The 57,671-nt window shown below is 63.9% G+C and carries 49 protein-coding genes and 1 pseudogene (1 of these 50 cut by a window edge); 22 read left to right on the forward strand and 28 right to left on the reverse strand.

Annotated elements, in window-relative coordinates:
* Positions 1–4 precede the first annotated feature (4 nt).
* Genes catA through pcaD form a run of 6 tightly spaced genes read left to right on the forward strand, consistent with a single transcriptional unit; the run spans position 5 to position 5,428 of the window.
* Positions 5–925 carry a catechol 1,2-dioxygenase gene (catA, locus tag ACP7DW_RS09000; protein WP_071079235.1) on the forward strand — a complete coding sequence of 307 codons (921 nt, stop codon included), beginning with the start codon at positions 5–7 and terminating at the stop codon, positions 923–925.
* 10 nt (positions 926–935) lie between these two features.
* A complete protein-coding gene (benA, locus tag ACP7DW_RS09005) occupies positions 936–2,312 on the forward strand; it encodes a benzoate 1,2-dioxygenase large subunit (RefSeq protein ID WP_426054480.1) in 1,377 nt (458 codons plus the stop codon).
* Complete coding sequence (gene benB, locus ACP7DW_RS09010) at positions 2,309–2,800, forward strand: benzoate 1,2-dioxygenase small subunit (protein WP_141171877.1); 492 nt, start codon at positions 2,309–2,311, stop codon at positions 2,798–2,800. Before benA ends, benB begins: the two co-directional genes overlap by 4 nt.
* 27 nt (positions 2,801–2,827) lie before the next feature.
* Complete coding sequence (gene benC, locus ACP7DW_RS09015; protein ID WP_426054479.1) at positions 2,828–3,847, forward strand: benzoate 1,2-dioxygenase electron transfer component BenC; 1,020 nt, start codon at positions 2,828–2,830, stop codon at positions 3,845–3,847.
* Between the two features lie 3 nt (positions 3,848–3,850).
* Complete coding sequence (locus ACP7DW_RS09020; protein WP_426054478.1) at positions 3,851–4,636, forward strand: 1,6-dihydroxycyclohexa-2,4-diene-1-carboxylate dehydrogenase; 786 nt, start codon at positions 3,851–3,853, stop codon at positions 4,634–4,636.
* Between the two features lie 9 nt (positions 4,637–4,645).
* Positions 4,646–5,428: a 3-oxoadipate enol-lactonase gene (gene pcaD, locus ACP7DW_RS09025; RefSeq protein WP_426054477.1), complete on the forward strand. Its 783-nt coding sequence runs from the start codon at positions 4,646–4,648 to the stop codon at positions 5,426–5,428.
* Positions 5,429–5,441: 13 nt separating this feature from the next.
* Here pcaD and ACP7DW_RS09030 read toward each other — a convergent pair whose 3' ends face one another.
* The 10 genes from ACP7DW_RS09030 to ACP7DW_RS09075 all read right to left on the reverse strand — a co-directional run bounded on the left by ACP7DW_RS09030 (position 5,442) and on the right by ACP7DW_RS09075 (position 17,410).
* Positions 5,442–5,825: a hypothetical protein gene (locus tag ACP7DW_RS09030; RefSeq protein ID WP_426054476.1), complete on the reverse strand. Its 384-nt coding sequence runs from the start codon at positions 5,823–5,825 to the stop codon at positions 5,442–5,444.
* Between the two features lie 57 nt (positions 5,826–5,882).
* Positions 5,883–7,223, reverse strand: a complete 1,341-nt coding sequence (locus ACP7DW_RS09035) for a PepSY-associated TM helix domain-containing protein (RefSeq protein ID WP_426054475.1) — start codon at positions 7,221–7,223, stop codon at positions 5,883–5,885.
* An 8-nt stretch (positions 7,224–7,231) separates the two neighbouring features.
* Entirely contained in the window at positions 7,232–9,355 is a 2,124-nt protein-coding gene (locus ACP7DW_RS09040) for a TonB-dependent receptor family protein (RefSeq protein WP_426054474.1), read from the reverse strand.
* Between the two features lie 79 nt (positions 9,356–9,434).
* Complete coding sequence (locus ACP7DW_RS09045; RefSeq protein ID WP_426054473.1) at positions 9,435–9,836, reverse strand: DUF2946 domain-containing protein; 402 nt, start codon at positions 9,834–9,836, stop codon at positions 9,435–9,437.
* Positions 9,837–9,883: 47 nt separating this feature from the next.
* Positions 9,884–10,480 carry a PqiC family protein gene (locus tag ACP7DW_RS09050; protein WP_426054472.1) on the reverse strand — a complete coding sequence of 199 codons (597 nt, stop codon included), beginning with the start codon at positions 10,478–10,480 and terminating at the stop codon, positions 9,884–9,886.
* Positions 10,477–12,117 (reverse strand): intermembrane transport protein PqiB, encoded by a 1,641-nt coding sequence (locus ACP7DW_RS09055; RefSeq protein ID WP_426054471.1) that lies wholly within the window; start codon positions 12,115–12,117, stop codon positions 10,477–10,479. Before ACP7DW_RS09055 ends, ACP7DW_RS09050 begins: the two co-directional genes overlap by 4 nt.
* A complete protein-coding gene (locus ACP7DW_RS09060) occupies positions 12,110–13,402 on the reverse strand; it encodes a paraquat-inducible protein A (protein ID WP_426054470.1) in 1,293 nt (430 codons plus the stop codon). The genes ACP7DW_RS09055 and ACP7DW_RS09060 overlap by 8 nt, the downstream gene beginning before the upstream one ends.
* Before the next feature lie 127 nt (positions 13,403–13,529).
* A complete protein-coding gene (locus tag ACP7DW_RS09065; protein ID WP_426054469.1) occupies positions 13,530–14,891 on the reverse strand; it encodes an amidase in 1,362 nt (453 codons plus the stop codon).
* A gap of 63 nt (positions 14,892–14,954) precedes the next feature.
* Complete coding sequence (locus ACP7DW_RS09070) at positions 14,955–16,187, reverse strand: M20/M25/M40 family metallo-hydrolase (RefSeq protein ID WP_426054468.1); 1,233 nt, start codon at positions 16,185–16,187, stop codon at positions 14,955–14,957.
* The gene (locus tag ACP7DW_RS09075; RefSeq protein ID WP_426054467.1) at positions 16,184–17,410 is read right to left on the reverse strand and encodes a urate hydroxylase PuuD; all 1,227 of its coding nucleotides are present in this window, start codon (positions 17,408–17,410) and stop codon (positions 16,184–16,186) included. Before ACP7DW_RS09075 ends, ACP7DW_RS09070 begins: the two co-directional genes overlap by 4 nt.
* Before the next feature lie 131 nt (positions 17,411–17,541).
* Here ACP7DW_RS09075 and ACP7DW_RS09080 point away from each other — a divergent pair, with 131 nt between their 5' ends.
* Positions 17,542–18,480, forward strand: coding sequence for a LysR substrate-binding domain-containing protein (locus tag ACP7DW_RS09080; RefSeq protein ID WP_071079255.1), 939 nt, complete (start codon positions 17,542–17,544; stop codon positions 18,478–18,480).
* A gap of 73 nt (positions 18,481–18,553) precedes the next feature.
* Complete coding sequence (locus ACP7DW_RS09085) at positions 18,554–20,308, forward strand: allantoate amidohydrolase (protein WP_426054466.1); 1,755 nt, start codon at positions 18,554–18,556, stop codon at positions 20,306–20,308.
* Here the strand turns inward: ACP7DW_RS09085 and ACP7DW_RS09090 are convergent.
* From ACP7DW_RS09090 to ACP7DW_RS09125, 8 genes are all read right to left on the reverse strand, one after another.
* The gene (locus ACP7DW_RS09090; RefSeq protein WP_426054465.1) at positions 20,305–21,687 is read right to left on the reverse strand and encodes a tetratricopeptide repeat protein; all 1,383 of its coding nucleotides are present in this window, start codon (positions 21,685–21,687) and stop codon (positions 20,305–20,307) included. The two genes, ACP7DW_RS09085 and ACP7DW_RS09090, sit on opposite strands and share 4 nt — an antisense overlap.
* Positions 21,688–21,743: 56 nt before the next feature.
* The gene (locus tag ACP7DW_RS09095) at positions 21,744–22,979 is read right to left on the reverse strand and encodes a Zn-dependent hydrolase (protein WP_426054464.1); all 1,236 of its coding nucleotides are present in this window, start codon (positions 22,977–22,979) and stop codon (positions 21,744–21,746) included.
* Between the two features lie 15 nt (positions 22,980–22,994).
* Positions 22,995–24,386, reverse strand: a complete 1,392-nt coding sequence (gene hydA / locus ACP7DW_RS09100) for a dihydropyrimidinase (RefSeq protein ID WP_426054463.1) — start codon at positions 24,384–24,386, stop codon at positions 22,995–22,997.
* Positions 24,387–24,407: 21 nt separating this feature from the next.
* Positions 24,408–25,892: an NCS1 family nucleobase:cation symporter-1 gene (locus ACP7DW_RS09105; RefSeq protein WP_426054462.1), complete on the reverse strand. Its 1,485-nt coding sequence runs from the start codon at positions 25,890–25,892 to the stop codon at positions 24,408–24,410.
* A gap of 134 nt (positions 25,893–26,026) precedes the next feature.
* Positions 26,027–27,307 carry an NAD-dependent dihydropyrimidine dehydrogenase subunit PreA gene (gene preA / locus ACP7DW_RS09110; protein ID WP_426054461.1) on the reverse strand — a complete coding sequence of 427 codons (1,281 nt, stop codon included), beginning with the start codon at positions 27,305–27,307 and terminating at the stop codon, positions 26,027–26,029.
* Positions 27,307–28,674 (reverse strand): NAD(P)-dependent oxidoreductase, encoded by a 1,368-nt coding sequence (locus ACP7DW_RS09115; RefSeq protein WP_426054460.1) that lies wholly within the window; start codon positions 28,672–28,674, stop codon positions 27,307–27,309. The genes preA and ACP7DW_RS09115 overlap by 1 nt, the downstream gene beginning before the upstream one ends.
* A gap of 45 nt (positions 28,675–28,719) precedes the next feature.
* A complete protein-coding gene (locus ACP7DW_RS09120) occupies positions 28,720–30,222 on the reverse strand; it encodes a CoA-acylating methylmalonate-semialdehyde dehydrogenase (RefSeq protein ID WP_071079263.1) in 1,503 nt (500 codons plus the stop codon).
* An 82-nt stretch (positions 30,223–30,304) separates the two neighbouring features.
* Positions 30,305–31,621 carry an aspartate aminotransferase family protein gene (locus ACP7DW_RS09125; protein WP_426054459.1) on the reverse strand — a complete coding sequence of 439 codons (1,317 nt, stop codon included), beginning with the start codon at positions 31,619–31,621 and terminating at the stop codon, positions 30,305–30,307.
* Between the two features lie 201 nt (positions 31,622–31,822).
* Here ACP7DW_RS09125 and ACP7DW_RS09130 point away from each other — a divergent pair, with 201 nt between their 5' ends.
* From ACP7DW_RS09130 to ACP7DW_RS09155, 6 genes are all read left to right on the forward strand, one after another.
* Positions 31,823–33,292, forward strand: coding sequence for a PLP-dependent aminotransferase family protein (locus tag ACP7DW_RS09130; protein WP_426054458.1), 1,470 nt, complete (start codon positions 31,823–31,825; stop codon positions 33,290–33,292).
* Positions 33,293–33,302: 10 nt separating this feature from the next.
* Positions 33,303–33,980, forward strand: coding sequence for a TetR/AcrR family transcriptional regulator (locus tag ACP7DW_RS09135; RefSeq protein ID WP_426054457.1), 678 nt, complete (start codon positions 33,303–33,305; stop codon positions 33,978–33,980).
* 91 nt (positions 33,981–34,071) lie between these two features.
* A complete protein-coding gene (locus tag ACP7DW_RS09140; RefSeq protein ID WP_426054456.1) occupies positions 34,072–34,587 on the forward strand; it encodes a hypothetical protein in 516 nt (171 codons plus the stop codon).
* 137 nt (positions 34,588–34,724) lie between these two features.
* Positions 34,725–34,994: a hypothetical protein gene (locus tag ACP7DW_RS09145; protein ID WP_426054455.1), complete on the forward strand. Its 270-nt coding sequence runs from the start codon at positions 34,725–34,727 to the stop codon at positions 34,992–34,994.
* 160 nt (positions 34,995–35,154) lie between these two features.
* Complete coding sequence (locus ACP7DW_RS09150) at positions 35,155–35,577, forward strand: VOC family protein (RefSeq protein WP_426054454.1); 423 nt, start codon at positions 35,155–35,157, stop codon at positions 35,575–35,577.
* Between the two features lie 11 nt (positions 35,578–35,588).
* A complete protein-coding gene (locus tag ACP7DW_RS09155; protein WP_426054453.1) occupies positions 35,589–36,752 on the forward strand; it encodes a dipeptidase in 1,164 nt (387 codons plus the stop codon).
* Here the strand turns inward: ACP7DW_RS09155 and ACP7DW_RS09160 are convergent.
* From ACP7DW_RS09160 to xapA, 7 genes are all read right to left on the reverse strand, one after another.
* The gene (locus ACP7DW_RS09160; RefSeq protein WP_426054851.1) at positions 36,749–37,966 is read right to left on the reverse strand and encodes a nucleoside deaminase; all 1,218 of its coding nucleotides are present in this window, start codon (positions 37,964–37,966) and stop codon (positions 36,749–36,751) included. The two genes, ACP7DW_RS09155 and ACP7DW_RS09160, sit on opposite strands and share 4 nt — an antisense overlap.
* A 4-nt stretch (positions 37,967–37,970) precedes the next feature.
* Positions 37,971–38,378: a cytidine deaminase gene (locus ACP7DW_RS09165; protein WP_116743284.1), complete on the reverse strand. Its 408-nt coding sequence runs from the start codon at positions 38,376–38,378 to the stop codon at positions 37,971–37,973.
* Between the two features lie 106 nt (positions 38,379–38,484).
* Positions 38,485–39,807 (reverse strand): thymidine phosphorylase, encoded by a 1,323-nt coding sequence (gene deoA / locus ACP7DW_RS09170; RefSeq protein WP_426054452.1) that lies wholly within the window; start codon positions 39,805–39,807, stop codon positions 38,485–38,487.
* Positions 39,808–39,881: 74 nt separating this feature from the next.
* Positions 39,882–42,263, reverse strand: coding sequence for an aldehyde dehydrogenase family protein (locus tag ACP7DW_RS09175; protein WP_426054451.1), 2,382 nt, complete (start codon positions 42,261–42,263; stop codon positions 39,882–39,884).
* A 12-nt stretch (positions 42,264–42,275) separates the two neighbouring features.
* Positions 42,276–43,235 (reverse strand): deoxyribose-phosphate aldolase, encoded by a 960-nt coding sequence (gene deoC, locus ACP7DW_RS09180; protein WP_071079274.1) that lies wholly within the window; start codon positions 43,233–43,235, stop codon positions 42,276–42,278.
* Positions 43,232–44,425 (reverse strand): phosphopentomutase, encoded by a 1,194-nt coding sequence (locus ACP7DW_RS09185; RefSeq protein ID WP_096233956.1) that lies wholly within the window; start codon positions 44,423–44,425, stop codon positions 43,232–43,234. The genes deoC and ACP7DW_RS09185 overlap by 4 nt, the downstream gene beginning before the upstream one ends.
* A gap of 118 nt (positions 44,426–44,543) precedes the next feature.
* The gene (gene xapA / locus ACP7DW_RS09190) at positions 44,544–45,383 is read right to left on the reverse strand and encodes a xanthosine phosphorylase (protein WP_426054450.1); all 840 of its coding nucleotides are present in this window, start codon (positions 45,381–45,383) and stop codon (positions 44,544–44,546) included.
* Between the two features lie 368 nt (positions 45,384–45,751).
* Between xapA and ACP7DW_RS09195 the strand changes: the two genes are divergently transcribed.
* From ACP7DW_RS09195 to ACP7DW_RS09225, 7 genes are all read left to right on the forward strand, one after another.
* On the forward strand, positions 45,752–46,909 hold the full coding sequence (locus tag ACP7DW_RS09195) for a carbohydrate kinase (protein ID WP_426054449.1): 1,158 nt from the start codon (positions 45,752–45,754) through the stop codon (positions 46,907–46,909).
* A gap of 1 nt (position 46,910) precedes the next feature.
* Positions 46,911–47,840, forward strand: coding sequence for a pseudouridine-5'-phosphate glycosidase (locus ACP7DW_RS09200; protein WP_298406677.1), 930 nt, complete (start codon positions 46,911–46,913; stop codon positions 47,838–47,840).
* An 87-nt stretch (positions 47,841–47,927) separates the two neighbouring features.
* Positions 47,928–48,830 (forward strand): LysR family transcriptional regulator, encoded by a 903-nt coding sequence (locus tag ACP7DW_RS09205; RefSeq protein ID WP_426054448.1) that lies wholly within the window; start codon positions 47,928–47,930, stop codon positions 48,828–48,830.
* A gap of 388 nt (positions 48,831–49,218) precedes the next feature.
* Positions 49,219–50,214: a BMP family lipoprotein gene (locus ACP7DW_RS09210; protein WP_096233951.1), complete on the forward strand. Its 996-nt coding sequence runs from the start codon at positions 49,219–49,221 to the stop codon at positions 50,212–50,214.
* A gap of 81 nt (positions 50,215–50,295) precedes the next feature.
* Positions 50,296–51,825 (forward strand): ABC transporter ATP-binding protein, encoded by a 1,530-nt coding sequence (locus ACP7DW_RS09215; protein ID WP_426054447.1) that lies wholly within the window; start codon positions 50,296–50,298, stop codon positions 51,823–51,825.
* On the forward strand, positions 51,822–52,901 hold the full coding sequence (locus ACP7DW_RS09220; protein ID WP_034754518.1) for an ABC transporter permease: 1,080 nt from the start codon (positions 51,822–51,824) through the stop codon (positions 52,899–52,901). Before ACP7DW_RS09215 ends, ACP7DW_RS09220 begins: the two co-directional genes overlap by 4 nt.
* 4 nt (positions 52,902–52,905) lie before the next feature.
* Complete coding sequence (locus tag ACP7DW_RS09225; protein WP_034754516.1) at positions 52,906–53,877, forward strand: ABC transporter permease; 972 nt, start codon at positions 52,906–52,908, stop codon at positions 53,875–53,877.
* A gap of 420 nt (positions 53,878–54,297) precedes the next feature.
* Here the strand turns inward: ACP7DW_RS09225 and ACP7DW_RS09230 are convergent.
* A pseudogene (locus ACP7DW_RS09230) lies at positions 54,298–54,882 on the reverse strand (NUDIX domain-containing protein); the annotation flags it as partial.
* A 75-nt stretch (positions 54,883–54,957) separates the two neighbouring features.
* On the opposite strand from ACP7DW_RS09230, the gene ACP7DW_RS09235 reads away from it, so the two are divergent.
* Positions 54,958–55,722 carry a DeoR/GlpR family DNA-binding transcription regulator gene (locus ACP7DW_RS09235; RefSeq protein ID WP_426054446.1) on the forward strand — a complete coding sequence of 255 codons (765 nt, stop codon included), beginning with the start codon at positions 54,958–54,960 and terminating at the stop codon, positions 55,720–55,722.
* 36 nt (positions 55,723–55,758) lie between these two features.
* Here ACP7DW_RS09235 and ACP7DW_RS09240 read toward each other — a convergent pair whose 3' ends face one another.
* Positions 55,759–56,829: a S1/P1 nuclease gene (locus ACP7DW_RS09240; RefSeq protein ID WP_426054445.1), complete on the reverse strand. Its 1,071-nt coding sequence runs from the start codon at positions 56,827–56,829 to the stop codon at positions 55,759–55,761.
* Between the two features lie 8 nt (positions 56,830–56,837).
* A protein-coding gene (locus ACP7DW_RS09245) for a phospholipase D-like domain-containing protein (protein WP_426054444.1) crosses the window boundary here: on the reverse strand, positions 56,838–57,671 show its 3' portion. 396 nt of this gene lie beyond the right edge of the window; the window shows 834 of its 1,230 coding nt (coding positions 397–1,230); the start codon falls outside the window, past its right edge — the gene reads right to left on this strand; the stop codon is at positions 56,838–56,840.

Genomic DNA, 57,671 nt, shown 5'->3' on the forward strand with positions numbered 1-57,671 from the left:
AAACATGACACACAATGACATCGATACCCTGGTAAAAAGCTGGATCGTCGACGCCGCCGACCGGCCGGCCCATCCACGCGTGCAGGCCATCGTCCTGCGCCTGGTGGGCGATCTGTGCAAGGCCATGGAAGACCTGGATATCCAGCCCGCCGAATTCTGGACTGGCCTGGACTTCCTTGCCAACGCGGGCGCCGCACATGAACTGGGCCTGCTGGCGCCAGGTCTGGGCCTGGAGCGCTTCATGGATATCCGCGCCGACGAAGCCGAGGCCAAGGCCGGACTGCAAGGCGGCACGCCGCGCACCATCGAAGGCCCGCTGTATGTCGCCGGCGCCCCCGCAAGCGAAGGCTTTGCCCGTCTTGACGACGGTAGCGAAAGCGCACAGGCTGAAGTGCTGTTCATGCAGGGTACCGTCTACGACCAGCAGGGCAAGCCGCTGCCGGGCGCCAAGGTCGAAGTCTGGCACGCCAACCTGATGGGCAATTACTCGTTCTTCGACCAAAGCCAGTCATCGTTCAATCTGCGCCGCACCATCTACGCCGACGCGCAGGGACGCTATCAGTTCCGCAGCATCATGCCCAAGGGCTACGGCTGTCCGCCGGATGGCAGCACGCAGCACCTGCTGGACCTGCTGGGCCGCCATGGCCAGCGCCCTGCCCACATCCACTTTTTCATCAGCGCCGAAGGCCAGCGCCAGCTCACCACGCAGATCAACATCGATGGCGATGCCTACCTGTGGGACGACTTCGCCTTTGCCAGCCGCGAAGGCCTGGTGCCGGCCGTCACGCATGTCAGCGATGCCGCAGCCATCGCCGCAAAGGACCTGCAACAGCCGTTTGCCTCGATCGACTTCGACTTCCACCTGTATCCGGAAACCGCAGCCGCACCGACCTCGCAAATCGAACGCAACCGCGCAGCCGCCTAGAGGTCACGCCATGATCCCCATCCACCCATACCGGCCAGCCGCCAGCCAGGCGCCCGATCTCGATGCCTTGCTGGTCGAGGACCAGGCCACGGGCGACCATCGCCTGCACCGCAGCGCCTTCACCGATGAAGCCCTGTTCGAACTCGAGATGAAGCACATCTTCGAAGGCAACTGGATCTACCTGGCGCATGAAAGCCAGATCGCCAACAACAATGACTACTACACCACGCACATTGGCCGCCAGCCCGTCTTCATCGCGCGCAACCGCCTGGGCGAACTGAATGCCTTCATCAACGCCTGCAGCCATCGCGGCGCGCAGCTGTGCCGCCACAAGCGGGGCAACAAGGCTACCTATACCTGCCCGTTCCACGGCTGGACCTTCAACAACAGCGGCAAGCTGCTGAAGGTGAAGGATCCGGAGAACGCGGGCTATCCGGAATGCTTCAACAAGGAAGGCTCGCACGACCTGAAAAAAGTCGCGCGCTTCGCCAACTACAAGGGTTTTCTGTTCGGCAGCCTGAACGACGACGTGGCGCCGCTGGAAGAATTCCTCGGCGAAGCCGGCAAGATCATCGACATGATCGTCAACCAGTCGCCGGACGGACTGGAAGTGCTGCGCGGCGCCTCCACCTATACCTTTGAAGGCAACTGGAAGCTGCAGGCGGAAAATGGCGCGGACGGCTACCACGTCTCTGCCGTGCATTGGAACTATGCGGCCACCACCAACCGCCGCAAGGAGCAGCTGGCGCAGCGCGAGGACAAGATCCGCGCCATGGATGCGGGCAACTGGGGCCGCCAGGGCGGCGGCTTCTATGCCTTCAAACAGGGGCACATGCTGCTGTGGACGCAGTGGGCCAATCCGGAAGACCGGCCGAATTTCTCGCGCCATGCCGACTATGCGCGCCAGTTCGGCAAGCCGACGGCGGACTGGATGATCAGCCGTTCGCGCAATCTGTGCCTGTACCCGAACGTCTACCTGATGGACCAGTTTGGCTCGCAAATCCGTTTGCTGCGCCCGATCTCCGTCGACAAGACGGAAGTGACGATCTACTGCATTGCGCCGAAGGGCGAGGACGACGCAGCGCGTGCGCAGCGCATCCGCCAGTACGAAGACTTCTTCAACGTCAGCGGCATGGCCACGCCGGATGACCTGGAAGAATTCCGCGCATGCCAGCAGGGCTATGCGGGCAGCGCCATGCCATGGAACGACATGTGCCGCGGTGCCACGCACTGGATCGAAGGCGCCGACGCGGCCGCGCAAGAGATTGGGCTGGAGCCAATCATGAGTGGCGCGCGCACCGAGGATGAAGGCCTGTACACGGTGCAGCACCGCTACTGGCTCGACGTCATGAAACGGGCGCTGGCGGCCGAAGGAGAACAGCCATGAGCGCCATCGCGCAGCACGACATCGCCAGCTTCCTGTACCGCGAAAGCCGCCTGCTGGACGACGAACAATGGGACGACTGGCTCGATTGCTATCACCCGGATGCACAATTCTGGATGCCGGCCTGGGACGATGACGACACCCTGGTCACCGATCCGCAGCGCGAGATTTCGCTGATCTTCTACCCGACCCGCCAGGGCCTGGAAGACCGCGTCTTCCGCATCAAGACCGAGCGTTCCAGCGCCACCATGCCCGACACGCGCACCAGCCACAACATCGCCAACATCGAGCTGGAAAGCCAGGACGGCGCCATCTGCACGGTGCGCTTCAACTGGCATACGCTGAGCCATCGCTACAAGCGCGACTACAGCTACTTCGGCATGTCGCGCTACATCATCGACTTTTCCGGCGCACAGCCGCTGATCCTGAACAAGTATGTCGTCCTGAAGAACGACTACATCAACCAGGTCATCGACGTGTACCACATTTAACAAGCTTCACCAGCAAGGAGACCGACGATGAGCCATAACATCGCCCTGCAATTCGAAGACGGGATCACCCGCTTCATTTCATGTAACGACAATGAAAAGCTGTCCGATGCGGCTTATCGCCAGAAAATCAACATCCCGCTCGATTGCCGCGATGGCGCCTGCGGCACCTGCCGGGGGCACTGCGAGTCCGGCAGCTACGACCTGCCCGCGTCGAGCTATATCGAGGATGCGCTGACGCCGGAAGAAGCGGCGCAAGGCCATATCCTGGCTTGCCAGATGCGTCCCACCTCCGACTGCGTGGTGAAGATCCCGGCCACCTCCGCCGCCTGCAAGACGGCCGTGGCCAGCCACGCCGGCACTGTGGCATCGGTACGGCATCTGTCGCCATCGACGATTTCGTTTGCCATCGACCTGGCCGATCCTGCCGCGCTCGACTTCCTGCCGGGCCAGTACGTCAACGTGGCCATTCCGGGTACCAGCCTGACGCGTTCGTACTCGTTCAGCTCGGCCCCGGGCGCGGCACAGACGCAGTTCGTGGTGCGCAATGTCCCCGGCGGGCAGATGAGCGGCTACCTGAGCGATGCGGCCCAACCGGGCGCAGCGGTCAGCTTCGCCGGTCCCTATGGCAGCTTTTACCTGCGGCCCGTGCAACGCCCTGTCCTGCTGCTGGCGGGCGGCACGGGCATCGCACCCTTTTTGTCAATGCTGGGCGCACTGTCCACGCACGGCTTTCCCCAGCCCGTGCGCATGGTGTACGCCGTCACCAATGAGCACGACCTGGTGGAACTGGAGCAGCTCGCCCGCATCGCCTCTGCCCATCCGCAGTTCTCCTACGTCACCTGCGTGGCGGCCGCCGACAGCAACCATGCGCGCAAGGGCTATGCGACGGCCCACGTGGAGCCGGCGTGGATGAACGGCGGCGATGTCGATGTGTACCTGTGCGGCCCTGTCGCCATGGTCGATGCGGTGCGCAACTGGCTCAATGAGACGGGCGTGACGCCCGCCAACTTCTACTACGAGAAATTCTCGGCAAGCAGCGGAGTGTGAAAAATGAGTGATCGTCAACGATTTTCCGACAAGGTCGTGCTGGTAACGGGCGCGGCGCAGGGCATAGGCCGCGGCGTCGCGCTGCGCGCCGCGCGCGAAGGCGCACAGCTGGTGCTGGCTGATCGCGCCGACCTGGTCGAACAGGTGGCCGCCGAAGCGATTGCCCTGGGCGCGCGCGTCAGCGTCTGCAAGGCCGACCTGGAACACTATGCGGGCGCGCGCCAGCTGGCCGATCTGGCCATGACCGATTTCGGCCGCATCGACGTATTGATCAACAATGTGGGCGGCACCATCTGGGCACAGCCTTTCGAGGTCTACCAGGAAGAACAGATCGAAGCGGAAATCCGCCGTTCGCTGTTCCCCACTCTCTGGTGCTGCCGCGCGGTGCTGCCGGCCATGCTGGAACAGGGCGGCGGCGCCATCGTCAATGTCTCGTCGATCGCCACGCGCAGCATCTACCGCGTGCCGTACGCGGCGGCCAAGGGTGGCGTGAATGCGCTGACGGCCAGCCTGGCGCTGGAAAACGCGCAACACGGCATCCGCGTCAATGCAGTCGCCACGGGCGGCACGGAAGCGCCGCCTCGCGCCATTCCGCGCAACAGCACGCCCCTCAATGAGCAGGAACTGCGCTGGTACCAGGGCATCGTCGACCAGACCATCGCCCACAGCGCCATGCACCGCTATGGCAGCATCGATGAACAAGTGGGCGCGATCCTGTTTCTCGCCTCGGATGAAGCGTCGTACATCACGGGCAGCGTGCTGCCTGTCGGTGGCGGCGATCAGGGATAAGGGGCGCACATGCCAATCGCAGACATCAATGGACTATCGCTGCATTACCGCAGCGAAGGCGACCCGCGCCAGCCTTGCCTGGTGCTGTCGAATTCCCTCGGCACCGATCTGAGCATGTGGGATGCGCAAGCCGAAGCACTGGCGCCGCACTTCCACGTGCTGCGCTATGACACGCGCGGCCATGGCGCCTCCGGCAGTCCGCCCGGCCCCTACAGCGTGCAGATGCTGGGCCAGGACGTGGTAGGCCTGCTCGACCACCTGCGGATCGGCCAGGCGCATTTCTGCGGCCTGTCGATGGGCGGCGTGATCGGACAATGGCTGGCCATCCATGCGCCGCAGCGCCTGCACAAGCTGGTATTGGCCAATACGGCCGCCAAGGTCGGCACGCAGCAAGGGTGGGCCACGCGCGCGCACAGCGTGCGCCAGGAGGGACTCGATGTCATCGCAGCCAGCGCCGCGGGACGCTGGTTCAGCCAGGGATTCGTCGCCGCGCGCCCGGCCACCATCGCCGCCATGCTCGACAAGCTGCGCCAACAGGATCCACAAGGCTACGCCAGCTGCTGCGACGCACTGGCCGAGGCCGACCTGCGCGGCGCCATTCATGCCATCGTCGCACCGACACTGATCATCGCCGGCATCCTCGATCCGGTCACCACGGTCGCCGACGCCATGCAGATGCAGCAGGCTATCTTCCATGCGGAATTGGCTACCGTCGATGCCTCGCACCTGTCGAACATCGAAGCGGAACTGGCCTTTACGGGACTGCTGCTGGACTTCCTGCGCGCCGACTAAACCCGGCGACACATCACGCTGCGTCGGTCAGCAGTTCCGGCCGCAGCGCGCGGATGCGCAGCTCCGTGAAATAGCCGCCCGCCTCGTTGTAGCGCAGGTAGTGACGGCCGCAGTTCAGGCAGCGCGCCACCTGACTCAGGTTCGCGGGATAGTAGCGCGGCGCGATGGGCGCATCGGCGCTGTCGTAGCGCGTGCCGTGCGGGTGGTATTCGGCAAACGTCGGTTCCTCGTAAGGATCTTCGCGCAGGGTGCCGATTTCTTCAAAGCGGTCCAGCTCCAGCGAGGTGGGCAGCCGTTGCCAGGCATCGAGCGGCACGGCGCAGCAGCTGCATGGTTTGGTCACCAGGGCCGACGCGGCGGCCAGTGCGGACAAGGCGGGAAAGTCGATGAATATCATGCGTCAACCAGTACAAGGGGGCGGCCCATGGCAACGAGCCTGGCCGCGCCCCTTATTCTAGCGCAGTCGCATCCCGCCGAGACGCGCACCGCATTTCGCCAGCAGCAGCTCCAGCAGCATCAGCAGGCAGCCGGAAATGAGCAGCAGCGGCATCAGCGCGCACATGAGCGCCGCCATCAACCAGGCCAGCGCGGACGGCGAGGTCCAGGCGCCCGGCAGCAGCCGGGGCAAGCCCAGCGAGCCTGGCAAGCGGCGCTTGAAGAACATCACCCAGCCCGATACCAGCGAGAACAGCACGCTGGCGCCGAACAGCAGCAACAAGGCCTGGTTCCACCAGCCGAATTCGCCGCGATGAAATGGAATGCCGATGGCCGTGGCCTTGCCGAACGCTGTCTGCGCCTGCCACCCCGCATAGTACAAAGGCTTGCCGCTGTAGGCGTCGAATTGCAGGTCGAAGCGCAACGTGGGCTGGCTGCGGTCGGCCATGGTGGCGCGCCACACATCGTCCTGGCTGGCAGGCGCCGTCAGCTGCACGGCGATGGCCGGAGCATGGCTGCGCGCCACTTGCCAGGCATCCTGCCAGTCGAGCGGAGCGCCCTCCTCGCGCGAATGCAGACCGCGCGGCACGGGCGGCGGCGCCTGGCCGCTGGCATCGCGCAGCGCGCGGATGCGCCCGCCCGCCTGCTGGCTCCACGTCAGCCCTGTCGTCAGGATCACGACACTGACGATGCCGAGCGCCACGCCGAGAAAAGCATGCCACTGGCGCCAGCCATTGCGGCCGCGCGCGCGCCGCTTCGGCAAGCCAGATTGCGCGCCGCGCGGCCACCACAGCACCACGCCCGTCACCAGCATCACCATCAGCCAGCTGGCCGCCAGCTCGATCATCCAGCGCCAGCCATCGTTTTGCAGCAGGCGCGAATGCAGCTTTTTCGCCCAGTTGCCGAAGCGTTCGCTGCCAGCCAGGCTGCCCAGCACGCGCGCGTCATACGGATTCACATACACGATGATGGCTTGCGCGGGCAGGCCGAACTTCGGCTTGGCCGGCGCGGCATGTCCGCCATGGCCCGCATGTTCATCCTGCGCGCCGCCGGGCGGCGCGAACGCCACCTGCACCGCATCGTTGGCCTGGAACGGCGGCACCACGTGCTGCACCGCCCAGCCGCGCGGCGCCGCCCGTTCGGCTGCCGCCACGGCGGCGTCCAGCGGCAGCATCGACGCTTGCGGCGCCACGCGGTCGAGGTGCTGGTACAGCCTTGCCTCGATCTGCGGCGTAAACACATACAAAATGCCCGTCAGGGTGGCCACCAGGGCAAACGGCGAGGCGATCAGCGCGGCCCAGAAGTGGATGCGCCAGTACAGGCTTTTGCGCCGTGCGATGAGAAAGGTGTGATCGTCCATGGCCAGCCTCACAGTGCGTTGAAGGTATAGCCCAGGCCCAGCATCACGCTGCGCGGCGCACCGGGCGTGTACTGGTTCTGGCTGTTCGGTGCATAACTGCCCGTGCCCGCATAACTGCTGCTGGCCGAATCGGCATAGCGTTTGTCCATCAGATTGCGCACCTGCGCCCACGCTTCCAGGCCGCGCGCGAGCTGGTAGCTGGCGCGCAGGTTCAGCAAGGCGTGACCCTGGTACTCCACCGTGTTGGCGTTGTTCATCCAGTAGCGGCCCTGGTGCACGGCTTCCAGCGCCACCCTGGCGCCGGCCACGGGCTTGTAGCCGATCTCGATCGAGGTGATGTCGCGCGGCGCCTGCGGCATGGTGCGGCCGCTGTAATCGAGACTGGCGGAGACCTGGTAACGCAGGTAGCGGTGGCGCGCGATGGCCGTGGCGAAGCGCGCGTCGAACGGGCCGCTGTCGTAGTTCAGGCCCAGCTCCAGCCCTTCGCTGCGCGTGCGTCCCGCATTGCGGTTTTCGCTGTTGCCCGGCGAGAGCGTATAGCTGACGATGGTGTCGCGCCCGTCGAGACGGTACAGGGCCGTGTCGAGTTTCAAGCGGCCCTGCAAAAAGGCCCAGCGCAAGCCCAGTTCATAGTTGTTGTAGACGGACGGCTGCAGGTCGGCGATGCCCGTCTTGCCATACAGCTGGCTCACCTCGGGCGGGGTAAAACCCTGGCTGACGTTCGCATACGCGCTGCCCGCCTGGCCGATGGCGTAGGTGGCGCCCAGCTTCGGGCTGACATGCGAAAAACTGCGCGACTCGTCGGGCGCGCCATAATTGACGCTGCCGCCGGGCGCCAGCTGGTTGTGGTAATCGTAGCGGATGGCGTCCGAGCGCCCGCCCAGCACCACGCGCGTGCCGGCCAGCGGAGAAAACTCCCACTGCGCGAAGACGGCCGTGTTGAGGATATCCGTCTGGTAGTCGCGCACGCCCTGCGGATTGGACGCATTGGCCAGCGTATAGCGCAGGTAGCGGCCCGTGGCCGCATCGCGCACGATGGAGAGATTGTCGCTGACAAAGGGATTATCACTCTTGTCGACATACACACCAAAGATCAGGCGCGAACGCAGCCACGCGAATTCCTGCTGGTGTTTCACGTCCAGCCCCAGCGAATCGACGTGGTTGTTGTTGATGACGCCCTTGCACAGCATGCCTGCGCAGCTGCCGATGGAATATGCGGGAATCTGCCCATGGTCATTCTTGCGCGTAAACACGGTGACGGTACTGGTGCCATGGGCCGTCGTCGCGCCCTCCCACGCCAGATTCATGCGCGTGGTCTTGTCCTTGCGGTAGGTAAACGTGTTCAGGCTCTTGCCGGGGTCATTGCGGTAATCGTTCTCGAACAGGCTGCCCGTCATGGCCGCATCGAGATCCGTGTGGACGAGGGTGGCGCGCAGCTGCGAGGTGGGGCTGAGCGCATAGTCGGCGCGCAGCGAGAACGAATCCTTGTCGCCATAGCTGTACTCTTGCCAGTTGTCGCGCGAGCGGCGCGAACTGTAATGGGAAAAGCGCAGTCCCAGCGGCCCCCAGGTATCGCTGGCGGAGGTGTCGTAGCGGGTGAAGCCGGCCACGCTGTCGCGCCGCACGCCCACCTTGGCCGTCGGCGTGGCGCTGGCGCCGGCCGTGAGGAAATTGATGGCGCCACCGACGGCATTGCTGCCGTACAGCGACGAGGCGGCACCCTTCACCACTTCCACGCCGCTGGCGCCGGCCATGTTCATTTCATTGAGCGAGTTGTGGTTGAAGACGCCCAGCGGGCGGATGGGAATGCCGTCTTCCAGGTACTGATAGACGGCATTCGTGCCGATGGGCTGGCGGATGCTCATGCTGTGCTGCTCGTTGCCCAGGTCATTCCAGTACACGCCGGCGATGCGGTTGAGGATATCGCCCATGGTCTTGGGCTTGTCGCGTTCCAGCGTTTTGGCATTGACGACGCCGATGGCCTGCGGCGTCTCGGACAGCCACGCTTGCGCGCGCGAACCGGAGACGACGACGGTGTCGATGGCGTGGTCGGTTTGGTCAGGTTGCTGCGCCCGCGCGCAGGGGTAGGCCACGGTGATGGCCACGGCCAGTACCAATAATTTCTTGTTCATGTGATTCTCGTATAAGTGTGCGGATGCTGCGCGTCACACCGCAAGGTGGACAGCGCCAGCATTGAAAAAGCAAAAAAACTTAAACGAGGGTGGGCGGCGCGCGCGACTGCGCGGTGGACCAGATGAACAGCGGGGATGGGGACTGGTAGTACAGCGCCGGGAAAATGGCCGTGCCGCTGGCCACAAGCAGCGGCAGCACGGGGTTGGCGGGCGGCAGGCCGACGGAACCCGCATGCGTGGAACAGAAGGCGCAGTGCTCCATCTGCATGGCCTTGCCGCCGGACTTGCCATCGGCGGCGCCATCATCATCGACCTGGACGAAGCGGATGCCGGCCACCGAGCAGATTTCCGCCCAGCCAGAGCCCGATTCCTGCTTGGCGTTGGCGACGGCCTGGGAAATCGATGGCGCGAGCGCCGCCAGCAGGATCGCAAAGCAGGCGATCCAGGCGGCAAAGCGGCGCGTGAACAAGGTCATTCCCATGGCCGCATTTTACCAGCGGCCGCCGGGACTGGGTAGCGCAATGGCGCTCAGGCGGCCGGGCAGGCGGCGTTGCCGTTGTCAAAAGCGCGCACCACGCTCGCCGTATCGGCGGCGATGCGGCCCACGGCGCGGCGGTGGCCCAGCACCAGTTCATCGTAGCCGGCGCCCACCTTTTCATTGGCGATCGTGCGGCAAGTGACCACCTTGTTGCTGGCCAGCTGGCGCACGCTCCACACGGCGTCGATCAGCGCATACTGGCCCATCACGGACTCGAAACGCTGCACATTGGTGCTGATGCGGTACACGGGCAGGTTGTCCGGATGCGGCGTGCGGAACACGTCGATGGCGCCCAGGTCATTCGTCACGGCCGTGGACAGGGCCTGGCCGATCTCGCCGGCCAGCGGCCCTGCCCAGCGCTGCTGCTCCAGCAATTCGATGCGTCCCGACGGCGCCGTCACGACAAACTGGTTGCGGCTCACCTGCTGCGGCACGCTGACGGCCAGCACCTCGACATAGTATTTCACGGGTTTGGCCGGCTGCGCATCGGCGCCGCCGCTGAGCGTATAGAAATGCTCGGGCTGGGGCGTGGAGCAGGCGCCCAGCAGGCTGCCAGCCAGCAGCGCGGAAAAAATCGGTTTCATCATTTTTTTTCATCTCCTTTTTTACCGCGGATCAGGGACTCGGGATGACGTTCCAGGTAATCCGACAGGGCATTGAGCGATTGCAGGGTTTGCGTCAGTTGCTGCAAGGCCTGGCGCACGTCCGACTGCAGCGGCGAATCCTTTTGCAGCACCTGTTCGGCCGTGCCGAAGGTCTGTTTCGCCGCCGTCAGGGTGTCGCGCATTTCCGGCACCACCTGGCCATCGAGCTGCTTGAACAGGGTATTGGCCTGCTTGATGGTGGCGTTCAGGTTGTTGCCGATCTCCGCGTACGGCACCTGATCGAGCTTACGGGCGATGCTGGCGATCTGCGTCTGCAGTTCATCCAGGGTATTCGGTACGGTCGGCACTTCCAGCGGATATTTGTTCAAGTCCAGCGCCACCTTCGGCGCTTTCGGGAAGAAATCCAGCGCGATGTACAACTGGCTGGTGAGCAGGTTGCCCGTGCGCAGCTGCGCGCGCAAGCCGCGGCTGACCATGCGTTCGAGCAGCTGGTGGCCGGCCGATCCCTCCGCATCGTCGACGGCCGTCTTGAAACGCATGCCCAGGCGGGCCGGATACAGACTGACGGTGACGGGCATGCGGAAGTTCTTCTTCACGGGATCGAATTCGATGCCCACCGAGCGCACCTCGCCCAGCACGATGCCGCGGAAGTCCACCGTGGCGCCAGGCTGCAAGCCGCGCAGGGACTGGTCGAAATAGAATACGGTGGTAATGGCTTCACCATCGGGTTCGCGCATGGCGCTGGCCTCGTCGGCCGCCAGGCGGAAATTGGTATTGGCGGGCGCGGGCTCCTCGGGCTTGCGGCCGTTTTCCGCCTCGAAGGCGATGCCGCCCACCAGCATGGCCGCCAGCGACTGCGTATTCAATTTGAAGCCGCTCGAATCGAGGCGCACGTCGACGCCGCTGGCATGCCACCAGCGCGCATTCTTGCCGACGAACTGGTCGTACGGGGCGTTCACGAATACCGACATGGTGATGCCATTGCCATCCTTGTCCAGCGCGAAGCTGACCACCTTGCCCACGCGCAGGCGGTGGAAGAACAGCGGCGAACCCACGTCGACGGAGCCGAGGCTGTCCGCATGCAGCGTGTACAGCTTGCCCTTCTGGTCACCGGCCACCGCGGGCGGGTTTTCCATGCCGACGAAGTTCTCTTTTTTGGCTTCCGACTTGCCCGTGTCGACGCCGATGTAGGCACCCGACAGCAAGGTGCCCAGCCCCGTCACGCCGCTGGCGCCGATCTGCGGGCGCACCACCCAGAAGCGCGAATCGGCCGTGGCGAAGCGCCGCGCTTCCTTGCTCATGTCGATCGTCACCAGCACCTTGCTCAAGTCCTCGCCGAGGGTAATGGCGCGCACCTGGCCGATGTCGACATCCTTGTATTTGACCTTGGTCTTGCCCGGCTCCAGGCCTTCGGCGCTCTTGAAGCTGACCGTTACCGTGGGGCCCTGGTCGAGGATGGACTTGGCGGCCAGGCCGGCGCCGATCAGCGCGGCCAGCAGCGGAATGAGCCAGACCAGCGACGGCAGCCAGCGGCTGCCCTGTTCCACATCGGGTTCCGGCAACGGGGGGACGCCCTGGCCACCCGTTTCGGCAAGGTCGCCTGCTTCTTTGTCAGACATGCTGTTCTCCAATCACTGTATTGTTTCCGGTATTTGCCACCACCACGGGTTCTTCCTCGCCAGGTACCTGCCCGTCGACGGGGTCCCAGATCAGGCGCGGGTCGAACTGCATCGCCGCCAGCATGGTCAGCACCACCACGGCGCCAAAGGCCAGCGCGCCGGGGCCGGCCGTGATCACGGCCAGCGACTTGAAGCGCACCAGCGCCACCGTCAGGGTGACGACAAAGATGTCGAGCATGGACCAGCGGCCGATGAATTCGACCATGCGGTACAAGATGGTGCGCTGGCGCGGCCGCCAGCGTGAACGCCGCTGCGCCGTGAACGCCAGCAGCGCCAGCACGCCCAGTTTCAACATCGGGACGACCACGCTGGCGATGAAAATGATGATGGCCAGGCCTTTCGAGCCGCTGGTCCAGAACAGCACCACGCCGCTCATGATGGTGTCGTCCTGCGCGCCAAACAGGGAATACGTCACCATCACGGGCAGGAGGTTGGCGGGAATGTAGAGGATCATGGCGGCGATCAGCAAGGCCCAGGTGCGGTTGATGCTGTCCGGTTTGCGTACATGCAGGGTCGTGCCGCAGCGCACGCACGCCAGATGCCTGCCCTTGCCCAGCGGCGGCGCCACCAGGCCACAGGCGTGGCAGGGCACGATCTTCGCGCCCGGCGCGAAGGCCTTGTAGCGGATGCCGGGCAGCGCTTGACGGGTCAAGTCGTCGCCGAGGTTCCACAGGGCCTTGGGGTCGAACGAGACGACGATGGCCAGCATCAGGGTCAGCGCGCCAAACGCGAACAGCCCCGGTTGCGGCAGCACCGTGGCCAGGCTGGTCATCTTCACGACGGTGATCAGGATGCCGATCATCAGCACTTCCGTCATGCCCCATTCGCGCGCCGTCTGCACGGCGCGCAGCACGCGGTTAAAGCCCGGCACCTTGACGCCGCCGCGCAAGCCCAGCGCCACATACAGCAGGGAAGCGAGTTCGATGGCGGGAAAGAGGATGGTAAACAGGAACACCATCGTCGCCACGATGTGCATCTGCTCGGACCACAGCACGCGGATGGAGCCGAGCAAGGTGGCGCTGGACGTGAGGCCATTGACGTCGAGTTCGACGATGGGGAAAAACTGCGCGATCAGGAAAACCAGGGCGGCACCCAGGGTCAGCGCCACCACCTTGGTCAATTCGGCCGAGGCGCCGCGCGCGTGCGCGCCGCGATACAGCACCGAGCGGCAACGGATGCAGCGCGCCTTTTCGCGTGGACGCAGCGGACGTTTGCGGTACAGCACGCCGCAGTCATGACAGCTAATCAGGTCGTATCGGTGCACAGTTGAAGTTTGCCGGCGCCCGAAGCGCGACTATCCCATGTCAATGCCAGCCATCATGACAGAGTTGGCATTTTCCTGCACTACGGCACTATTCTTTTTCACGCCCCCGCAACAGCGCCTCCACGGCGCGGCCGATTTGCAGCACTTGATCGTCGGCGCCGGCCAGACCGCAGATGCCCAGGCCCACGGGCAGCTCGCCCTCGGCGTGGCACGGCAGCGACAGCGCGCAGCCGTCGAGAAAGTTGATCACGCTGGCGTTGCGCAGCACCAGGCCATTCGTGGCAAAGAAGGTGGCGTCGTCCGCTTCCAGCGGCGCGACCAGCGGCGCCAGAACCGCCACGCTGGGCATCAGCCAGGCGTCGAACGGCGCCAGACGCTGCTTCGCGATGGCGATCAGGCGCGCACGCGCATCGAGCAGATCGATGTAGTCCGCTGCGCCTTGCTGCTGGCCGCGGCGGATACGCGCCGCCACGCGCTGGTCGTATTGCGCGCCCTTCTCTTCAAGCAGCACCCTGTGCCAGTGCCACGCTTCCGCCGCCACCAGGCCGCCGCCGCCATTGATACCCGGCAGCGCCAGCAATTCCGGGAAATCGAACTGGTCCACCTGCGCGCCGGCCGCGCGCAATTTGTCCAGCGCGCGCCCGAAAGCCTGCTGCACCTGCGGCTCGACATTGGCGCCTACGTAATCGCTGGTAAAGCCGAAGCGCAAGCCTTTCAGGGCTGGCGCAGCATCGGCAATATCGTGGCCGGACAAGGCCGCATACAGGATGGCGCAGCAATCGACGCTGTGGGCGATGGGGCCGGCCGAGTCGAGGGAGCGCGACAAGGGCACCGTGCCGGCCAGCGGCACGGACGCCGCCGTCGGCTTGAAACCCGACAAGCCGCAAAAGGCGGACGGGATACGGATCGAGCCGCCCGTGTCCGTGCCCAGCGCGCCAGCCGCCATCGCCAAGGCCACCGTCACGGCGCCGCCCGAGGTGGAGCCGCCCGCCACGCGCGCGTGGTCGTGCGGATTGCGCGGCGTGCCGTAATGGGGGTTCAAGCCCAGGCCGGAAAACGCGAATTCGCTCATGTTGGTGCGCCCAAGCAGGACGGCGCCGGCCGCGCGCAGGCGCGCCACGGCAAGCGCATCGGCATCGGCGGGCGGCGCATCGGCCAGCGCCAGCGAGGCGGCGCTGCTGACCTGTCCCCTGACGTCGAACAGGTCCTTGATGGAAATAGGCACGCCGGCCAGCGGCGAAGGCACCCAGCCCGCGGCGCGCGCCGCATCGCTGGCCCGGGCCTCGGCGAGGGCCTGTGCGCCATCGAGGCTGACATAGGCATGGCCGCCTTGCGCCCGGTGCGCCTCGGCGCGTGCCAGCATCTGCTGCGTCAGTGCCACGCTGGTGAGGCGGCCGGCGGCCAGGTCGGCCGCCAGTTCCCGTATCGTCGTCTTGCCAGTCAACTCCATGCTGCCTCCTCGATTTTCCAGGCATGCATCTTACCGGATGCCAGCGGCATGGTCGTCGCCCTGTCAGGCGGCCAGGAAGTCGAGCAGGGTCAGGGCGACGATCTTGCTGGCCTTGCGCAAATCATCGAGCGCCAGGCGCTCGTCGGCCTTCTTCGCGTTCGACTCGGGCACCGTGCGCGGACCGGCGCCATACAGCACGGCGGGGATGCCCCGTTCGCCATACAGGCGCGCATCCGCATACAGGGGCGTGCCGACGGCGGGAATCGTCTCGCCAAGGATGGCTTGCGCGTTTTTCTGCAGGCTGCCGACCAGCTGCTCGGAACCGGGCAAGGGCCGCAGCGCGTGCGACAGCAGCAGGCGGCGGATCTCGATGCGGATGCCAGGTTCGCCGCTCACGGCGTCCTCGATCAGCGCGCGCACCTGCGCTTCCACCGCCACCGGGTCTTCTTCCGGGATCATGCGGCGGTCCATCTTCATGACCACCTTGCCCGGCACCACATTCGTATTCGTGCCGCCGTCGATGCGGCCCACCAGCATGGTGGGCGAATCGATGCCAGCGACTTTTGACTTGATCTTTTTCAGCTCCGGCAGCTGGCCGTAGATGGCGTTGAGGATCTTGTTGGCCGCCTGCAGCGCGTCATGCCCCGTCTCCGGCATGGAGCCGTGGCCAGACTTGCCATGCACGGTGATTTCCAGCTGCAGGCAGGCGTTGTGCGCGGTGACGATGCCGTAGCTGAAACCGGCGGCGATGACGAAATCGGGCTTCGTCAGCTGCTGTTCCAGCAGCCAGCCCGGCCCCAGCAAGCCGCCGAATTCCTCGTCATACGTAAAGTGCAGCTCCAGCTGGCCTTTTAATGGAATACCCAGCGCTTCGAGCGCGCGCGCGGCAAACACATAGGTGGCGAAATCGCCTTTTGACACGGCCGTCGCGCGGCCGTAGATATAGCCGCCGTCGATCTGGCCGCCATATGGCGGATACGTCCAGTTGTCGCCGGGCGGCACCACGTCGCCATGCGCGTTCAGGGCCACGGTCGGCCCGCCCTCGGCATACGGCCGGCGCACGATCAGGTTGGTGATGCTCTGCATGCCATAGGCCTCGACCTGGTCCGCAGGTACCGCATGCTGCTCCGCCTGCCAGCCATATGCCTGCAACAGCTGCGCCACCAGCTCCGCATGGGGCGCGTTATTGCCGGGCGGCGTATCCGTCGGCTGCTGCACCACCTGCTGTAAAAAGGCGACTTCTTCGTCGAAGTGTGCGTCGATCCAGGCCGTGATTTTTTCTGCGTGCGTAGTCATTTTGCTCCTTGCATGGTCTGTTGCAGCCAGGCGCCCAATTCGCTGCGCTCGGCCTCCGTCATATTGGTCAGGTTCCCGATCGGCATGGCTTTCAGCTCGATGGCCTGCTTGTAGATTTGCGCCGCGTGCTGGCGGATTTGCGTTTCATTATCGAGCATCATGCCGGCCGGCGCCGTGGCGAAACCCGCTTGCGTGGGCTGGGCCGAATGGCAGGTGGCGCAGCGCTGGGCGATGATGGCATGCGCGCGCTGGAACTGCGCGGCCGGGTCCACCGCAGGCGCGGCCGCCACGGGCGCTTTCGGCGCGATGGCGATAGCGACGGCCAGCAGCAGGGCCATGCCGATGGCCGGATAGCGCCACTCGACACGGCCCTTGTGGCGCAGGTTGAAGAAGTGGCGAATGAAGACACCGGCCGCCATGATCAGCGCCAGCACCAGCCAGGCATGATCGTTCCGATAGGTCATCGCGTAGTGGTTGCTGATCATGATGAACAGCACCGGCAAGGTAAAGTAATTGTTATGCACGCTGCGCTGCTTGGCCTTCTGGCCATGCTTCGGATCGGGCAGCTTGCCGGCGGCCATGGCTTCGACCATCTTGCGCTGGCCGGGAATGATCAGCATCAGCACATTGGCCACCATGATGGTGCCGATCATGGCGCCCACGTGGATGTAGGCGGCGCGCCCGCTGAGCAAATGCGTGAGCACGTACGCGGCGCCGACGATCAGCGCAAACACCGTCACGCCGAACCACAGTTCATAGTGCGCCAGCTTGGAGCGGCACAGCAGGTCGTACACGGTCCAGCCGATGACGAGGGTGGCGATGCCGATGCCGACGGCCTGGCCGCTGGAGATATCGGCCACGGCCTTGTCGATCATCATGGCCTGGGCATTGAAGTAATAGGCAATCGTCAGCAGCGCAAAGCCGGACAGCCAGGTGGAATACGCTTCCCATTTGAACCAGTGCAGCTCCTTCGGCAGTTCGGCGGGCGCCAGCAGGTATTTTTGCGGGTTATAGAAGCCGCCGCCATGCACGGCCCACAGCTCCCCCGAGACGCCCTTCTTCGCCAGCTCGGAGCCGGGCGCGGGCGGGCGGATCGAGTTGTCGAGCCAGACAAAATAAAAGGAAGCACCGATCCAGGCGATGCCCGTGATGACGTGCAGCCAGCGGACGATCAGGTTCAGCCACTCCAGGCCGTACGGAATCAGGTAGGCAAATACTTCCATAAATTTCCTCTAGTCAGACCGAACCCATATTCGTGCCAATCTACACAAGATAAACGGATTTACCGCCCTTCACATGAAAAATATCGTATATTTGACATATTCAAATCGATATACAACAGAGCCGCCGCCACATGTCCAGCCTGCCGCAACACCTCGACCTGCACCTGATCCGCATCCTCTACCTGCTGCTGGTGGAAAAGAATGTCTCGCGCGTGGCGCTGAAACTCAATCAGCCGCAGCCGTCGATTTCCGCCTCCTTGCGCAAGCTGCGCGAACTCACGGGCGACCCGCTGCTGGTGCGCGGCGCGCGCGGCATGGTGCCCACCCAGCATGGCGAAAGCCTGCTCAATCCGGCCAAGCGCATCCTCGACCAGACGGAGAGCCTGTTCATCAAGAAGACGCCGTTCGTGGCGCAGGAAGAGGCGCGCACCTTCCATATCGCCGCGCCCGACTACCTGGACAGCCAGTTCCTGCCCAATGTGGTGGCCCAGCTGCGCCGCGGTTCGCCGAAAAGCCGCGTCGTGCTGCACAGCCTGGGACCGGGCATCGACCATATCCGGCAATTGTCCGACGGAGGTCTGGATCTGGTCATCGCCAACTGGGACGAGCCGCCCGCCCATCTGCACATTTCGAAGCTGTTCGAAGATCCCATCGTCTGCGCCATGCATGCGGAAAACGCCTATGCGCGCCGCACGGCCAGCGACGCCATGACGCTCGACGATTATCTGAGCCTGCCCCACGTGGCGCCGTCGCAGATGATGCCGGGCTACCACGGCGTGATCGACTCCTTCCTCGAACGGCAAAACCTGCAGCGCAACGTGGTGGTCGAATCGGCATATTTCGGCCTGATCCCCTACATGCTGACGCAGACGGACCTGGTACTCACCACGGGCCGCCAGTTCATGCGCTTCTATGAAAAGACCCTGCCGCTGAAAACGTATACCGTGCCCTTGAAATTCCCGCCGATGCGCTTTTACCAGTTGTGGCACCAGCGCGTGCACCAGGCGCCCGAGCATAAATGGCTGCGCGACCAGGTCAGCGCGGCGGCCAAGGCGCTGGTACAGCGATAGCCGCTATCAGCACGCGCATATAATGGATGCAGGAACGGGGCGCTATCATCACTGCTTGCATGATCGGAAAACCATGACCACCCTTTCAGACCTGAACGCCGGCAGCCAGGCCGATTTTATCGCGCAGCTGCATGGCATCTACGAACATTCGCCCTGGATCGCCCAGCGCGCAGCCGCCGCGCGGCCGTTTGCCAGCCTGACGGCGCTCAAGACGGAATTGCAGCGCGTGCTGGCCCTGGCCTCGCCCGAAGAACAACTGGGGCTGATACGCGCCCACCCCGAACTGGCCGGCAAGGCCGCCGTCGCGGGACAGCTGACGATGGAATCGACGCGCGAACAGGCCAAGTCCGGCCTGAACCTGTGCAGCGCCGACGAATTTGCCACCCTGCAGCGCCTCAACAGCGAGTACAACGCCAAGTTCGGCTTTCCCTTCATCCTGGCCGTCAAGGGCCCGACGGGCGAAGGCTTGTCGCGCCAGGACATCATCGCCACCTTTGCCCGGCGCCTGAAGAACCGGCGCGCCGATGAACTGGCCGAATCGCTGCGGCAGATCAAGCGCATCGCCGAGCTGCGCCTGAACGAGCTGTTCGACGTGCGCCTGGACTTCGGCCCGGCCATCATGCAGCAGGCGGAAACCCTGGCCGGCTGGAGCGACAGCGATTACAACCTGACCTGCGCCTACCTGACGCCGGCGCACCGGAAAACGGCCGCGCAGCTGGCCGACTGGATGCGCGAGGCCGGCATGCAGGTGCATATCGACGCCGTCGGCAATGTGGTCGGCCGCTACCCGTCCAACCTGCCAGGCGCGAAGACCCTGATGACGGGATCGCATTACGACACGGTGCGCAACGGCGGCAAGTACGACGGCCGGCTGGGCATCGTGCTGCCGATCGCCGTCGTGCGCCACCTGCACGAACGGGGTGAAAAGCTGCCCTTCCACGTCGAGGTCGTCGGCTTCGCCGAAGAGGAAGGCGTGCGCTTCAAGAGCACGTTTTTGGGCAGCACGGCCGTCACGGGCAGGTTCGACTTGTCGCTGCTGGAACAGCTTGACGCGGATGGCGTGAGCATGCGCGACGCGCTGGCCGCCGCCGGTCACGAGGCGAGCGCCATCGGCGCCATCGCGCGCGATCCCGCCGACTTGCTCGGCTATGTGGAAGTGCATATCGAACAAGGCCCCGTGCTGCTCGAGCGCGACCTGCCGCTGGGGATCGTCACGGCGATTGCCGGCAGCTCGCGCTACCTGCTCCATCTTGGCGGCGTGGCCAGCCACGCGGGCACCACGCCGATGCACATGCGACGCGACGCGGCCAGCGCGGCGGCCGAAATCATCCTGCTGGTGGAACAGCGCTGCAGCCAGGGCGTAGCGCTGGTGGGCACGGTCGGCCAGCTGCAGGTGCCCAACGGTTCCGTCAACGTGATCGCCGGCGCCTGCACCCTGTCGCTCGATATCCGCGCGGCCGTTGATGCCGTGCGCCAGGCGGCCGTCGACGACATCCTCGATGGCATCGCAGGCATCTGCGCGCGGCGCCAGATCGACTACCAGCTGGAACTGCTGCTGTCGGCGCGTGCCGCGCCGTGCGCGCCATGGCTGATGGCGCAACTGGCGCAAGCCGTGGAATCGGTCGGCATCGAACCATACGCGCTGCTGTCGGGCGCGGGCCACGACGCCATGGCCATGGCCGCCATCACCGACGTGGCCATGCTGTTTACGCGCTGCGGCAATGGCGGCATCAGCCACAATCCGCTGGAAACCATGACGGCCGACGACGCCGATATCGCGGCGCGCGCGCTGCTGCATTTCTTGCGGAATTTCCAGCCAAAAGCCTAGCCGTGCGCCTGGCGCCAGCGCGCCAGTTCCTGCGCAAGATGGCAAATCAAGGGTTGCCAGCCACCTGTCGCAGGCTGGCGGAACAGCCGCATCGTGGGATACCAGGGCGTATCGAGGCGCCCGGCCATCCAGCGCCAGTCCGGCTGGTAGTCGGGCAGCAGCAGCCAGCACGGCTTGCCCAGCGCCCCGGCCAGATGGGCCACGGCAGTATCGACGCTGATCACCAGGTCCAGGTTGGCGATCAGCGCCGCCGTATCGGCCATGTCGCCCAGCGCCGCGCCGCCGCCGACCAGGGCCAGTGACGCCGAAGTGTCATCCTCGCCGGCGCCCTTCTGCAAGCTGACAAACTGCACGCCGGCCACAGCGCCCAGCGGCGCCAGCGTGTCGAGCGCCGCCAGCGAACGCGCGCCATCGTTTTCAAATGCGGGATTGCCTTTCCAGGCCAGGCCCACGCGCAGCGGCGCGGGCGGCAAGCGCGCGGCCCAGGCGGCCACGGCGCGCGCATCCGCGTGCAAATACGGCACGTTCGACGGTATCGTTTCCAGGACCGTACCGCACAGGCCGGGAATGCTCAGCAGGGCGACCCAATAATCGCGTCCGCCCTGCGCGACCGCCTCGCCGATGGCCAGCACCTCGTCGATGCCAGGCACGGTGCGCAGCAGCGCCTTGAGCGGCGCATGGCACAGTAGCGACACGCTGGCCGCGCCCAGATCGCGCAGCAAAGGCACGTAGCGGCACAGCAGCAGCATATCGCCCATGCCCGCTTCGGGGCAGATCAGCAGCGACCTGCCGGCCAGCGACTCTCCCTGCCAGCGCGGGAAGTGGAAGTAGTCGCCAAACGCGGACGGTTGCGGCCGCGCTTCGAGCATTTGCCAGCCTTCCGCCAGGCGGCCCTGGCGCAGCAGCAGGTAGGCGAGGTTGTAGCGCGCGTTCGCGTAGGCCGGATCGAGTTCCATGGCATGGCGGTAGCAGCGCTCCGCCTGTGTTTCGCGCTGCAGGCTGGCCTCCAGCACGCCCAGGTTGGACCAGGCGGAAGAGCGTTCGGGCTCCAGCGCCAGTACGCGGCGCAAGATTTGCCCGGCTTCGTCCATGCGACGCATGCGCAGCAGCAGCGCGCCCAGGTTTTGCAGCAGATGCGCATCGTCCGGCATGTGCGCCAGCGCGCGCAGGTACAAGGCCACGGCGTGTTCCAGCGCGCCCGCCTGTTCCCGCATCCAGGCCAGGTTGGCCAGGGAAAACACGTTGTCGGGGTCAAGTGCCAGCGCCTGCTGGAAACACGCCAGCGCACCCGCCGCGTCGCCCATGGACAGCAGTTCGCCGCCACGCGCGGCGTGCAGCGCAGCCGGACGCCGCTCGGTATCGGTATCGGAAATGCTCATCGCTGGGCCGCCTGTTGTCGCAAGGCGCCCAGCATAGCACCAGCGCGCAGCGGCAGCTAGACGGCCACGGCCCGCTCCAGCATCGCGTGCAGCAGCACATTGCAGCCCGCTTCCAGGTGCTCGGGCTTGGCATCCTCGATTTCATTGTGGCTGATGCCGTCCTTGCACGGCACGAAGATCATGCCGGCCGGCGCCAGCCGGGCCGCGTAGATGGCGTCGTGACCGGCGCCCGAGACCACGTCCATCACGGAATAACCCAGCTTTGCCGTGGCATTGCGCACGGCGCCCACGCAATCGGGGTGGAACGGGCATGGCGGGTAATAGGACACCCTTTCCAGTGAAATGCCCAAGCCTGTTTTTTCGCGCGTGGCGTCGATGAAGGCCGTGATCTCGCCATGCATGGTGTTGAGCAGTTCGTCGTTCACATTGCGCAGGTCGATGCTGAATGTCACTTCACCGGGGATCACGTTGCGGCTGTTCGGGAACACCTGCACCATGCCCACCGTGCCGCGCCCATACGGCGGGTAGCGCTTGGCAATGGCGACGACTTCCTGCATGATGACGGTGGCCACCTGCAGCGCATCCTTGCGCAGGCCCATGGGCGTCGGTCCCGCATGCGCTTCCATGCCCGTCACCACGCAGTCGTACCACGACAGGCCCATCACGGCAGGCACCACGCCGATGACTTTATCGGCGTCTTCCAGCACAGGCCCCTGCTCGATATGCGTTTCGAAATAGGCGCCGATCGGATGGTCGCCCGGCACCTGGTCTCCACGATAGCCGATGCGCGCCAGCTCCTCGCCCACCGTTTTGCCTTCCGTGTCTTTCGCCGCATACGCGGTTTCGAGCGAGAAGGCGCCGCAAAATACGCCGGAACCCATCATCACGGGCACGAAGCGCGAGCCTTCCTCGTTGGTCCAGAAGGCCACCTCGATGGGCGATCGCGTCTTGATATTGAGGTCGTTCAGGGTGCGCACCACTTCCAGTCCCGCCAGCACGCCGTAATTGCCATCGAACTTGCCGCCCGTGGGCTGCGTGTCGATATGGCTGCCCGTCATCACGGGCGGCAGGGTATTGTCGGTGCCGTCGCGGCGCATGAAGACATTGCCGATCTGGTCGATGGTGATGCTCATGCCCGCCTCCCTGCCCCAGCGCACCACCAGGTCGCGGCCCTGTTTGTCGAGGTCCGTCAGTGCCAGGCGCTTGACGCCGCCTTTCACTGTCGCGCCGATCTGCGCCAGTTCCATCAGGGCTGCCCACAGCCGTTCGCCATTGATGCGTAGATCATCCATTATTGTCTCCTGACTTCATGCGGTGGTGGCGGCAAACGCCGGGCGCTCGATATAGCGCCCTGCCCCTTCGACGGCCGTCAGCTCGCCCTGGTGGAACACCACCTTGCCGGCGGCAATCGTGGTGCGGGGGATGCCGCGCACGGTGCGCCCTTCGAAGACGTTGAAGCCCCCTTTGGCAAACTGCGTGGCGGCGGAAATGGTGCGCGTGCCCTGCGGGTCCCACAGCACGATGTCGGCATCGCTGCCTGCGGCGATGAGGCCCTTGCGCGGATACATATTGAAGATCTGCGCCGCATTGGTCGACGATACCTTGACGAATTCGGAGGGCGTGAGCATGCCGGAATTGACGCCCGCATCCCACACCACGGCCATGCGTTCCTCCACGCCGCCGCAGCCGTTCGGGATGCGCGTGAAGTCGTCCTTGCCGGCCGCCTTCTGCTCGGCGCAGAAGGTGCAGTGGTCGGTGGCCGTCGTGTGCAGATTGCCGCTTTGCAGGCCGTGCCACAAGGCCGCCTGATGGTGCTTGCCGCGGAACGGCGGGCTCATGACGTGGCCCGCCACATAATCAAAATCATCGCTCTGGTAGACGCTGTCGTCGATCACCAGATGGCCCGCCAGCGCTTCGCCATACACGCGCTGGCCGTTGGCGCGCGCCCGCGTGATGGCGTCGAGCGACTCGGCGCACGAGACGTGCACGATGTACACGGGGGTATTGAGCACATTGGCAATGGCGATGGCGCGGTTGGCCGCCTCCGCTTCCACGGCGGGAGGGCGCGACAAGGGGTGCGCCTGCGGCCCGGTAATCCCCTTTTTCAGCAAGGCTTGCTGCAATTGAAAAACCAGCTCGCCATTTTCCGCATGCACGGTGGGCAATGCCCCCAGCTCCAGCGAACGGGTAAAGCTTTTCACCAGCGTTTCATCGTCGGCCATGATGGCGTTCTTGTAGGCCATGAAATGCTTGAAGCTGTTTACGCCATGCTCGCGCACCAGCACTCCCATCTCTTCATGAACCTGCTCGCTCCACCAGGTGATCGCCACATGGAAGGTGTAGTCGCCGGCCGCCTTGGCCGACCAGGCGCGCCACTGGTGATAGGCCTCGATCAGCGACTGCTTCGGGGCGGGAATGACGAAGTCCATGATGGTGGTGGTGCCGCCCGCCAGTCCCGCCGCCGTGCCCGTGAAAAAATCGTCGGACGTCACGGTGCCCATGAAGGGCAAATTCATGTGCGTGTGGGTGTCGATCCCGCCCGGCATCACGTACAGGCCGCCCGCGTCGATCACGCTGGCGCCCACCGGCACCGGCAAGTTCTCGCCGACGGCGACAATCGTGTCGCCCTCGATCAGCACATCGGCGCGAAACGCGCGGTCGGCGTTGACGACGGTGCCGCCACGTATCAATGTAGTCATCTTGTCTCCTTCTCGAAAAGATCAGGACTGCGGCGCCTGCTGCACGCGTGCCGCTACCTTGCCCTTCATCATGACGCCGTAGACGACTGCGGCGATGGCCACGCCCACGAACCAGGCGTAGGTGTAGATGATTTTAAAGCCTTCGGCCACGTCGGGAAACGCCGTGGGAAAGGCCGCGTTCAGAAAGCCCGGGATATTCGGCAGCACGGCGATGACGAAGGCGATCAGCGCCGCCATGTTCCAGCCATTGCCATACGAGTAGATGCCGTCATCGCGATACAACTGCCTGACGTCGAGCTGCGTCTTGCGCACAAAATAATAGTCGACGATGAGGATGCCGGCGATGGGGCCCAGCAGGGCCGAGTAGCCGATCAGCCACGTGAAGATATAACCCTGCGTCGACTCGAGCACTTTCCACGGCATCATGACGATGGCGATGAAGGCCGTGATGTAGCCGCCCATCTTGTACGAAATCTGCTTCGGCGCCAGCGAGGAAAAGTCGTACGCCGGGCCCACCAGGTTGGCCGCCAGGTTGACGCTGACCGTGTCGATCAGCAGGATGATCAGGGCGACCAGCACGGCGGCGCCCGTCATGCGGCTGGCCAGGTCAACGGGGTCCCAGATGGCCTTGCCGTACATGACCACGGAGCCGGCAGTGACGATCACGGCCAGCATGGCCAGCAACCCCATGGGCACGGGCAAGCCGACGGACTGGCCGATCACCTGGTCGCGCTGCGTCTTGGCGAAGCGCGTGAAGTCGGGAATATTCAGTGCCAGGGTGGCCCAGAAACCCACCATGGCCGTCAGCGATGGCCAGAAGACGCTCCAGAACTGGCCCGCCTTCTTGCCGCCCGGGATGAACTGCGATGGCTGGTCCAGCAGCGCGCCCACGCCACCAGCCTTGCTGTGCACCCAGTACAGCAGCACGAAGCAGATGAGGATTTTCAGCGGCGCCGTATAGGTTTCGAGCTTGCGGATCGACTCCATGCCATGCAGGATGTAATAGAACTGGATGGCCCAGAAAGCCAGGAAGCACAGCAACTGGCTGCCGTTGATGCCCAGGCCCGCGATCTTCTCGCCGCCCAGTTCATGCCCCATCAAGACGCCCATCAGGGTGTAGATCATCTGGCCGCCGAACCAGGTCTGGATACCGTACCAGCCGCAGGCGACGATGGCGCGCATCAGCGCCGGCAGGCGCGCGCCCATGGTGCCGAACGAGGCGCGCGCCAGCACGGCATACGGGATGCCGTACTTGGTGCCCGCATGGCCAATCAAGAGCATGGGCAGCAGCACGATGGCGTTGGCGAGAAATACCGTGAGCACGGCCTGGTAGCCGGACATGCCGCTGTCGATCAGGCTGGCCGACAGGGTGTAGGCGGGAATGCACATCACCATGCCCACCCACAGGGCCGCAAAGTGATACCAGCGCCAGGTGCGCTGCGCTGCCGTGGTGGGCGCCAGATCTTCATTCCACAGCTGCGTATTGCCTGAATAGTCGTGGTTCACAGGTATTCTCCATCGGTTAGGCCGCCGGCATCTTGAATGACGCCAGGGATACGGCATTGTGTAAACTGCGGCAGTCTAGCTTACTGCAAAGACAGGCAACAGTTTATAAAATAAACGTACGCAAAAAACGTGCCCTACGCCGTTTCCGCCAATGCCCGTGGATTCCTGGGATCCTGCGTCCAGTTCATGTATGGCTTGCCCGTGGCCTGCGGCACCATCGTGATGCAGCCCTGCACCGGACAGGTGATTTCGCACAGGTTGCAGCCCACGCATTCCTCCTTGATCACCTCATACGTGCGCGTGCCGGCGGCGTCGATCAGTTGCGCAATCGACTGGTGCGAGGTGTCTTCGCAGGCCACATAGCACTTGCCGCATTTGATGCAGTCGTCCTGGTTGATGTGCGCGATGACCTGGTAATTCATGTCCAGGTATTTCCAGTCCGTCGTGTTGGCCACGGCCTTGCCGGAAAAATCGCTGATGCTTTCATAGCCCTTTTCATCCATCCAGCGCGACAGGCCATCCTTCATCTCTTCGACGATGCGGAAACCATGCAGCATGGCGGCCGTGCACACCTGCACGCAGCCGGCGCCCAGGGCGATGAATTCGGCCGCGTCGCGCCAGTTGCCGATGCCGCCGATGCCGGAAATGGGCAAGCCGCGCGTCTGCGGATCGCGGGCGATTTCCGCCACCATGTTCAGGGCGATCGGCTTGACGGCAGACCCGCAATAGCCGCCGTGCGTGCTGGCGCCGCCCACGATGGGCAAGGCCACCATGCGGTCCAGGTCGAGCGAGGTAATCGAGTTGATGGTGTTGATCAGGGAGACGGCGTCGGCGCCGCCCGCCTTGGCCGCGCGCGCCGGCATGCGCACGTCCGTGATGTTCGGCGTGAGCTTGACGATGACGGGTAGACGGCTGTGCTTCTTGCACCAGGCGGTGACCATCTGCACATACTCGGGCACCTGGCCCACGGCCGCACCCATGCCCCGCTCCGGCATGCCGTGCGGGCAGCCGAAATTGAGCTCGATGCCGTCCGCGCCTGTCGCCTCGACCTTCGGCAAAATGTCGGCCCAGTAGTGCTCTTCGCACGGCAGCATCAGCGAGACGATCATGGCACGGTCGGGCCAGTCCTTTTTCACCTGCGTGATTTCGCGCAGGTTGATCTCCAGCGAGCGATCGGTGATCAGTTCAATGTTATTGAAGCCCACCACTTCGCGGTTCTTGCCATACAGGGCGGAATAGCGCGACGAGACGTTGACGGCGGCCGGGTCTTCACCGAGGGTTTTCCACACCACGCCGCCCCACCCTGCCTCGAAAGCGCGCACCACGTTATAGGCCTTGTCGGTCGGTGGCGCGGACGCCAGCCAGAAGGGATTCGGCGCCTTGATGCCGCAAAATTCGATGCTGAGATCAGCCATTATGCAGCCTCCACTTTATTGAAGAAATCGGAATGGATGGCCAGTGCGGCCAGCTTGCCATGCTGGACGGCTTGCACCGTCAAGTCCTGCCCCGGCGCCACGCAGTCGCCGCCCGCGTAGATCCCCGGCAGCACCGTGCGAAAACCCGCATCGACGGCGATCTTGTCGCCGTCGCGCTGCAGCAGCGACGCCATCGGATCAATCAGCACGCCGGTGTCGAGGCTCTGGCCGATGGCCTTGAAGATGGCGTCGGCCGCCACGTCGAACGTTTCGCCCGTGCCCACCAGGCGCGTGCCCTGCATGCGCGTTTTCTCGAAACGCATGCCGGCGACATGGCCAGCCGCGTCGAGCAGCACCTGTTGCGGCTGGGCCCATGTCAGCATGCGCACCTGGTTGGCCTTGGCGATGTCCTGCTCATGCTGGGTGGCCGTCATGGCGTCGAAGCCGCGCCGGTAGACCAGGGTGACTTCCTCGGCGCCCAGGCGCTGGATCTGCACGGCCATGTCGATGGCCGTATTGCCGGCGCCGATGACGATGGCGCGTTTCGGCACGGGCAGCGCGGCCAGGTCGGCGGCCTGGCGCAGCGCGGCGATGTAATCGACGGCGGCCAAAAGACCCGGCGCATCTTCGCCCGTCAGGCCCAGCTTGCGGCTGGCGCCCAGGCCCAGGCCGAGGAACACGGCGTCGTACTGCGCGTGCAGGTCGCGCAGCTGCAGGTTCTCGCCCAGCACCTGGCGACATCGGATCTCGATGCCGCCGATGCCCAGCAGGAAGTCGATTTCCTTTTGCGCGAAGTCGTCCGTCAGCTTGTACTTGGCGATGCCGTATTCGTTCAGGCCGCCCGCCTTGCCCTCTTTTTCAAAGATCACCACGTCGTGCCCCAGCATGGCCAGCCGGTGCGCGCACGACAAACCCGCAGGACCGGCGCCGACGACGGCGATCGTCTTGCCCGTGCTGGCCGCCCGCTGGAACGGGTGCGCCGCAAAATGCATTTGATCGACGGCGTAGCGCTGCAACAGGCCAATCTTGACGGGCTGGCCTTCGGCGTCGTGGTTGCGCACGCAGACATCCTCGCACAGGATTTCCGTGGGACAGACGCGGGCGCAGCTGCCGCCCAGGATGTTCTGTTTCAGGATGCCGGCGGCGGCGCCGTTGATGTTCCTGTCGTGGATGTTGCGGATGAAGCTGGCCACGTCGATTTCCGACGGACAGATGCGGCTGCACGGCGCGTCGTAGCAGTACAGGCAGCGGGCGCTTTCGATGGCGGCCTGGCGTGCCGTCAGGGGCGGCGCCAGGTCGGTGAAATGGCCCGCCAGTTCCTCGTTGGGCAGGGCGGGATGCGGCAAATAGTTCAAAGACTCGATCATCGCGTATTCCTCTTGTTATGTGCGGCCGGCTCGTAATTGAAACCTTTACTTCATCTGGGGAAAAGCAAATTCCACACCAGCGCTTGCCGTGTTCGGCCAGCGCTGCATCACGGCCTTGTGGCGCGTGTAGAAACGCACGCCTTCGGGTCCATACGCGTGGTGGTCGCCGAACATGCTGCGCTTCCAGCCGCCAAAGCTGTTGAAGGCCATCGGCACGGGCAAGGGAATGTTGACGCCCACCATGCCGACCTGGATCTGGCGCACGAATTCGCGCGCCACGCCGCCGTCGCGCGTGTAGATGGCCACGCCGTTGCCATACTCGTTGGCGTTGATCAGCTCCACCGCATGCACCACGTCAGGACACCGGAGCACGCACAGCACGGGGCCGAAAATCTCTTCCTTGTAGATGTTCATGTCGCGCGTGACGTGGTCAAATAAAGTACCGCCGACAAAGAAGCCGTTCTCGCGTCCCGCCACCACATGGTTGCGGCCATCGACCACCAAGGTCGCGCCCTGCTCCACGCCCGAGGCGATGAGTTTTTCGATCCGCTGCTTGGCGGCCAGCGACACGACCGGTCCCATTTCCGCACCATCTTCCATGCCGTCGCGCACTTTCAGTGCGGCCGTGCGCGTTGCCAGTGCGTCGATCAGTTTGTCGCCCGCGTCGCCCACGGCGACCACCACCGAGATGGCCATGCAGCGCTCGCCCGCCGAACCGTAGGCGGCGCCGATCAGCGCATCGACCGTCATGTCCATGTCCGCGTCGGGCATCACCACCATGTGGTTCTTCGCGCCGCCCAGCGCCTGCACGCGCTTGCCGCTGGCGCTGCCACGCGCATAGATGTATTCGGCGATCGGCGTCGAGCCGACAAAGCTGATCGCCTGCACCACGGGGTGGTCGAGCAAGGCATCAACGGTGACTTTGTCGCCCTGCACCACATTGAAAACGCCGTCGGGCAAGCCCGCCTCCTTGAGCAATTTCGCGTGCAGCAAAGAGGCCGACGGATCGCGCTCGGACGGTTTCAAGACGAAGGTATTGCCGCAGGCGATGGCGACGGGGAACATCCACATCGGCACCATCACGGGGAAGTTGAATGGCGTGATGCCGGCCACCACGCCCAGCGCCTGGCGCATGGACCAGGCGTCGATGCCGCGCGAAATCTGGTCCGTGAATTCGCCCTTTAACAATTGCGGGATGCCGACGGCAAACTCCACCATCTCGATGCCGCGCGCCACTTCGCCCTGGGCATCGGCAAACGTCTTGCCATGTTCGCGCGTGAGCATGGCGGCAAAGTCGTCCGTGTGCTGCTGGCACAGCTGCAGGTAGCGAAACAGCACGCGCGCGCGCGTCAATGGCGGCGTGGCGGACCAGGAGGGAAAGGCGGCGGCGGCGGCCTGCACGGCCGCATCGACGTCTTCCACGGTACCGAGCGCCACGCGGGCCACGGGTACGCCCAGTGCGGGGTTGTAGACGTCGCCGTAGCGGCCACTTTGGGTGTCGACCTTGGCGCCGTTGATGTAGTGGGTAATCGTATCGAGATCAGTCATGGTGTTCCTTTTTAACCCCAAGGGCAGAGGCTGGGGTCAGACCCGGCGGGTCTGACCCCGGATGTTGTTTTGGGTTTGCCGTTCAATCGAGATTCTTTAATACCTTGGCCAGCTTGCCAAACAGCTCGTCGACATGCTGTTTTTCCAGCACCAGCGGCGGCGACAGGGCGATGATGTCGCCCGTCGTGCGTATCAGCACGCCGTCAGCGAAAGCCTGCTTGAAGGCATTGAAGGCGCGCGTGCCGGGCTTGCCGGCGATGGGATCGAGTTCGATGCCGGCGATCAGGCCGATGCTGCGCAAGTCGATCACGTGCGGCAAGCCTTTCAGCGAATGCACGGCATCCTGCCAATACGCCTGCATGTTTTTCGCGTGACCGAGGATGTCCTGCTCCTCGAACACTTGCAGGGTCGCCAGCGAAGCGGCGCAGGCCAGCGGGTGACCGGAATACGTGTAGCCGTGGAACAGTTCGATGCCCGGTGGCGCATCCATGAAGGCGTCGTGGATGTATTTTTTGCTGAACACGGCGCCCATCGGCACCATGCCGTTGGTCAGGCCCTTGGCCGTCGTCATCAGGTCCGGCTCGACGTCAAAATAATCAGCGGCGAACGGCGTCGTCATGCGGCCGAAACCCGTGATCACTTCATCGAAGATGAGCAGGATGCCGTGTTTGGTGCACAGCTCGCGCAAGCGTTTCAGATAGCCTTTCGGCGGAATCAGCACGCCCGTGGAGCCGGCCACCGGCTCGACGATGACGGCGGCAATCGTCGAGGCGTCGTGCAGGGCGACGATGCGTTCCAGTTCATCGGCCAGGTGGGTGCCGTATTCGGGCTCGCCCACCGTATAGGCGTTCTTGTCCAGGTTGTGCGTGTGCGGCAGGTGGTCCACGCCCGGCAGCAAGGGGCCGAAGGTCTTGCGGTTGCCGCCGATACCGCCCACGGAAATGCCGCCGAAGCCCACGCCGTGATAACCGCGTTCGCGGCCGATCAGGCGCGTGCGTGCACCCTCGCCGCGCACCCGGTGATAGGCCAGCGCGATTTTTAACGCCGTATCGACGGCCTCGGAACCGGAGTTCGTGTAGAAGACATGGCCGAACTTGTGGCCCGTGTAGTCCATCAGTTTTTCCGCCAGGTCAAAGGCGGCCGGATGGCCCATCTGGAAGGTGGGGGCGAAATCGAGCTGGCCCACCATCTCGCGGATGGCGCCGACGATCTGCGGCTGCGCATGGCCGCACGGCACGCACCACAGGCCGGCCGTGCCATCGAGGATGGCGTTGCCATCGACGTCCTTGTAATACATGCCTTCGGCCGACACCAGCAAGCGCGGGTTGGCCTTGAAATCGCGGTTGTTCGTAAACGGCATCCAGAATGCCGACATCGATTCCGGCCTTGTTTCGTTCATGATCTTCTCCTTGGGATGGGCTGGCGCGGCGCCAGGATCGTTTTTGACGAAGCGTAAAATAATTTACCAGTTGGCAAAAAGCTGATGTAATAATAGACAGGCCATCCCCAATGGCACAGATACACAAACGGCAAAGTATCCCAACCGTACAGGTCGAAAAAACCACTACAGTTTTGTGCAAGGCAGCATAAGGAGCCACCGGTGACGCACGACGTGAAGCAGGACGAGGGCGAAGGTAACGCCAGTGGCTGGCCCGTGCTGGACATCGACCGCCAGAAAAAGGGCGGCCTCGTCGAGCAGATCGTCATCGCCATCAGCGTCATGGTGGGCAGCCGCGCCCTGCGCATCGGCACGCGCATGCCGTCCGTGCGCCAGTTCGCCAAGTGCAATGGCGTCTCGACGTTTACCGTCGTCGAATCGTATGACCGCCTGGTCAACCTGGGCTTGCTGTCGTCGCGGCGCGGCTCCGGCTATTTCGTCGCGCGCCACGATATCGCCGCCTCGCCGCAGGCGGCCCTCATAGCCAACACCCTTGCCAGCCCCACCGCCATCGACGCCCTCACGCCGGACCTGTATTCGGGCGTATCCGACGCCCTGCCCGTGGGTGCGGGCTGGCTGCCGCCCGAGATGTATGGCGAAGCGACCGTGCTCGATGCCGTGCGCCAGGCCATGCGCATCCCCGCCAGCCGGCTGCGCGGCTATGGCCACCCGCTGGGCTTTCCCTCGCTGCGCCAGCACCTGGCCGCCAGCCTGTCGGAAGAGCTGTTCCAGGTGGAGCCGGACCAGGTCCTGCTGACGCATGGCGCCACGCACGCTTTTGACTTGATCCTGCGCAGCCTGACCAAGCCGGGCGACACGGTGCTGGTGGAAGACCCCGGCTACAGCAATCTGCAGTCGCTGATACGCCACCACGGCTGCATCCCCGTGGGCATTGCGCGCAGCGAGGCGGGCCTCGATCTCGATGCGCTGGCCGTTGAAGCCGCGCGCACGCAGCCAAAACTCATGTTCGTCAACACGGTGCTGCAAAATCCGCTCGGCACTTCCCTGAGCCAGGCGCAGACACACCGTCTGCTGGCGCTGGCCGAGCAGTTCGATTTCTGGCTGGTGGAAGACGATATCTACCGCGAGCTGGCGGCGCGCGGCGAAGCATCGCTGGCGGCGATGGACGGCTTGCGCCGCGTGATCCGCGTGGGGAGTTTTTCCAAGACCCTGTCGCCCGTGCTGCGCGTGGGGTCGATTTGCGCCTCGCCGCCGCTGGTGGCCGAACTGGTGCGCGTGAAAATGCTGGCGGGGCTGACGACGTCGGAAATCAACGAGCGCGCCGTCTACCACGCCATCTGCGCGCGGCCCTACAAGCGCATGGTGGAACGCCTGGTGGCGCAGCTCGAGGCGGCCCGCGAGCGCAGCATCGATTGCCTGGCGCAGGCAGGCATGGCGCCCGTGGCGCGTCCGCGCGGCGGCATGTTCGTCAGCGCCGGCTGGCCCGACCTGCAGACACCGGAATGGAACGGCAAGCTCATCGCCGACATGGCCTTGAAGGCCGGCATCCTGCTGTCGCCGAACGAATTTTTCATGCTGCGCGCGCCCGAGACGGTGTGGTTCCGCTTCAACGTGGCCTACACAGATACCCCCGTGCTGCAAGCCTTCCTGCAATCGATCCGTCCACGCTAAAGAACCCGCCATGGCCAGCGACAAATCCCCTGCCCTTTCCGTGAAAAATGCCGGCGGCCGGCGCCTGCAAAACCGCGACCGCCTGGAAGCGGACATCCTGGAGCAAGCCGTGCGCGCATTCGCCGAAAGCGGCTATGAAGGCGCGTCGATCGCCACCATCGCCGAGCGGGCCGGCCTGTCGAAGCAAAACCTGATGTATTACTTCCCGTCCAAGCAGCTGCTGTACCAGCGCGTGCTCGACGACGTGCTCGACGACTGGCTGGCGCGCATGGAATCGCTGGCCAATGAACACGACGAACCGCGCGACGTGCTGCGCGCGTACATCGGCGCGAAGCTGCGTTTTTCGCGCGAACAGCCGTGGGCTTCGCGCGTGTATGCGCTGGAAGTGATCAATGGCGCGCCCCTGTACGGCGCGCAGATACGCGACCGGGTAGTGCCGCTGCTGCGCAAGGATATCGCCGTCTTCGAAACCTGGATCGCCGCCGGCCGGATCGCGCCCGTCAACGCCACGCACCTGATGTTCGCCATCTGGGCCATGACACAGTCGTATGCGGATTTTTCGCCGCAGATGGCACTAGTGCTGGACCGCAAGCAGCTCACGCGCAAGGATTACGACGATGCTGAAATCCTGATCGCGCACATGGTGCAGGCGGCCATCGCCCTGCCTGCGGCAGTATCCGGCGCGTGATGAAATTTCCAAGGAACAAACGAGCAGTGATAGCATGACGCGCTGGAGCGTTTGCAATCGCGGCGCCATAGCGACAGGATAAGGAACAGGCATGAAACAATGGTCATCGGCGCGCACCGCGTCATTGCTGGGCAAGCTCGCCTGCGCGGCGCTGCTGGCAGTGACATCCACGGCACAGGCGCAGACAGTGGGCATGATAGACAATCAGCCGCTGAGCGAAACCTGGCTCAACGCGGGCTTTTATTCGTATCACTTTCAGCGCGACAAGAACCTGAACGACAGCAATCCGGGCCTGGGCGCCGAATACCGCTTTTCCACCGTTGCGTCGGTCACGGCAGGACGCTTCTACAATAGCGATCGCGCCTACTCGAACTACCTGGGCGTGTACTACCAGCCGATCAAGGTAGGCCCGCTGCGCATCGGCGCCGTCGTTGGCGGCTTCAGCGGCTATCCGAAGATGCGCGATGGCGGCTGGTTCCCGGCCCTGGTGCCCACCATCAGCTATGAATACCAGCGCGTGGGCGTGAATATCGCCATCGTGCCGTCCTACAAGGACCGCCTGTATGGCGCCCTCAGTTTCCAGCTGAAACTGAAGGTGTTCGAGTAACCGTTTGTCCTGATTTGTCGCCGTTCGCTCCGCCATTCCTGCCATTCGTCGCATACGCGCTGCCCGACAGCGGGGATTTGCCTATAGTGGATTCATCGCCAGCCTGCATACGGCAGCGGCAACCACAGGAGAACGGCATGAAAGACATCAATTCGGCACCGGGTAGTACTTCCTTCAGCGCCTTCTGGAGTGAACTGTGCGCCTACACGCGCCAGGGCATGGCCGCCCTGCGCGCCATGTCCTGGCCCATGCTGCTGGCGTGCTGCCTGGGCCTGGCGTTCCTGATCACCATCTTGCCACTGGCCATCATGCTGTTTGCCCTCGTCATGCTGCTGAGATGGGCCAGCAACAGCGACGATACAGGCAAGGACACGAAGGCAGCGAATTCTTCGCAGTCGCCGCAATAAAAATTTGCGTCGTGGCAAGAGTGCAATGATTGTTCTATGGCACTATGGATGAGCGCAGCACTGACGGGCATCAAACCCATCCCGATGGAGGGGTTGGATACGGAACGCCACGCAGCATCCATGATCGAAGCTACTCCCCCACAGCCATAGGAGTTTTCTGATGACCACGACAGCAAAAGCTACAACAAATACGACCATTCCCTGCCTGCGCTACCGCGACGCGCCCGCCGCCATCGAATGGCTGTGCAAGGCGCTCGGTTTTGAAAAACAATTGATCGTGCCTGACGGCGATGGTGGCGTCGCCCATGCGCAACTGAGCTTTGGCAACGGCATGGTCATGGTGGCGCCAGCCCTCGACAGCGACTATGGCCGCCTGATGAAACTGCCTGGCGACGTCGGCGGCGCCAACACGCAAAACTGCTACCTGGTCGTCAGCGATGCCGACGCCGTCTACCGCAGCGCGCGCGACGCCGGCGCCGAGATCGTGCTCGACATCAAGGATGAAGATTACGGCGGACGCGGCTTTACGTGCCGCGACCCGGAAGGCCATATCTGGAGCCTGGGCACCTACGACCCATGGTAAAACGGAGAACAATGATCATCAGCACCCTCACCGCCGCCAGCCTTGCGCTGGTTGGCGCTTTCCTGTCCGCTCCCGTGCTCGTGGACGAGCACCTCAACCGTGTCCACCCGCCGTCCGGCAAGGCGCCTTCGACAGCCACTGTAGCGCTGCACCAGAGTCTGTGGATCGCCGACCTGCACGCCGACAGCCTGCTGTGGCAACGCAATCTGAACCGCGACAGCCAGCGCGGTCATGTCGACTTCCCCCGCCTGCAGCGGGCCAACGTGGCGCTGCAAGCCTTTTCCGTCGTCACCAAGACGCCGCGCAAGATGAATATCGAACGCAACGGCAGCGACACGGACAACATCACGGCGCTGGTGGTGGCGCAAGGCTTGCCGCCCGCCACCTGGAACAGCCTGCTGGCGCGCGCCAGCTACCAGGCCGACGAACTGCGCCAGCAAGCGGCCAAGAGTCATGGCAAGGTGCGCGTCATCGGCAGCCGCGCCCAGCTGCGCAGCTTCATCGCCGCGCGCGAACAGGATCCCGCCCTGCTGGCTGGCTGGCTGACACTGGAAGGCGCGCATGCGCTCGAAGGCAAGCTGGACAACCTCGATACCTTGTACCAGGCCGGCTACCGCATGGCCGCGCCCACGCATTTCTTCGACACGGAACTGTCGGGCTCCCAGCACGGTCTGAAAAAAGGCGGCTTGACGCCGCTGGGCCGGCAATGGCTGCGCGCCATGGAACAGCGCAAGATGATCGTCGACCTGGCGCACGCCTCGCCGGCCACCATCGACGACGTGTTAACGTTGGCGAAACGTCCCGTGATGGTGTCGCACACGGGCGTGCGCGGCACCTGCGCCAATGGGCGCAACCTGAGCGACGCACAATTGAAACGCATCGCCGCCCAAGGCGGCCTGGTGGGCATCGGCTTCTGGAATACGGCCATCTGCGGCAAGGACGTGGCATCTATCGCGCGCGCCATCACCTACACGGTCAAGCTGATCGGCGCCGAACACGTGGCGTATGGCTCGGACTTCGACGGCGCCGTCACCACCGCCATCGACGCCGCCGGCCTGCCGCGCCTGACGCAGGCGCTGCTCGACGCGGGCTTGTCGGAAGCGCAGATCCGCCGCGTGGCGGGCGAAAACGTGCGCGACTTTTTACTGAAGAACCTGCCCGACGACGACGCCTAGGAAAGGGCGACGATCAAAGCCTGGTCCGCCACCTGGCGCGGCCGGATGCGTATCAGCTTGCGGTACAGCGGCGGCAGCGCGTCGCACAGCGCCAGCAGCGCGTCTTGCGCCATGGCCGGGCGCACGTACTGGAATTGCGCGGGATTATTCTCCGGCAGCGCCCCTTCCATGGTGGAGCCGTAGGCGCCCAAGGTCATGAAACTGGCGGCGCTGTCGTCCGGGCCGACGGCCAGCACGAAGGTGCCGTGCTTGGGGTGGCCCAGATAGCTTTTGAGCTCTTCCTGCAGCGCCGGCGCCGCATGCGCCATCAATTCAAAACGCAGCTGCGCGTACTGGCGCGTGCATTCCATGAACGGCGTGCGGATGGCCGACTGCGCCAGTTTTCCCGGCATGCACAGCAGCAGGTTGCCGAAGGAATCGAGCAAGGCGGCCGCGTCGCCCTGGCCGCCATCGCGCGCATCCTGCTCCATGGCCGCCTGCAGGAACGGCGCCAGGCCCGCGTCGGGCACATGCGGGTCGCAGCGGTAAGTCAGGGCGTCGGGATAGCGGCGGCGCAAGGCGCGCACCACGGCATGCTCGGACGGCAAGGTGGCGGGATCGCGCAGCTGCACGTCGTCGCCGGCGTTCAGCAGCTGCATCACCTGCGCCGATGTCGCTTCGAACACCAGCGAGCACAGTGCCTGCGTCGCCTCGTGGATGCTCTTGCCGATGAAAAAAGATTTGGGCGCGGCACCGGACGGCAGGCGCGCATACTCGGTGGCGCCGCGCACGGCCGGATAGCAAAAGCTGCGGCCGGCCTGTGCCTGCAACGGCGCCGGCAAGGCCGTAAACGTGGCCGCGCCATCGTAATTGATGCCCGCCTTGACGTCGGGCGCGGCCACCACCACGTTGAAACCGGCGGCCAGAATCGCCCCCGTGCACATGCAGCAGGGGTCGAGCGAGGTGACGATGGTCAGTTCGCCGGGCGGCGGCAAGGGCGTGCCCTTGGCCCGCTCGGCGAAATACCAGTCCACCAGCTGGCGCTCGCCATGCGCGGTGGGATCGAACACCAACCCCTGGCGCACGACGTTGTTATGCATCGATTGCAGCACATTGCCGGCGCCGTCGAGCAGCACGCCGCCCACGCCGAAGGTGCCCTGCGTCTTGGCTGCCATGGCTTCGGCCGCGGCAATCGCCACGGCGGCCTGGATGTCGATCGTCTTGTTCAAGCGTATCCTGTTACTGCATGTCCAGGTCGGAATTGCCGAAGCCGTGCGGCAGCAGCCAGCCCGCCGTCACTTCCATGACATCGTTTTTCAGGTTCGTCAGGATCACCGGCAGGTCGGCGCCGCCCATCTCGAAGATCACCTGGCGGCAGGCGCCGCATGGAGAGATCGGTTCAGCCGTGTCGCCCGTGACGGCCAGCTTGGCGAAGTCCCCTGGTTTGCAGCCATGCGCGATGGCGCTGAAGAATGCCGTGCGCTCGGCGCAGTTGCACAGGCCATACGCGGCGTTTTCCACGTTACAGCCGCGGAACACGCGGCCATCCTTGCACAGCAGCGCCGCGCCGACCTTGAAACGCGAGTATGGTGCGTAGGCCAGTTCACGGCCGGCGTTGGCTTCGGCGATCAGTTCTTGGTTGTTCATCTTTTCTGCAATACCTTTGAAATCATTAAGGCCGGGGTCAGACCCTCAACACCGCTGACACATAGCTCAGCGCTATCGCAAACGGGGGTCTGACCCCAGTTTTCAACTACGGTCGAATGGTACGGTAAATCACCGGATGGGCCGTCAGCGCCACCGCGCCGATGGCATACGCTTGCTGGATTTCCTTGACGGCTTGCTGCGCCGCCGCTTGCGTGCGCGCATGCACCATGGCCAGCGGCTGGCCAACGGATACCTGCTCGCCCAGGCCCACCAGGTCCGTCAGGCCGACGGCGAAATCGATGCTGTCGGTCGGACGGCGGCGGCCACCGCCCAAAGCGACGACGGCCAGGCCGATGGCGCGGCAATCGCGCACATTCGCGTAACCGGCGGTGAGCGCCGGTGCCGGCACGACGAACGGCGCTTTGTCCAGGTGCTTGTCCGGATGCTCGACCAGATCGGCCGGGCCGCCCAGGGCGGCGACCATGCGTGCGAAGCGCTCTGCCGCTGCGCCCGAATCGAGGGCCGCCATCAATGTCACGCGCGCCTCCTCTTCGGAGTCAGCCAGGCCGCCCAGCACCAGCATCTCGGCGCACAGCGCCAGGGTCACTTCGTGCAGACGCGCGGGACGCGAACGGCCCGTCAGGTAATCCATGGCGCCGCGCACTTCCAGCGCATTGCCCGCGTACGGCGCCAGCGATTCGTTCATGTCCGTCAAAATGGCCGACGTCTGCATGCCCGCGCCATTGCCGACGGCGACGATACTCTCGGCCAGTTCCACCGATTTGTCATAGGTCGGCATGAAGGCGCCCGTGCCCACTTTGACGTCCATCACCAGCGCATCGAGGCCAGCCGACAGTTTCTTCGACAGGATGGAGCCGGTAATCATGGCCACCGATTCCACCGTGGCGGTGACGTCGCGGATGCTGTAAAAACGCTTGTCGGCCGGCGCCAGCTGCGCCGTCTGGCCGATGATGGCCACGCCAACTTCCTTGACCACCTTGCGGAACAGTGCATTGTCCGGCACCGTGCAATAGCCGGGAATGGCGTCGAACTTGTCCAGCGTGCCGCCCGTGTGGCCCAGGCCGCGGCCCGAGATCATCGGCACGTAGCCGCCGCATGCGGCGACCATGGGGCCCAGCAGCAGGGAAACCACATCGCCCACGCCGCCCGTCGAATGCTTGTCGACGACGGGGCCCGGCAGGTTCAGCGCACGCCAGTCCAGCACCTGGCCGGAATCGCGCATGGCCAGGGTGAACGCCACGCGCTCGTCCATGTTCATGTCGTTGAAATAGACGGCCATGCCCAGCGCCGCGATCTGGCCCTCGCTGACGCTGCCGTCCGTGATGCCACGCACGAAAAACTGGATTTCCTCGGCGCTCAGCACGCCCTTGTCGCGCTTCTTGCGAATGATTTCCTGGGTTAACAACATCGAATAACTCCAATCATGAGATCTGGGGTCAGTCCCTGCGGATCTGACCCCAGCTTTGTAACGCTAGTGACTTATCAGACGCCGTAAGGAATCCACACGTTTTTCACTTGCGACGCATGCGCCAGCACGGCACGGCCGCCGCTTTGGGCCGCGCTGTACCAGTCGCGGCCTTTGGCGCCGCCGACCCAGGTGCGCTTCAGGGTAGCGGCCGACAGGCGCTCGACTTCCGCGCAACCGTCAAGCGAGCCGTCATGGCGCCAGACGGCGTCGATGTCGGCGTGCGTGGCCAGGGTGCGCGCCAGTTCATCGGCATTGCCGCTGATGATGTTGACGACGCCGCCCGGCAGGTCGGACGTATCGAACACCTGGTACAGGTCCAGCGCGGAGAGCGGATGCGCTTCCGACGGCACCACCACCACGCGGTTGCCCAGCGCGATGGCCGGCGCCACCAGCGAAATGAATCCCAGCAAAGGCGCTTCGTTCGGGCAAACGATGCCGATCACGCCGACCGCTTCGTTCAGCGCCACGGTGATGCCCTTGGTGGGCGGCTGGTGCGCCAGGCCGTCGTACTTGTCAGCCCAGGCGGCGTAGTAGAACAGGCGTTCGATCGAGGCCTGCACTTCCTTCTCGGGATTTTTACTGCCGGTCATGGCGGCGATGCGGGCGGCGAATTCGTCGGCGCGCGCAGCGAGGTTTTCGGCGATGTAGTACAGCACTTGCGCGCGGTTGTGCGCCGTGGCGCTGGTCCAGCCGGACGCTTTATGCGCCGCTTCGACGGCGTTGCGGATATCCTTGCGGCTGCCCACGCCCACCTCGGCCAGCAGGGCGCCGTTCGCGCCAAAGACGGGCGCGCTGTAAGCGCTGTCAGGGCGTGCCTGCTTGCCGCCGATGTACATCTTGGCCGTGCGGTCGATGGCGAACGGATCGGCTGGCGCCGGCTTCACATTGGCCTTGGCTTTCGCTTCCACCACCGGCAGGGCCGGACGCGCATCTTCGGCCAGGGCCGTCATGTATTCCAGCATGCCTTCGCGGCCGCCTTCACGGCCGAAGCCCGATTCGCGGTAGCCGCCGAAGCCGCAGGCCGCATCGAACTGGTTGGCGCTGTTGATCCACACCACGCCGGCCTTGATGGCGGGCGCGATATCGAGGGCCAGGCTGATCGACTCGGTCCACACGCTGGCGGCCAGGCCGTACACCGTGTTGTTCGCCAGCTGCACCGCTTCAGGCGGCGTGCGGAAGCTCATGGCCACCAGCACGGGGCCGAAGATTTCAGCCTGTGCGACAAAGGCCGACGTCGACGCGCCCGTGATCAGGGTCGGCGGGAACCACGAGCCGTCAGCCGGCAATTCGCACGCCGGTTGCCACACGTCGCAGCCTTCGGCGCGGGCGGTATCGACCAGCGCGGCGATGCGCTGGCGCTGCACCGGATCGACCAGCGCGCCCACGTCCATCGATTTGTCCAGCGGCGAGCCGAGGCGCAGGTTTTGCATGCGCGCGCGCACCTTGTTCAGGAAGCGTTCCTGGATCGATTCCTGCACCAGCAGGCGCGAACCGGCGCAGCATACTTGTCCCTGGTTGAACCAGATCGAATCGACCAGGCCTTCCACGGCGCCGTCCAGGTCCGCGTCTTCGAAGACGATGAACGGCGACTTGCCGCCCAATTCCAGCGACAGCTTCTTGCCGCTGCCGGCCGTCGCGATACGGATCGCGCGACCCACTTCGGTGGAACCCGTAAACGCGATCTTGTCGACGCCAGGATGGTTGACGATGGCGGCACCCACCGTGCCGTCGCCGGTGACGATGTTGACCACGCCAGCCGGCACGCCCGCTTGCACGCACAATTCGGCGAACAGCATGGCGGTGAGCGACGTGAATTCGGCCGGCTTGAAGACGACCGTGTTACCGGCCGCCAGGGCCGGGGCGATTTTCCACGACAGCATCAGCAGGGGGAAATTCCACGGCACGATCTGCCCCACCACGCCCACGGCGCGGTAGTCGGCAAATTCTTCCGACTGCAGCTGCGCCCAGCCGGCGTGATGGTAGAAATGGCGCGCGGCCAGCGGCAGGTCGATATCGCGCGTTTCACGGATGGTCTTGCCGTTGTCCAGGGTTTCGAGCACGGCGAACAGGCGCGCATGCTTTTGCAGCAGACGGGCCAGCGCGTACATGACTTTCGCGCGGCCATGGCCACCCATGCCCTGCCATACGGGCAGCGCGCGGCGCGCTGCTGCCACGGCGCGTTCCACATCGGCGTCGGTGGCTTGCGTCAGTTCGGCCAGCTGCGTGCCGTCGGCAGGGTTGGTCGAAGCGAACAGCTCGGCCGGCTCGCTCCAGGCATTGTCGATGAACAGACCGAATGTGCGCTGGTGGCCATCGAGCCACGCCTGCGCTTCTTTTTGACTTTCGGGAGCAGGGCCGTAGTCCATAGTAGTGAGAATCTCGTTAATTGTTGGCATGACGATTGTTCTTTAAGGTTGTGCGTGACGATGATTGGCCGAGTAGCTGCCGGTGACGTAGTGCTCGAGCTGGCGCTCGATGTCGGTCAGCAGGCTGGAAGCGCCGATGCGGAACAGGTGCGGCTGCAGCCATTCGTTGCCCAGTTCTTCCTTCATCAGGGTCAGGTATTGCAGCGCGCTCTTGGCCGAGCTGACGCCGCCGGCCGGCTTGAAGCCCACCTGGAAGCCCGTCTGCTCGTGGTATTCGCGAATCGTGCGCACCATCGTCAGGGCCACGGGAATGGTGGCGTTCACGCCCTCTTTGCCGGTGGAGGTCTTGATGAAATCGGCGCCGGCCATCATGCAGACCCACGACGCCTTGGCCACGTTTTCCATGGTCAGCAAGTCGCCCGTGGCGAGAATCGCCTTCACGTGCGCTTCGCCGCAGGCCTTGCGGTAGGCCAGCATTTCATCGTACAGCACTTGCCAGTTGCCGTTCAGGACGTGCTGGCGCGTGATGACGATATCGATCTCGGAAGCGCCCGCAGCGACCGACAGTTCGATCTCGCGCAGCTTCGTTTCCATGCTCGTCAAACCGGCCGGGAAACCCGTCGACACGGCGGCGATGGGCAGGCGGCCCTGGATGACCTTCACGGCCGGGGCAATCATCTCGTGGTACACGCACACGGCGCCGGTGCTCAGTTGCGTCAGGCCCAGCGCGTCCATCAGGTCGGCGCGCAGCGGGCGCATGGCCTTCATGCACAGGCGTTCCACGCGGCCCGGCGTATCGTCGCCGCCCAGGGTGGTCAGGTCGATCATCTGGATGGCTTTGACCAGCCAGGCGGCCTGGTATTCCTTTTTCACCGTACGGCGGTTCGCCAGGCTGGCCGCGCGGCGGTCCGTCGCGGCGCGGTTGACGCGGATCTGGTTGATCCAGCCCAGGTCGAGGCCAACGGCCTCGTTACGCTTGAATTCGGGGTGCATGAGTGTCATAACAAGCTGGTTCCATTAGCAAGTGGTGGTACGCCAAGGTGCTTGGCGAGGGTTTGGCCAATATCGGAGAAGGTCTCGGAAATACCCAGTGCGCGCGGGGCGACGCCGGGACCGAAGAAGATCATCGGAATGTGTTCGCGGGTGTGGTCGGAGCCATGCCAGGTGGGGTCGCAGCCATGGTCGGCGGTGATCACGACCAGGTCGCCTTCCTTGAGCTTGGCCATGAATTCCGGCAGGCGACCATCCATTTCGCGCAGCGCGTCGGCATAGCCTTCGACGTTGCGGCGGTGGCCGAAGGCCTGGTCGAAATCGACGAAGTTCACGAACGTGAGCGACTTGTCCTGCACTTCATCGGCCGTCTTCAACAGCGCTTCGAACAGCGCCATGTTGTCGACGCCCTTCACGACCCTGGAAATACCCTGGGTGGCGAAAATATCGCTGATCTTGCCCAGGCCGACGACTTCGCCGCCCGCATCCTTGACGTGGTCGAGCAGGGTCTTGCTTGGCGGCGCCACCGCATAGTCGTGGCGATTGGACGTGCGCGTGTAGTTGCCATTGCTGCCCGTGAACGGGCGGGCGATGACGCGGCCGATGTTGTACGGCTCGACCAGCTTGAAGGCCATTTCGCACACTGCGTACAGGCGTTCGAGGCCGAACGATTCCTCGTGCGCGGCGATCTGCATCACCGAGTCGCCCGAGGTATAGATAATCAGCTTGCCGGTGGCGACGTGCTCGTCGCCATGCTTGTTGATGATGTCCGTGCCCGAGGCATGGCAGTCGCCGAGGAAGCCGGGCACGCCGGACAGGGCTTTGAGTTTGTCGGTCAGGTCGGCGGGGAATGATGGCGTGGTGCGGGGAAAATATCCCCAGTCGAATTCGACGGGCACGCCGGCGATTTCCCAGTGGCCGCTCTGCGTGTCCTTGCCGGTGGAGCGCTCGCGCGCCGCGCCGTAGGCGCCGGTAAAGCCGTCGCGCTGGTCGAAGCCCGTGGCCCACTCGCCACTGGCCAGGTGCGCCGCGGCGCCCAGGCCCAGGCGTTCCATGTTCGGGAGTTTCAAGGTCTTGCCGCTTTTGGCGACAGTGCTGGCAATGTGGCCAAAGGTATTGGCACCTGCGTCGCCATACTTGGCGGCGTCTGGCGTCGCGCCAAGGCCGAAGGAATCAAGCAGGAGGATAAATGCGCGTGACATGATAAGGCTCGCTTTATGGAGTGATGCAAAGAGGATGCGGACAGTGTAGGCCGGATTTTCCCGGCCTGCCGCGCGGCAGCGCCGGTGGCCGGCGCGCCGCTACTGCGTAAAAAAGTACTCAGGCTTGCGGTTTTTCAGCAACCTTGGCCAGGAAAGCCAGGATCAGCTTGACCAGGTCTTTCGCGCCGATGGCCGCGTATTTCAGGGTTTGTTCGTGCGACAGGGCGAATGGCGACATGCCTTCGGCCAGGTTGGTGATGACGGACACGCCCACCACTTTCAGGTCGCAATGACGGGCCGAGACCACTTCCGGCACCACGGACATGCCGACCGTGTCGGCGCCCAGGCGGGCCATCATGCGGATTTCGGCGGCCGTTTCGAAGTTCGGGCCAGGGTAGGCGACGAACACGCCTTCGTGCAGGGTGATGCCGTTCGAGGCCGCCGTGTCCTTGACTTGCTGGCGCAGATCGGCATCGTAGGCGTTGGCCATGCTGAAGAAGCGCGGGCCGAAGCGGTCGTCGTTCGGGCCGACCATCGGCGTGCCTGGCAACAGGTTGATATGGTCGCTGATGGCCACCAGGCTGCCGGCATCCACTTCAGGGCGCAGGGAACCGGCGGCGTTGGTGACGAACAGCATTTCGCAGCCCAGCAGCTTCAGGGTGCGGATGGCGCTCGTCATCACGCCCATGCCATAGCCTTCATAGAAGTGGCCACGGCCCTTCATGCAGACGACGGCGACGCCCGACAGGGTGCCGACCACCAGTTCGCCGGCATGGCCGTGCACGGTGCTGATCGGGAAGCCTGGCAATTCGTCAAAGCTGATGCTGACGGCGTCCGTCATCTGCTCGGCCAACACACCCAGGCCGGAGCCGAGGATCATCGCCACGCGCGGCTTGAAATTTGCAGGAGCGCGGGCACGGATGATTTCGGCGGCGTGGAAAGGGGTGTTGTTCGACATGGTTATCCTCTGATTGACTAATGATGATGGTTGCTGCCTGCGCGGCCGTCCCCGGTGAAGAAGTACGGCCCAGGTTACGGGTATGTATGGTGTTACGGGACTATCCAAATGCGTATGGCTGCTATTTGCCGCCACTATGCATCAAACGGAATATGTATGGCAAATACCATTTTTCTTGCCCATTTATACAATTCAAATATAAATGGCCGATATTATAGTCGAGGCTAGCCCAGGCCTGCCATGCCCGGGAAATCCATGCATACAAGCTCCATACGAAGGTTTTTTATACCGACTTGGCACAAGCTTGACACAAAACAGACAAATGTTTACAGTTCCGGACAAATGTTTAATCCTTCAGCGAACACCTTGTGACCGATACCACTAAAAAAGACCAGCTGTACGCACTGATCCGCAACAATCCCTTCATCTCGCAGCAAGACCTGGCGAGCGAGCTGGGCTTGTCGCGCTCGGCCGTGGCCGGCCACATCGCCGGCCTGATCCGCGAGCGACGTCTGCTGGGACGCGCCTATGTGCTGCCCGACAGCCGCCCCGTGCTGTGCATCGGCGCCGCCAACCTGGACCGCAAGATGCGCACCCTGGCGACCCTGCAGATGGGCACCTCGAATCCCGTGCGCTCGGAAGAGGTGTTTGGCGGCGTGGGCCGCAACATCGCGGAAAACCTCGCCCGCCTGGCCATCCCCGTGGCCCTGCTGACGGCGCTGGGCGATGATGCGGCCGGCCACGCCCTGCAGACGCATGCGGAAGACGCGGGCATCGACATGCGTGGCAGCTTGCATCTGAGCAACACCAGCAGCGGCACCTACACGGCCGTGCTCGACGAGCATGGCGAAATGCTGCTGGCCATGGCCAACATGCAACTCTACGAACAGCTGACCCCGGCCTTCCTGCACAGCCGCCAGCCGCAGCGCGCCGCCGCCGCCCTCACCGTCTGCGACCTGAACCTGGGCCACGACAGCGTGCAGGCACTGCTGGCCGATGCACGCCAGGATGCCGCCCACGCCACGCCGCTGGTCATCGTCGCCGTCTCGCAGCCGAAGATGGCGCACTTGCCGCAAGACCTGACGGGCTTGCATCTGCTGATCCTGAACCGGGGCGAACTGGAAACGCGCGTGGCGCGCGCCTTGCCCACGGCGTTCGAGGTGCGCGCCGCCTGCCGCGAAGTGCAGCGCCAGGGCGCGCGCCAGGTGATCGTCACCTGTGGCGGCGAAGGCGTGTACTTCACCGATGGCGACGGCCCGGACGCGCCGGTCGTGCACCTGGCCGCGCGCGAAGTGGACGCCGTCGACGTGACGGGCGCCGGTGACGCGTTTTCCGCCGCCGTCTGCTGGTCGCTCTACCACGACAGCAGCGATTTGAAACTGGCGTGCCGGCGCGGCCTGAAGCTGGCCGCCATGACACTGGAATCGGCCGCCACTGTCTCCCCCCAGATTTCCGCCGGCGCGCTCGACGACATCGACGATGCCGACCTGGCGCCGCCTCCCCCTACCCTCTTTCAACAGGACTGACATGACCCAATTACAGAATTTCCTCTTGTTCTCGCAAGAAGTGCTCGACGCGCGCGCGGCCGGCAAGGCCATCGTGGCGCTGGAATCGACCATCATTTCGCATGGCATGCCGTATCCGCAAAACGTGGAAATGGCGCGCGAAGTGGAACAGATCATCCGTGACGGCGGCGCCGTGCCGGCCACCATCGCCATCATCGGCGGCAAGATCTGCGTGGGCCTGTCGCCGGAACAGCTGGAATTGCTGGGCACCTCGCCCGACGCCATGAAGGTCAGCCGCCGCGACCTGCCGTTCGTCCTGTCGCAGGGCAAGCTGGGCGCCACCACCGTGGCCGCCACCATGATCTGCGCGGAACTGGCCGGTATTTCCGTGTTCGTCACGGGCGGCATCGGCGGCGTGCACCGCGGCGCGGAAACCAGCTTCGACATTTCCGCCGACTTGCAGGAACTGGCGCACACGTCGGTCGCCGTCGTCTGCGCGGGCGTCAAATCCATCCTCGACATCGGCCTGACCCTGGAATACCTGGAAACCCACGGCGTGCCCGTCATCAGCGTGGGCCAGGAAGGTTTCCCTGCCTTCTTTACGCGCGAAAGCGGCTTCAAGGCCGATTTCCGCCTCGATACCGCCGCCGAGCAGGCTGCTTTCATCGATACGAAATGGCAACTGGGCTTGAAAGGCGGCGTGATCGTCAGCAACCCCGTGCCGGCCGCGCAAGCGATGCCCAAGGAAGAAATCGACGCCATCACCACGCAGGCGCTGCAGGAAGCGGACGCGGGCGGCGTGAAGGGCAAGCAAGTCACGCCGTTCCTGCTCTCGCGCATCAAGCAATTGACGGACGGGCGCAGCCTGGCGACGAATATCGCGCTGGTCAAGCACAATGCCCAGGTGGGAACCGCGCTGGCCATTGCCATGCAGGCAGTCGTGGCACGATAATAGGACCGCTGTAAAGAAAGCGTGCATGCCTGCATCAAGGTCTGCGCGCCGTTCCATCGCCAGGCACCACGCAACGCCAAGGAAAGCATGTCCATCGATCTGAAACAGTTAAAGTATTTTCTTGCCGTCGCCGAGGAGAAAAGCTTCAGCCGCGCCGCCGAGCGCCTGCATATCTCGCAGCCGCCGTTGAGCCAGCAGATCATGAAACTGGAAAGCGAACTGGGCGTGCGCCTGTTTGCGCGCACCACGCGCACGTTCGAGCTGACCGTGGCGGGCAAGGCACTGATGAATGAAGCGGCCGAGCTGCTGGCCAAGATGCGCATGACCATCGACACCATCCGCCAGATCGACCGCGGCGAAGTGGGCCGCTTGCGCGTGGGCATCGTCGGTTCGGCCATGTGGGGCCCCATCCCCAGCCTGCTGGAAGAGTTCCAGACCAAATTTCCCCGCGTCAGCTGGACCATCCATGAATTCGGTCCCACGGTGCAGTACGAGGCGCTGCGCGCCAAGCAGATCGACGTGGGTTTCTGGCGCGAACCGAAACTCAATGACGACGACTTGCGCCACGATAACCTGCGCCAGGAACTGTGCTTCCGCGAAAACGTGTGCGTGGCCGTCAACGAACACCATCCGCTGGCCAAAAACACGGCCATCGAGCTGATCGACATCGCCCACGAGCCCATGCTCACGCTGAACCTCGATAAATCCGCGTTTCCCCGCTACCTGGTGCAATGCTGCATCAATGCCGGTTTCGAACCCGTGATTTTCCAGGAAGCGAGCGAGCCGCAAACCCTGCTGGCCATGGTCGGCGCGGGCCTGGGCGTGACCCTGGTGCCGGAAACGACGAGCCGCATCGGCTGGCCCGGCGTGGTATTTCTGCCGATCAAGACCAATCCGCCGTCGGCCAACCTGTATATCAGCTACACCACGCTCGACGACGCGCCCGTCGTACGGGCCTTCCTGAATATCATCAATCCCCCGGCTACCTGAGCTGCGGCACCACCTATTTATATGCGCCGCATATAAATACATAAACAAAAACGTATTTGTCATACATATCTGGCATGATGCATAGTGATCCGGACGCCCATCGTGGCGCCGGTCCTGCGCCTGCCCTGCCCGTCCACTGACGGCGCATCCCGGCCCGCTCCGGCAGCCCCATTCGATGTTGTAACCATAAAAGAGACGGGGCGCGACTGTTGCATGAGCATCACACTGTTAACATAAAAGCACACAAGGCCGGCAATGATCTTGTTCAATACGGTGCAATGTTGATAAGGAAGTATCATCTCGTGCATCAAAAACAGGCTAAATCAGCCCCAAATTATATGTTTCACCTATAAAAAATATACAATATCGATCTTCCAGGAGCCAATTCATGAAACTTACACAATTTAGTTTGACGATCGCAGCCGTATTCCTGACTGCTCAAGCGTCCGCGGCTACCCCAAAACTGGGTGTCGTGTATGACGCGGGCGGCAAGTTCGACAAGTCGTTCAACCAATCCGCTTTCGAAGGTGCCTCGCGCTTCAAAAAAGACACAGGCATTTCCTTCATCGAAGTACAGGCATCGAGCGATACGCAAGCCGAGCAAGTCATGCGCGGCCTGGCCCGCAAGAAACTCGACATGATCGCCGCCATCGGTTTTGCGCAAACGCAAGCCGTGCAAAAAGTCGCAAAAGAATTCCCGAACGTGAAATTCGTGCTGATCGACGGCCAGGCCGCCGGCAGCAACGTCAATTCCGTCGTCTTCAAGGAAGAAGAAGGCTCCTACCTGGTGGGCGTGGCGGCAGCCATGGCCAGCAAGAGCAAGAAGGTCGGCTTCATCGGCGGCATCGATATCCCGCTGATCCGCAACTTCGCCTGCGGCTACGCGCAAGGCGTCAAGGCCATCAATCCGAAAGCGGAAATCACGCAAAACATGGTCGGCACCACCTCCGGCGCCTGGAATGACCCGGCCAAGGGTGGCGAACTGGCCCGCTCGCAATTCGAGCGCGGCGTCGATGTCGTCTTCGCCGTCGCCGGCGGCAGCGGCATGGGTACGCTGCAAATGGCCAAGGAAAAAGGCAAGCTGGCCATCGGCGTCGATTCGAACCAGAATGGTTTGTACCCGGGCAGTATCCTGACCTCGATGGTCAAGCGCGTCGACAACACCGTGTATGACAGCTTCATGGAAGTCAAGAACGGCACCTGGAAGGGTGGCGTCAGCTATAAAGGCTTGAAAGAAGGCGGCGTGGATTGGGCGCTCGATGCGAACAACCGCAAGCTGATTACGCCGGAAATCGAAAAGCGCGTGTTGGGTGCGCGTAAGGACATTATCGATGGCAAGATCAAAGTGATCGATTACCGCGTCGGCAGCAGCTGCCCGGTTTAATTTTTCTCCGTATCTTCTAGCGCGCCGCCGGGGCCTGTCTCCGCGCGGCGCGTTTCCATGAAACTATCCAGTTATGAACCTATGCAGCCAGCAGTAGAATTTCGCAGCATTTCCAAGCAGTTTGGACATGTGAAGGCGAACGCCGACGTCAGTTTCTCCATCGCCAAGGGCAGTATCCATGGCCTGGTGGGGGAAAATGGCGCCGGCAAATCGACCTTGATGAGTATCCTGTACGGGTATTACCGTGCCGACGGCGGAGAAATCCTGCTCGACGGAAAAGTACAGCCTATCCGCAACAGCCAGGAAGCGATCAATCTCGGCATCGGCATGGTGCACCAGCATTTCATGCTGGTCGAGAACTTCACCGTCCTCGACAATATCATGCTGGGCACGGAAGGCGGTTTTCGTCTGGCCAGCCACCGCACGGAAGCGGAAGCCAAATTGCGCGATATTTGCGCGCGCTACCGCCTCGACGTCGACCCGCTGGCGAAGATCGAAGACCTCTCCGTCGGCGCGCAGCAGCGCGTGGAAATCCTCAAGCAGATTTACCGCAGCGCCAACATCCTGATCCTCGACGAGCCGACGGCCGTGCTGACGGCGCAGGAAACGGCGTCGCTGTTTGAAATCCTGCGCCTGTTCAAGGAGCAAGGCAAGACCATCATCCTGATCACGCACAAGCTGCAAGAGATCCTGGAAATCACCGACAACGTCACCGTCATGCGCGGCGGCACGGTGGTGGGCGCCGTGGCGACCGCTGGCACGTCGAAAGAGGAATTGGCCAATATGATGGTGGGCCGCCCCATCCAGAGCCACTTGCCCCGCGCACCGTACAATCCGGGCGCCACGGTGCTGGAAGTGGCGGATCTGCAACTGGCCGACGCGCAACAGGTCAAGCTGCTGGCCGACATCGGCTTCAACTTGCGCGCTGGCGAAATCGTCGCCATCGCGGGCGTTTCCGGCAATGGCCAGAGCGAACTGCTGGAAATTTTGTCAGGCATGCGCTTGCCAACGTCCGGCAAGCTGCGCTTCCTGGACAAGGACTTGCCGTTTGGCAAGCGCACTGACGCCGACGGCTTGCCGCTGGCCTTCCGCGAACTGGGCATCGCCCACATTCCGGAAGACCGCTTGCGCGATGGCGTGGTGAAGAATTTTTCCGTCATGCAAAACACCATCCTCGGCTACCAGGACCACCTGAAAAACCGCTGGGGCTTGTTCAACTTCAAGGCCATCGGTGCGCGCTGCGCGGAATTGCTGAAGACCTTCGACGTGCGTCCGGCGAACCCGGACCTGCGCATCGGTTTATTGTCAGGCGGCAACCAGCAAAAGGTGGTGATCGCGCGCGAAGTGCTGGCCAAGCCGAAACTGATGCTGGTGGGACAACCGACGCGCGGCGTCGATATCGGCACCATCGAAAGCATCCATACGCAATTGCTGGCCCTGCGCGACGCGGGCGTGGCGATCCTGCTGGTGTCCGTCGAACTGGAAGAAGTGCGGGCGCTGGCCGACCGCATTCTCGTCATGTGCGGCGGACGCATCACCGGCGAACTGAAAATTGAAGAATTCGATACCACCCGCATCGGTCTGTTGATGGGGGGAATGCATAAATCATGAATAACGACTTGCCACGCTGGGCGACAGCCTTTGTCATGCCCATGTTAAACCTGCTGTCGGCCTTGCTGGTCGCCGCCCTGGTCATTTATATGCTGGGCGAAGACCCGGCCGAATCGCTGTCTATCCTCGTCCACAGCGCCATCCTCAATCCGGAAGGCTTGAGCTACACGCTGTTCTACGCCAGCACCTTCATCTTCACGGGCCTGTCGGTCTCCGTGGCGATGCAGGCCGGCCTGTTCAATATCGGTTCCGAAGGCCAGATGTATATCGGCGGCCTGGGCTTGACGGTGGCCATGCTGGCCTTCGACCAGACCCTGCCCGCCTGGCTCTTGATTCCGGCCGCCATGATCGGCGCCGCCCTGTTCGGCGCGCTGTGGGGCTTCCTGCCCGGCTATCTGCAGGCCAAGCGCGGCAGCCACATCGTGGTGACCACCATCATGTTCAACTTCATCGCCGCCAGCCTGATGAACTTCATCATCGTGAAGTACCTGATTCCGCCGGGCGAGCAGAACACGGCCAGCCGCGTGTTTGCGGAAAGCGGCGAAATGCCGCGCCTGTCCACCTGGTTCCCGTCGCTGGGCGACACGCCGCTGAACATCAGCTTTATCCTGGCGATCGCCGCGCTGGTGATCTACGGCGTGATGGTGTGGCGCTCGTCGTGGGGCTTCAAGCTGCGCGCCACGGGCCTGAACAAGCATGCGGCCCACTATGCGGGCGTGTCGATCAGCAAGATGATCATCATCGTCATGCTGATCTCGGGCGCACTGGCGGGCCTCGGCTCCGTCAATTCCATCATGGGTTCGACGCACTACCTGTCGCTCAATTTTGTCGGTGGCGCCGGTTTCATCGGCATCGCCATCGCCCTGATGGGCCGCCAGCATCCGGTCGGCATCTTCCTGTCGGCAGTGCTGTTCGGCGCGCTGATCCAGGGCGGCTTCGACTTGTCGCTGGAAAAACCGAATATCCCGACCGAAACGTTCATTTTCATCCAGGGCTTGATCATCCTGTTCTGCGGCGCCATGGAAAACTTCTACGCACCGGCCATTTCCGCCCTGCTCAAGCGCACCAAAGGCTAACACCATGACACTCGACGACTTTCAATTCGCCAGCATCCTGGTATCGACCGTGCGCAATGCGCCCGTCCTGATCTTTGCCGCCATGGCCGGCCTGTTCGCCGAACGCAGCGGCATGATCGACATCGGCCTGGAAGGCAAGATCCTGGCCAGCGCCTTCGCTTCCGCCGCCGTGGCCTACACGACGCAAAACCCGTATTACGGCATGGCTGCCGGCATGCTCGTCTGCGTCGCCCTGGCCCTGCTGCAGGCGTACGTCAGCATCACGCAAAAGGGCAACCAGCTGGTGGCCGGCATGGCCATCAACATCGCCATGAGCGGACTGACCTTTGTGCTGGCGCAATTTTTCTTCCAGCAAGGCGGTCGCACGCCCGACCTCGGTTCGGCGCGACTGTTCGACGTCGTCTTGCCTGGCACACAGTACGTGGAACACATCCCCTTCATCGGCTGGGTGTATGCCCATCTGATCGGCGGCCATTCCATCCTCGTGTATGTGGCGTTCCTCTTGATCCCGCTCGTGCACTGGCTGCTGTACCACACGCGCTTCGGCCTGCGCCTGCGCGCCTGCGGCGAAAACCCGCACGCGGCCGACTCGGCCGGCGTGAGCGTGGAAGCGACGCGCTACCTGGCCATGCTGGTGGCCGGCATCCTGTGCTCGTTCTCGGGCGCGTACCTGGCCATCGTGCAAAGCGGCTTCTTCCTGCGCGACATGTCGGCCGGCGCCGGCTATCTGGCCCTGACGGCCATGGTGTTCGGCAACTGGCGTCCCGTCTACACTTTCCTCGGCTGTCTGATGTTCGGCTTCTTCGCCGCCATCCAGATCCAGATCGAAGGCGTGGACTTGCCGGTCGTGGGCCGCATTCCCGGCTCCTTGATCCAGATGGTGCCGTACGTGGTCACCGTGATCGTGCTGGCAGGGCTGATGGCCAAGTCTATTGCTCCGAAAGCTATCGGCATCCCCTTTGTAAAGTCTCGTTAAGTCTGACTTGGCCTGATACGAAAGCGAAGCCTGCGGGCTTCGCTTTTTTTACGCCTGAAGAATTGCGTCCAGCGAGAAAAACACGGGCAGCCCCAGACTGCGCGCCACAGCCACCATCTGGTCTGCCCCAGCCGATGCACCACCGATGCGCAGCACCGCATCGCAATGGCCAAGCAAGCGCGTCGCATGCGCGTGGAACAATTCCTCATACACGGCGTCGCCCACCCGGGTGGAACCGGCCAGCGCCAGCATGGGCAAGGCCAGCCATTCACCGAGCACGGGCATGTGTCCCTTGGCATACAAGGGCAAGCAGACGGCCTCCATGGCCGCGACATTCGCCGCCATCAGTGCGGGATCGTCGCCCGTGCCGGAGCGGTAGGGGCCGGCAATGAGGATTTGCAAGCCAAGTTTGCGCGGCATCAAGTGCAGCTGCGCATGCTGCAGCAGCATGATGGTCTTGCCGTCGCAGATGCGCCCGTCCTGCACCATCCGCAGCGCTTGCGCCAGGGGCAGTTCCAGCACTTCGATATCCTCGCCCTCGTGCGCCAGGCCGCCGCCGTCGCCGATGCGGCTGGCGGGATCGTATTCGGCGACAAAGAAATGCAGGCGCTCCGTCACGGAGCCGGGACTCATGAAGGCTTCGAAGACCTTGTGCACCTGCCCCACCCGGTAACCGGTTTCCTCTTCCACTTCGGCGCGGATGCGCTGCTCCGCGCTGGCCTGTTCCAGCAAGCCGGCCGCAGCTTCAATCAGAAAACCATCGTGGCCGTCGCGATACGTGGGAAAGCGGAACTGGCGGATCAGGATCACCGTGCGCTTGATCTTGTTGTAGAGCAGGATGGTGGCGCCATCGCCGCGGTCATAGGTTTCCCGCGTCTGCGTCTGCCATTCGCCATCCTGGCGCAGGTAATCGAACGTGGTCTTTTGCAATAGATACCAGTCGTGCGACAGGGTCTGCACCTGCTGGATGCGGACCCGTTCCTGCTTGCTGTTTTCTTCGCGCATCGTGTCTCCTTGTGCTTGCGTTGGATGACTTTATCATGCAAACTCGTGCAATATCAAGAAAACACAAGAAAACCCATGCTGACACAGCAACGCAAGCAATACCTGCTGGACCTGCTCCAGCGCGAGGGACACATCGTCGCCAGGGCCGTCAGCGACGCCCTGGGCTTGTCGGAAGACACGATACGGCGCGACTTGCGCGAGCTGGCAAAAGAGGGTTTATTGGAACGCGTGCATGGCGGCGCCCTGCCCTTGCTGCCGCGCTCGCCCGCGCTGGCGCCATTTGCGGGTCGCGAACAGATTTCGCCCGAAGCCAAGCCCGCCATCGGCCGCGCGGCGGGCGCCATGATACAGACGGGACAAGTGGTGTTTCTTGATGGCGGCACGACCGCCGTGCAGCTGGCACGCCAGCTGCCGCGCGACTTGCGCGCCACCATCGTCACGCACAGTCCGTCGATTGCCGTCGAGCTGGTGAATCACTCATCGATCGAGGTACTGATGCTGGGCGGGCGCCTGTACAAGCACTCGATCGTGGGTGTCGGCGCGGCGACAGTGGAAGCCATCGGCCGCATTCGCGCCGACCTGTATTTCATGGGCGTGTCCAGCCTGCATCCGCAAGCGGGCATCACCACAGGCGATTACGAAGAAGCGTGCGTAAAACGCGCGCTGAGCGAGGCGTCAAGCCGCACCATCGTGCTGGCCTCGCCGGAAAAGTTCAATACGGCCTCACCGTTCCAGATCGTGCCCTTGAGCCAGGTCAACGACATCATCGTGCACCGCGACGTCGAAGACGCCCTGCTCGCGCCCTACCGCGAGATGGGCATCGCCATCACCCTGGCATGAAAAAAGCGGCCCGCAGGCCGCTTTCAAATGACATTATTACTGTGGCCAGATCGCCTGCAGCACGGCGGCCAGATGATAGCCGCCCTCGATCAGTTGCTGCTTCGCCAGCGCCGAGCTGGGCACGGGATAATTGTCCGGCACCGTCAAGCTCCAGACGTTGTAGACCTCACCCTTGCGGCTGGTCTGCTGCGTGGCCGGGCCGGCCACCACATCCGTGAAAGCAATTTTCGAGGCCGCCAGCGAGGCATCGGCCCACTGATACGGCCAGGTGGCGGGGTCGCCGTTATTGGCGCTCACCACCGGCGTGCTGGCGATCACGGTACGCGCAAACTGCTGCGGCGTGCGCGTGCTCAGGCGGCGCATGGCGTAATCGACCACGGTCGTGTCCCAATACGCATGCAGGGGCTTGGTGGGCGACTTCGGATACGTGCTGGCGGGCTTGGCCGTGCCCTCTTCCGCCGGCAGCGGCGCGGGAATCACGGCGTCGGACAAGGCCGTCATCTTCGCATCGTCGAGCAGCAAGTCATTGCCACCGCGTGCATTGAAAATGGCGATGTCATCGATCTGCGCCTGCGTGGCGGGCACGAAAAACTGGCCATCCTTGCCGAGAAACGCATTGCCCACATGCAAAGGCTGGTGGATATCGCCTACCAGGTGCGTAATCAGAATCAGTGCTTCGCGCTGGCTAAAACCGTGCGGATTGCTGGCCGCATCAGCCTTGCCCTGCAACACGAGGATCGCCTGTTTGAGCGTCTGCACGATATCGATATCGGCCGTGCCCACGCCATGGTCATGGTAGTGCGCGTTCTGGAAGGGCACGTTCGTGTAGTGGTATTCGCCATGCTTGGGATTGGCCGCGACATAGGTCAGCATTTCCGGCGATTGCGGGCCGCAATACGTGCCCTTCACGCAATCGGGCCAGTTGGCGATCTTTTCCAGGCTTTCGCCGGGCAGCAGCAACCTGGCCACTTGCGCCTGCGCGGCGCTACCCTTGAGCAATTGATCGGCGATGGCGCCCACGGCGCGGTGGCCGTCGTTGCCCCACGCCAGCACGTTGCCGGAAGCAAGAGCGGCGCCCAGCGCCAGCACGCTCAGCAGTTTTTTCATGTTCACCATTACTCCTTGCCTTGCGGCGTGGCCTTGGCCGGCTTCGGATACTGCCTGTTGATGTCGATCGGCTGCGCATACGCCGAGCTCCACGTCTGCTCATGCAGCGCCGCGATGCGCTGCGCCATGGCATCGTTGCGCAATACCACTTCCAGGTTGCGCGACAAATCGAAATAGCCGCCCGCCCAGTTGCTCGTGCCGACCCAGGCCAGCTTGCCATCGATGCTCATGGTCTTGCTGTGGATCACGCGTGCAAACGGAATGAAACCGGTCGAGGCCGTGGGAATCGTCACGATGCGGATCTCCACGTTCGGCACCAGGGCCAAACTCTTCAGGTAGGCGATGGCGGGCGCTTCCGTATTCCAGGCGGACACCATCAGCTTGATTTTCACGCCGCGCTGGGCGGCCGCGCGCACGGCGTTGTCGATCACGGCGTAGTACGGCCGCGTGCGGTTCGGGCCGTAGGACAGCGGCGCGTAATCGAGCAACTGGATGCGCACTTCGCTTTTCGCTTCCGCCAGCAAGGCGGGCAAGCCCGTTTCCGAGTCGCCCACGCCAGCCGGGTTATACGCATTCGGGCTGGCCAGCAGGAAAGCGTTTTGCGCGTAATTGGCGGGTACCACCTTGCTGTTGAGCACCGTGGCGCGGCTGCCTTGCGACGTCAATGCCTGCGCCTGCCAATCCTGCTCGAAAATGGCTTGCACCTGGCTCACCATGGCGGGCTCCGTGATTCTCAAGCCCGTCTCATGGATGTGCTCGAACGAGCGCCAGTCGAAATTCTGGCTGCCGATATATGCCACCTGACCATCGACGGCCAGGTATTTCGCGTGCACGATGCCGTT

Source organism: Janthinobacterium sp. PSRC1-1, from assembly GCF_049897525.1.
In the GTDB taxonomy this organism is placed as follows: Bacteria; Pseudomonadota; Gammaproteobacteria; order Burkholderiales; family Burkholderiaceae_D; genus Janthinobacterium; species Janthinobacterium tructae.

Bases quoted from the DNA above. Each gene is read 5' to 3' on its own strand.
- catA (WP_071079235.1), top strand. From the start codon at position 5: ATGACACACAATGACATCGATACCCTGGTAAAAAGCTGGATCGTCGAC.
- benA (WP_426054480.1), top strand. From the start codon at position 936: ATGATCCCCATCCACCCATACCGGCCAGCCGCCAGCCAGGCGCCCGAT.
- benB (WP_141171877.1), top strand. From the start codon at position 2,309: ATGAGCGCCATCGCGCAGCACGACATCGCCAGCTTCCTGTACCGCGAA.
- benC (WP_426054479.1), top strand. From the start codon at position 2,828: ATGAGCCATAACATCGCCCTGCAATTCGAAGACGGGATCACCCGCTTC.
- ACP7DW_RS09020 (WP_426054478.1), top strand. From the start codon at position 3,851: ATGAGTGATCGTCAACGATTTTCCGACAAGGTCGTGCTGGTAACGGGC.
- pcaD (WP_426054477.1), top strand. From the start codon at position 4,646: ATGCCAATCGCAGACATCAATGGACTATCGCTGCATTACCGCAGCGAA.
- ACP7DW_RS09030 (WP_426054476.1), bottom strand. From the start codon at position 5,825: ATGATATTCATCGACTTTCCCGCCTTGTCCGCACTGGCCGCCGCGTCG.
- ACP7DW_RS09035 (WP_426054475.1), bottom strand. From the start codon at position 7,223: ATGGACGATCACACCTTTCTCATCGCACGGCGCAAAAGCCTGTACTGG.
- ACP7DW_RS09040 (WP_426054474.1), bottom strand. From the start codon at position 9,355: ATGAACAAGAAATTATTGGTACTGGCCGTGGCCATCACCGTGGCCTAC.
- ACP7DW_RS09045 (WP_426054473.1), bottom strand. From the start codon at position 9,836: ATGGGAATGACCTTGTTCACGCGCCGCTTTGCCGCCTGGATCGCCTGC.
- ACP7DW_RS09050 (WP_426054472.1), bottom strand. From the start codon at position 10,480: ATGATGAAACCGATTTTTTCCGCGCTGCTGGCTGGCAGCCTGCTGGGC.
- ACP7DW_RS09055 (WP_426054471.1), bottom strand. From the start codon at position 12,117: ATGTCTGACAAAGAAGCAGGCGACCTTGCCGAAACGGGTGGCCAGGGC.
- ACP7DW_RS09065 (WP_426054469.1), bottom strand. From the start codon at position 14,891: ATGGAGTTGACTGGCAAGACGACGATACGGGAACTGGCGGCCGACCTG.
- ACP7DW_RS09070 (WP_426054468.1), bottom strand. From the start codon at position 16,187: ATGACTACGCACGCAGAAAAAATCACGGCCTGGATCGACGCACACTTC.
- ACP7DW_RS09075 (WP_426054467.1), bottom strand. From the start codon at position 17,410: ATGGAAGTATTTGCCTACCTGATTCCGTACGGCCTGGAGTGGCTGAAC.
- ACP7DW_RS09080 (WP_071079255.1), top strand. From the start codon at position 17,542: ATGTCCAGCCTGCCGCAACACCTCGACCTGCACCTGATCCGCATCCTC.
- ACP7DW_RS09085 (WP_426054466.1), top strand. From the start codon at position 18,554: ATGACCACCCTTTCAGACCTGAACGCCGGCAGCCAGGCCGATTTTATC.
- ACP7DW_RS09090 (WP_426054465.1), bottom strand. From the start codon at position 21,687: ATGAGCATTTCCGATACCGATACCGAGCGGCGTCCGGCTGCGCTGCAC.
- ACP7DW_RS09095 (WP_426054464.1), bottom strand. From the start codon at position 22,979: ATGGATGATCTACGCATCAATGGCGAACGGCTGTGGGCAGCCCTGATG.
- hydA (WP_426054463.1), bottom strand. From the start codon at position 24,386: ATGACTACATTGATACGTGGCGGCACCGTCGTCAACGCCGACCGCGCG.
- preA (WP_426054461.1), bottom strand. From the start codon at position 27,307: ATGGCTGATCTCAGCATCGAATTTTGCGGCATCAAGGCGCCGAATCCC.
- ACP7DW_RS09115 (WP_426054460.1), bottom strand. From the start codon at position 28,674: ATGATCGAGTCTTTGAACTATTTGCCGCATCCCGCCCTGCCCAACGAG.
- ACP7DW_RS09120 (WP_071079263.1), bottom strand. From the start codon at position 30,222: ATGACTGATCTCGATACGATTACCCACTACATCAACGGCGCCAAGGTC.
- ACP7DW_RS09125 (WP_426054459.1), bottom strand. From the start codon at position 31,621: ATGAACGAAACAAGGCCGGAATCGATGTCGGCATTCTGGATGCCGTTT.
- ACP7DW_RS09135 (WP_426054457.1), top strand. From the start codon at position 33,303: ATGGCCAGCGACAAATCCCCTGCCCTTTCCGTGAAAAATGCCGGCGGC.
- ACP7DW_RS09140 (WP_426054456.1), top strand. From the start codon at position 34,072: ATGAAACAATGGTCATCGGCGCGCACCGCGTCATTGCTGGGCAAGCTC.
- ACP7DW_RS09145 (WP_426054455.1), top strand. From the start codon at position 34,725: ATGAAAGACATCAATTCGGCACCGGGTAGTACTTCCTTCAGCGCCTTC.
- ACP7DW_RS09150 (WP_426054454.1), top strand. From the start codon at position 35,155: ATGACCACGACAGCAAAAGCTACAACAAATACGACCATTCCCTGCCTG.
- ACP7DW_RS09155 (WP_426054453.1), top strand. From the start codon at position 35,589: ATGATCATCAGCACCCTCACCGCCGCCAGCCTTGCGCTGGTTGGCGCT.
- ACP7DW_RS09165 (WP_116743284.1), bottom strand. From the start codon at position 38,378: ATGAACAACCAAGAACTGATCGCCGAAGCCAACGCCGGCCGTGAACTG.
- deoA (WP_426054452.1), bottom strand. From the start codon at position 39,807: ATGTTGTTAACCCAGGAAATCATTCGCAAGAAGCGCGACAAGGGCGTG.
- ACP7DW_RS09175 (WP_426054451.1), bottom strand. From the start codon at position 42,263: ATGCCAACAATTAACGAGATTCTCACTACTATGGACTACGGCCCTGCT.
- deoC (WP_071079274.1), bottom strand. From the start codon at position 43,235: ATGACACTCATGCACCCCGAATTCAAGCGTAACGAGGCCGTTGGCCTC.
- ACP7DW_RS09185 (WP_096233956.1), bottom strand. From the start codon at position 44,425: ATGTCACGCGCATTTATCCTCCTGCTTGATTCCTTCGGCCTTGGCGCG.
- xapA (WP_426054450.1), bottom strand. From the start codon at position 45,383: ATGTCGAACAACACCCCTTTCCACGCCGCCGAAATCATCCGTGCCCGC.
- ACP7DW_RS09200 (WP_298406677.1), top strand. From the start codon at position 46,911: ATGACCCAATTACAGAATTTCCTCTTGTTCTCGCAAGAAGTGCTCGAC.
- ACP7DW_RS09205 (WP_426054448.1), top strand. From the start codon at position 47,928: ATGTCCATCGATCTGAAACAGTTAAAGTATTTTCTTGCCGTCGCCGAG.
- ACP7DW_RS09210 (WP_096233951.1), top strand. From the start codon at position 49,219: ATGAAACTTACACAATTTAGTTTGACGATCGCAGCCGTATTCCTGACT.
- ACP7DW_RS09215 (WP_426054447.1), top strand. From the start codon at position 50,296: ATGCAGCCAGCAGTAGAATTTCGCAGCATTTCCAAGCAGTTTGGACAT.
- ACP7DW_RS09220 (WP_034754518.1), top strand. From the start codon at position 51,822: ATGAATAACGACTTGCCACGCTGGGCGACAGCCTTTGTCATGCCCATG.
- ACP7DW_RS09225 (WP_034754516.1), top strand. From the start codon at position 52,906: ATGACACTCGACGACTTTCAATTCGCCAGCATCCTGGTATCGACCGTG.
- ACP7DW_RS09235 (WP_426054446.1), top strand. From the start codon at position 54,958: ATGCTGACACAGCAACGCAAGCAATACCTGCTGGACCTGCTCCAGCGC.
- ACP7DW_RS09240 (WP_426054445.1), bottom strand. From the start codon at position 56,829: ATGAAAAAACTGCTGAGCGTGCTGGCGCTGGGCGCCGCTCTTGCTTCC.